Genomic DNA, 56,248 nt, shown 5'->3' with positions numbered 1-56,248 from the left:
ACAGCGCAGACTGGCCAGGCTCACCCAGCGTCAGTTGGCCAAGTTGCTGCCGTACTCCTACAGCTTGCTCAATCGGGTGGAGTGCGGGGCCCGCCCGGCGACGGCCGACTTCGTGGCCGCTTGCGCCAAGGCTCTCAATGTCGACGTGACGGTCCTGACCGGGCAGCCGTACGTGACCGAATTGCAGCGGGACCGGCTCGCTGAACTGGTGCGGCCGATCCGCGAAGCCCTCGACCTGTACGACCTCGGACCGAACCCCGACCTCACCGCACGACCGGCAGACCAGCTCACCACCGGAGCGGACCAGCTGTGCGAGGAAGTACGGGCGACGCACCTGCGCAACGCCGCCCGGAAGCTGCCGGACCTCATCGCCGAACTGACGCACGCCGCCTGGTCGGCACCAACGACCGAGCTGTGGCAGGCGCTCGCGTCGGCGTACCGCACCGCGCACGACATCAGCATCAAGCTCGGCTACTACGACCTCAGCTCGGTCGCCCTGGACCGCATGGCGTGGGCCGCCGAGCGTGCCTCGGACCCGTGCCTGGCTGCCGTGCGCCAGTACATGCGTGCGCTGGTGTACTTCCGGGAGGGCGAGTACCGGATCGGTCAGCGGCTCGTCGCCTCCGGTCACAGCGTGGTCGGGCAGGCCGACGAGACGCGCGAGGCCCTGGCCGTCGCCGGGCAGTTGCACCTGGGGGCCTCGGTCATCTCCGCGCGGGCCAAGGACAAGGAGGCCGTGAAGCTGCACATCGGTGAGGCAGGCCGGATCGCGAAGCGCATCGGTGACGCCTCCAACGTGCACTGGCTGTCCTTCGGGCCGACCAACGTCGCCCTGCACGAAATGTCCGCGGCCGTCGAGATGCGCCAGTACGACGATGCGCTGAAGAAGGCGCGCAAGATGAAGCTTCCACCGAAGCTGGCGACATCGCGCCGAGCGCACTTCCTGATTGACCGGGCCCGCGCCGAGATGGAGACGGGGTACACCGAGAAGGCGCTGGAGCATCTGGTCGACGCACGCAAGATGGCGCCGGAGCAGACCCGATATCACCCCGGAGCCCGCGACACGATCACTGGTCTCGTGCACCTGTCTCGGCGTACCCCGGACACGCTGGGCCACATGGCCGCGTGGATCGGCCTGTAAGTCACGCTCACAACGCTCACAAAACCGTGAGCATTCCTGTCCTCTCGTAGCGTCACGCTGGTTTCACACCTGGTCAACGACGACGCGGGGATGCGATGAGCGTGCAGGAACGACGTGTCCAGTACTGCCCTCCTGAGCGCAGGCCCGCAGCCAGAAGGCAGCCGTCGTGACCGGCGACAGCGAACGCCCCGGCGACCGCGCTAACGGCGGGGTACGGCCGACGCTTCGAGGGAGCGACGACATGATGAACGCTACAGCCGACCCGCCCACGATCGAAGAGAGGAACCGGGAGCGGGTCGGTATCGAGACGGAGGCGGTGTACGAGCCGCACCTCGCTGACACCGTCGAGGACACCCAGCGGCAGAGGATCGGCAAGGTGATGGGCTTCGTCGGCCCGTACGTGCAGCTGCGCCCCGTCGGCGGAGGCCGCGAGTGGGACACCCGCCCGGAGCACCTCCGCCCGGTCACGCCCGCCGAGGCGCTGAGTGCGGGCGTTGCCACGGCCAATGCCCGGTCGCGAGGTGAGTACCGATGACCGGACTCACCCCGGAGGCCGGGATCGAGGCCCTGCCCATCGACGTCGCGACGATGCGCGCGGCAGTGGACCGGGTGCTCGCCAGGGGAGCCGAACCGCTGTCCGACGAGGACCTGGAGACGCTGCGCCGCCAGCTGCGGGGGCACATCCAGCTGCTCATCCCTGCGGTCGAGCGGGCCGCTGTCCGCCTCCCCAGGGGGCACAGGGCACGCGATCGTGCTCTGTGCTGCGTGGGGGAGGCTCGTGTGCGGCTGCGTCTGGGGCGTGGGGACACGCTGTTCGTGCGGGTGTCGGTGGTGCACCGGCTGGCCCGCTCGGTGCGCACGCTGTGCGGCCACCTGGAGCACCTGGGTGGTGAGCGGCTGTGACGGCGACCCCCTCCGGCGCCATGGACGCGGCGTCCCTGTCCGTCGAGTGCACGGTCACGCAGGAGCCCGGCTACGAGTATCTGCACCGTGAGTGCCGTCAGACCGAGGATGTCCCGCTGCCGCACTCCATGGGGCTGCTGCTGGCGCGCCGCTGCGGCTGTGCCTGCCACGCCCAGGTGGTGAGGAAGTCATGACCGCGTCCCTGCACTACTGCCGCTACTGCGACGGGCTGATCACCGACCGGGCGCCGGGCCGGGCGATCGCGTACGTGCACGGTGCCTCGGGGCCGGGCTGGGAGGTGTGGGCGCACAACGAGCACGCGCACCTCGTGCAGCCCGATCCGCAGCCGCTCGCGCTCCTGGCCCGCATCCGCGCCCTGAAGGCCAGGCGACCGTGATCCGGGCGCTCGCCGTGGTCGCGTACGTGGCGGCCGTGTCGGCTGGGGTGCCAGCGACGCCGACGTCCTGACGCTCCCCATGGCGACCGCAGGGGCAGGGTCGCATGCTCGCGCATATGCCGCGCGCACGGTGCTGAGATACTCGTTCCGCCAACAGGCTCGTGCACGTACGACAGGCCCCGCCGCGCTTGGAGGTCCGGAAGCCTCCGCGCGGCGGGGCTCTACTGCGTCCGGATTTGGTTGGAGACGGCGGTATCTCCGGAAGAGCCCACCGGGCGGGTAAACCTCCGACGTGGACGGCCCCTGCCGCCGAAGGGCTCGATACCTTCAGCGGCAGGGGCCTCGCTGTGCCCGCCACGCGGTCCGCGAGGGCGCCCGATGTCTCACACCCACCTCACACGCTGAGCGTGAGACGGCGGCGTATACGGCCCTGAACTGGGGTTTCCCGCTGAGGGCGTTACTCGCGACGCTGCACGTGCGCCAGATAAGGTGGCAGTCGTGTCGTACGTAGGCCCGGACTTCGATCCGCCCCAGCCCCGCCGTTCTCCGTTGCGCAGGCCCCTGACCGTGGCGGTCGCCGCGCTCGTGGTGGGGGGACTGACCGGGTGGGGGGTGTGGCAGGCGGTGGGTGACTCGGGGGGAGCGGCGGCATCGCAGGCTCCGTCCTCGAATCCGGCCCCGGCCTCGCCTCCTGCCTCCTCCCCCAGTCCCTCCGACGAGCAACCAGCCCCCTCCCCCACCGACGACAGCCAACCCGCCCCCGCCGCCCCCCTCAAGGGCAAGGTCGTCGTCATCGACCCGGGCCACAACCCCGGCAACTTCCAGCACACCACCGAGATCAACCGCAAGGTGAACATCGGGACGGGCTGGAAGGAGTGCGACACGACGGGGACGGCGAGCAACGACGGGTACGCGGAGGCCACGTTCACGTTGGATCTCTCACGCCGGCTGCGGACGATCCTCGAACGGCAGGGCGCGACTGTGGAGTTCACCCAGGACGGGGACCGGGACTGGGGGCCGTGCATCGACGAGCGGGCGCGGATCGGGAACGAGGCGGAGGCGGATGCCGTCGTGTCGGTCCACGCGGATGGGTCGGGGGCCGGGAACAGGGGGTTCCATGTGATCCTGCCGGGTGCGGTGAACGAGGGCTCCGCGGACACGCGGTCGATCGTCGGCCCCTCCCGGGATCTCGGTGAGCGCATCGCGGGAGGCTTTGTACGCCGCACGGGCAGCGTGCCCTCCAACTACGTCGGCGACGGCACCGGGCTGGTCACGCGGACGGATCTGGGCGGTCTCAATCTGTCAACGGTTCCCAAGGTGTTCATCGAGTGCGGCAACATGCGCGACAGCGAGGACGTGGCGCTGCTGACCAGCGGTGCCTGGCGGCAGAAGGCGGCACAGGGGATCTCTGAGGGAATCGTGGGTTTTCTGCGCGCGTAGCGGGTGGGAAGTGGTGGGAAGTGACGGCGCACTTATCCCGGCGGACACCCACGTCGGACGGACGATAGGGTCTCTTTACGATGTGGGGCCACCCCCGCGCTTCACACCACGGCCGAACGGCGACATGGTGACAGCGACGCCTCCACCGATGACGAGACGACTGAGCCGAAGGACTGCTTGAAGTGAATATCCGCTCCCTCACTAGAGGCGACGGCGTGGTGATCGGAGCAGCGGTATTGCTGTTCATCGCGTCGTTCCTCGACCTCTACTCGTTCGACGGGGCTCCCGACAGCATCGCCCTCCCGAATCTCTGGGAGAGCGGGCCGGTCCTGCTCGGTGTCGTCCTGGCGGGGCTCATCGGCGCCGCGCTCGTCGTCGTTTCGCGGGGTCTGCCGCAGGTGCCCAAGGTCGCCGGTCTGGACCTCGGCCAGTTCGGCATCGCCTTCACGGTCTTCGCCGCGTGGAGCGCGCTGGGCAACATCTTCGACCCGGCCGGCGGCGCGGACAACATCGGCACCGGTGCGAGCAACGGCCCCAGCTCCGGTACGGGTCTGATCCTGGCGCTCGTCGCCACGCTGCTCATGGCCGCCGCGGCCGTGGCCACCCCGCTCGTCCCGCCCCTCAAGGCCGCCCTGCTCAGCGCGCCGCGCCCGAAGGCCCCGCAGCCGTACGGCGCCCAGCCGCCCGGCGGTTACGGCTACCCGGGCGCCCAGCAGCCCGGTCAGCCGGGGCAGCCCGGCCAGCCTGGTCAGCCCTACGGCGGTCAGCCGCAGCCGGGGCAGCCGTACGGCGCCCAGCCGCAGCAGCCGCAGCAGGCGCAGGCCCCGCAGTCCCCGCAGGCTCCGCAGCCCCCGGCGAGCGACTTCTCGCCGTTCTGGTTCGCCGTGCCGGTGCCGCGGCCGCTGTTCGCGGAGGACGGCTCCCAGGCGACGATCGCCGAACTGGCGCCGGGCACCTGGTACCTGGCCGTCGAGCAGCGCGGCCCGAACCTGGTCGCCCAGACTCAGGACGGCCGCCGGGGTGTGCTGCAGGACACGTCGGGCATCCAGCGAGGCTGAGCACCCGCCTCCCCACCGCGCCCCAGAAGCACCAGCAACACCAGCAACATCCTTACGGCTCCCTGCCCTTCCGGGTGGGGAGCCGTTGCCGTACAGTCGCTCCTCCCCACCGGCAAGCTGACAGAGCGTCAGGAGGAGCAGCCATGCGGCTCGGTCTCGCACTCGGCTACTGGGGGCGCGGCCCCTCGGCGGATCACCTCCCCCTCGCCCAGGAGGCCGAGCGGCTCGGCTACGACTCCGTGTGGACCGCCGAGTCCTGGGGGTCGGACGCCTTCACCCCGCTCACCTGGATCGCGTCCCGCACCTCAAGGATCAAGCTGGGCACGGCGGTTGCCCAGATGGCCGCCCGCTCCCCCACCACCACCGCCATGCACGCCCTCACCCTCGACCACCTCTCCGGCGGGCGCGTCCTGCTCGGCCTCGGGCTGTCGGGTCCGCAGGTCGTCGAGGGCTGGTACGGGCGCCCGTTCCCGTCGTCGCCGCTGACCGCGGCCCGGGAGTACGTCGATGTCGTACGCCAAGTCCTCAGGCGCGAGGCCCCGGTCGAGCTGGACGGGCGGTTCCACTCCCACCCGTACCGCGGCCCGGACGCCTCCGGCATCGGCAAGGCGCTCAAGCCCATCACGCACCCCCTCCGCGCCGGCCTGCCCGTCCTGCTGGGCGCGGAAGGGCCCAAGAACATCGCGCAGACCACCCGGATCGCCGACGGGTGGCTGCCGTTGTACTGGTCGCCGACCCGGACCGACGTGTACGAGGCCTCGCTGACCGAGCTGCCGGAGAACTTCCTGATCGCCCCCATGGCCCAGGCGCGGGTCTGTGACGACGTCACCGAGGGGCTGCTGCCGGTGAAGGCGATGCTCGGCTTCTACATCGGCGGGATGGGGCACGCGAAGCGCAACTTCCACGCCGATCTGATGGGACGGATGGGGTACGAGGAGGAGGCCCGGCGCATACAGGAACTGTTCCTCGCCGGGCGCCGCGAGGAAGCCGTGCTCGCCGTGCCGGATGCCTTCGCCGATGAGATCTCGCTGATCGGACCGCGTGAACGGATCGCGGAGCGGCTGGAGTTGTGGCGGAAGGGGCCGGTGACGGATCTGCTGGTGCTGGCCCCCGATCCGCACACGCTGCGCGTGCTCGCCGAGCTCAACTCATAAAGGCTGGTGCCCCTTCGGGTTTCACCCGGGATTCGAGGGCAACTCGGAGGGCATGTCCCCTAATTCTCGAACCGGTGCCAACCAGGCCGGCAGGATCATCGCGATCGTGGCCGACATCATGGCCGTCATCCTCGGCCTGTGGATCCTGATGTACCTGTTGGACGCCAACCAGGCCAACGACTTCGTGCAGTTCATCCACGACGCGGCCCGCTGGCTCGCCGGCTGGTCGCACGACCTGTTCACGTTCGACGAGGAGTGGGCGCGGGTCGTCGCGGGTTACGGGCTCGCCGCGGTCGTGTACCTGTTCGTGGGCCACGCGATCGCCAACAGGACGCACCGCCGCTGAGCGCCTGGCGGCGGCTCAGACGCAGCAGTCGGGGTCCAGGCCCGTCGGGAGGCGCTCCCCGCCGAAGACCGCGCAGGTGGGTTCGTCGCCTCCGAGGGCGGCCACGGCCAGGAGCAGGGAACCGGCCGTCCAGGTGGTGAGTTCCTCGGGCCAGACGGCCCGGTCCTCGAAGACGTACCCCGTCCAGTACAGGCCCGTCCGCGGATCGCGCAGGTGCTGGATCGACTGGAGGATCTCCAGCGCGCGGTCCGACTCGCCCATCGCCCAGAGGGCCAGGGCCAGTTCGGCGGACTCGCCGCCCGTCACCCACGGGTTTGGGAGCACGCAGCGGACACCGAGTCCCGGGACGACGAACCTGTCCCAGCCCTCCTCGATACGGGACTTGGCCTCGGCGCCGGTCAACGCGCCGCCGAGCACCGGGTAGTACCAGTCCATCGAGTAGCGGCCCTTGTCGAGGAACCGCTCCGGGTGCCGCCGTATCGCGTGCCGCAGCGCGCCGACCGCCAGCTCCCAGTCCGGCTGCGGCTCTTCGCGCTGCTCGGCGATGGCGAGGGCGCAGCGCAGGGCGTGGTGGACGGAGGAGCTGCCGGTGAGCAGCGCCTCGGTGGTGCCCGTGCCGTCGTCCTCGCGCCGCCAGCCGATCTCCCCGCCGGGCTGCTGGAGCCGCAGCACGAACTCCACTGCCGCGTACACGCACGGCCACATGCCGTCCAGGAACGTGTCGTCGCCGGTCGAAAGGTAGTGGTGCCAGGCGCCGACGGCGACATACGCGACGAAGTTCGTCTCGCGGCCGCGGTCGGTGACGTCGTGCGGGTCGCCGTCGGCGTACGCCGCGTACCAGGAGCCGTCCTCGTTCTGGTGGAGCCGCAGCCACTCGTACGCCCGCGCCGCCGCCTCGTGCTCCCCGGCCGCGTCCAGCGCCATCGCGGCCTCGACGTGGTCCCACGGGTCGAGGTGGTGTCCGCGGAACCACGGTATGGCGCCGTCCTCGCGCTGTACGGAGAGAATCCCGCGTACGGTCTCCGCGGCCTCCTCGGCGGTGAACACCCTGGGCAGGACGAGGTGTTCCGTCTGGGGTGTGGTCACCGGGCGGCCACCGGGGAGTCACCGGCGGCTGCCTCGGTGGGCAGGTGCGGCTTGGTCGCATACGCCACGAAGCTCTTGCCGATCAGCGGGTTCAGCGCCTCCTCGGCGACCCGTGTGGCCAGCGGTTTCTTCATGATGTCCCAGACCAGGAGCTTGTGGTACGCCCGTACCGGCAGCGCCTTGTCGTTGTCGACGCCGAACGCGCACTTCAGCCACCAGTACGGGGAGTGCAGCGCGTGGGCGTGGTGGGTGCCGTACGGCTTGAGTCCGGCTTCCCTGATCCTCGTGAGGAGTTCGTCCGCCTTGTAGATGCGGATGTGGCCGCCCTCGACCTCGTGGTAGGCGTCGCTGAGTGCCCAGCAGAGCTTCTCGGGGCCGTAGCGCGGGACGGTGATCGCGATACGGCCGCCGGGCTTGAGTACGCGGACCATCTCCGCGAGGACGCCCTTGTCGTCGGGGATGTGCTCCATGACCTCGGAGATGATCACGATGTCGAAGGAGGCGTCGGGAAAGGGCAGCGCGAGGGCGTCGCCCTCCATCGCGGTCGCGGTGGCGCCGGCCGGGGCCTCCCCCGCCTCCTTCATCGCCGCGAACCACTTGGCGACCTCGCGGATCTCCTCGCCGTTCTGGTCCAGCGCCACGACCTGCGCGCCGCGCCGGTAGCACTCGAACGCGTGCCGGCCCGCTCCACAGCCCAGGTCCAGGACTCGGTCTCCCGGGGCGAGCGGAAACCGGGAGAAGTCGACGGTCAGCACGTGGCCCTGCTTTCACGGTCGGGGGCTTCGGCGGGGGGTGTGGTGGAAGTCTTCTGTGAGGCCGGGCCGGGCCCCGGGGCCGCGATGGGGGTTCCCCCGCGCGAGCGAAGCCGAGCGTGGGGGAGGGCGATGGCCCGGCGGTACTGGGCCACCGTGCCCTCCGCCGCCTTGGCCCAGGTGAAGCGGGCGAGCACCCGCTCACGCCCGGCCGCGCCGAGCCGTATTCGTAGCCCGGGGTCGCCCAGCAACCTGCTCAGCCCGGCGGCCAGCGCGCCCGCGTCGCCGGGGGGCACCGCGAGGCAGGTCTCCCCGTCGGGTCCGGCGACCTCCGGGATGGCCCCGCCGGTGGTGGCCAGCAGCGGCGTACCCGTGGCCATGGCCTCCGCCGCCGGGAGGGAGAACCCCTCGTACAGCGAGGGCACGCAGGCGACCTCGGCCGAGCGCACCAGGTCGACGAGTTCGGGGTCGGAGATGCCTTTGACGAACTCGACGGCGCCTTCGAGGCCGTACCGCTCGATGGCCTGGTCGACCGGCCCGTCCTCGGCGCGCTTGCCGACGACTGTCAGGTGGGCGCCGGGGTGTTCGGTGCGGACCTTGGCGAGGGCCTCGATGAGGAAGACGAGGCCCTTGAGCGGCACGTCCGCGCTCGACGTGGTGACGATCCGGCCGGGCACCTGCGGGACGGACGGATCGGGCGAGAAAAGGTCGGTGTCGGCGCCGATGTGGACGACGTGGATGCGGTCGTCGCGTACGCCGAGGTGGTCGACGATCTCCTGACGGGACGTACCGGAGACGGTGAGCACCGACGGCAGGCGGCGCGCGACCCGCTTCTGCATGCGCGTGAAGGCGTACCAGCGCCGTACGGACATCCGTCGCCGCCATCCCTCGGCGGCGTCGAGTTCCAGCTGCCGGTCCACGGTGATGGGGTGGTGGATGGTGGTGACGAGCGGTGCGCCGATGTCGCCCAACAGGCCGTATCCGAGCGTCTGGTTGTCGTGTACGACGTCGAACTCGCCGCGTCTGGCGCGCAGTCGGCGGCGGGCGCGCAGTGAGAAGGTCAGCGGCTCGGGGAAGCCGCCGGTCCACATCGTGGCGACTTCGAGGGCGTCGATCCAGTCGCGGTACTCGTCCCGCTTGGGGGTGCGAAAGGGGTCGGGCTGGCGGTACAGGTCGAGGCTGGGCAGTTCGGTGAGGGAGAGCCGTCCGGGGTCTGCGTCCTCGTTCCCGCTCCCGCTCCGGTTCGCTCCCCCGCCCTCGATCTCGATCTCGTCGAGTACGGGGTACGGCTGGGCTCCGATGACCTCGACCCGGTGGCCGAGGCGGGCGAGTTCGCGGGAGAGGTGGCGTACGTACACACCCTGGCCGCCGCAGAACGGGTTTCCCTTGTACGTGAGGAGCGCGATGCGGAGCGGTCGCTCGCCGTCGGCGGCACGGTCCCCGGGGGACCCCGCCTGACTGGCCTCAGCGGTCACTCTGGGCCCCCTTCTCCCTGCACTTTCCCGCGACATTACGCCGGGACGCTAATCTAGAACAAGTTTCAGACTTGATCGTTCAAGAGGCTCTGAATCTACCGGCAGGTAGGGCCGCTGTGAGCGATGAATCAGGTGATTCACGCCACGACGGGCGCGACCCCGCCGGGCCTGCCATGCTGTCTGATCGCACGCCCTCACCGACCGTCACGGAACAGGACCCATGCCTGCGGAAGCCAAGGTGGAAGCCAGTAGCGCGCGAGCCGGGGCGCAGCCCGTCTCCCCGCCCCTCACCGAGCGGCAGGAGGCACGCCGGCGCCGGATACTGCACGCGAGCGCGCAGTTGGCGAGCCGGGGCGGTTTCGACGCGGTGCAGATGCGGGAGGTCGCGGAGTCCTCCCAGGTCGCGCTGGGCACCCTCTACCGCTACTTCCCCTCCAAGGTCCACCTCCTGGTCGCCACCATGCAGGACCAGCTGGAGCACATGCACGGCACGCTCCGCAAGAAGCCGCCGACGGGCGACACGGCCGCCGAGCGCGTCGCGGAGACCCTGATGCGCGCCTTCCGCGCCCTCCAGCGCGAGCCGCACCTCGCCGACGCCATGGTGCGCGCCCTCACCTTCGCCGACCGCAGCGTCAGCCCGGAGGTCGACCAGGTCTCCCGCCAGACGACGGTGATCATCCTGGACGCGATGGGCCTGGAGAATCCGACGCCGGAGCAGTTGTCGGCGGTTCGCGTCATCGAGCACACCTGGCACTCGGCGCTGATCACCTGGCTGTCGGGCCGCGCCTCGATCGCCCAGGTGAAGATCGACATCGAGACGGTGTGCCGTCTGATCGATCTGACGAGCCCCACGGAATCGGCCTGACAAGCCCCGCGGACACGCAAAACCCCCCACGGCCACACAGTGGGGGCCCAGGCACGCAATGGACCCCGGACACGCAATGGACCTACGAGACGGGTTCCCTTCGCCGGTATTAACCGGATCAGGTGGCTAGGGGTCGCCTTCCAGTCTTTGGACCTCTCGGCCCTCCGACCTTCCGGCCTCTCAGCCCGACCGTCGACGTCGGCACCGGCGGAGGCCGTCACCTCTCGCCAGAGTCGGCTACTCCGGTCGAACTCCCTCACTCGTCCCGTAGGCCTATATCTAGGATAGGACTTTTGTCCGGATATGTAACCCCTCGGGCGATGATTTTCCGAGCTCTCTACTCCTCCTCGGGCGGAAACACCGGCTCCCCGCTCCCCAGCAGTGTGATCACGATCGCCTCCACCGGACACCCTTCCGCCGCCCCCAGGATCTTCTCGTTGGCGTCGGTCTCGGGATCGACGGGATGGGACTGCATGGCGGAGTCGAGGCGGAAGGCGTCCGGGACGTGGTGGACGCACTGGGCGGAGCCGATGCAGATGGAGCGGTCGACCTCCACGTGCCAGCGGTCGCCCATCAGCCCTCCCAGCCGGCCGGCAGATGGATCATCTTGTGCTCCAGGTACTCGCCGTACCCCTCGGGCCCGAACTCCCGCCCCAGCCCGGAGTTCTTGTAGCCGCCGAAGGGGCCGAACATGTCGAGGCTGAAGGTGTTGACGGAGTAGGTGCCGGTACGGACCTGCCGTGCGACCTCGATCCCGCGCTCGACATCCGCCGTCCACACGCTGCCGCTCAGACCGTAGTCGGAGTCGTTCGCGATCCTGACCGCCTCCGGCTCGTCGCCGTACGGGAGCAGGCAGATCACCGGGCCGAAGATCTCTTCGCGGGCGATGCGCATGGAGTTGTCGACGTCGCCGAAGAGGGTCGGTTCGACGTACCAGCCGCGGTCCATGCCCGGCGGGCGTCCGCCGCCGGTGAGGATTTTGGCGCCCTCCTCCTGTCCGATGCGGATGTAGTCGAGGCTGCGCTGCCGCTGGCGCCGGGCCACCAGCGGGCCGAGCTGGGTCGCCGGGTCGAGCGGGTCGCCGACGACGAGCGCGTTCGCGGCGGCGGCGAAGGCCTCGGCGAACTCGTCGTAGCGGGTGCGCGGCACGAGGATGCGGGTCTGGGCCACGCAGGCCTGGCCGTTGATCATCCAGGCGAAGGGCGCGATCCCGTTGACCGCGGTCTCCGCGTCCGCGTCCGGCAGGATCACCGCGGCCGACTTGCCGCCCAGTTCGAGGGTGACCCGGGTGAGGTTGCGCGAACAGACCTCCATGACCCGCTTGCCCGCGGCGACCGAGCCGGTGAAGGAGACCTTGTCGACGCCCGGGTGGGCCACCAGGTACTCGCTGACCTCACGGTCCGCGGGCAGGATCGACAGGACGCCCTCGGGCAGGCCGGCCTCGGCTGCGATCTCCGCCAGCAGGTAGGCGTCCAGCGGGGTCTCGGGCGACACCTTCAGGATCGCCGGGCACCCCGCGAGCAGCGCCGGGGCCAGCTTGGCGGCGGCGGTGAACTGCGGCACGTTCCAGGGGACGACGGCCGCGACCACCCCGACGGGCTCGCGGCGCACGAGGATCGGGCCGAGCACTCCGGCGCGCCGCTCCTCGTACGTGAAGGCCTTCGCCGTGGTGATCGCCGCGTCCCACACCATCATCGCGGCGAGGGCCTGCACCATGACGCCGGAGGTGTACGGGGTGCCGTTCTCGCAGCTGATGACGCGGGCGATCTCCTCGTGGCGCACGGCGAAGGCGTCCTTGATGCGGGTGACCACCTCGACGCGCTCATCGAGCGACATCCTCGGCCAGGGCCCCTCGTCGAACGCCTTCCGCGCGGCGGCGACGGCCCGGTCCACATCCGCCGTCGAGGCGTGCGGCACACGCCCGATGACCTCTTCCGTGTGCGGCGAGATCACCTCGATGACGTCCGTTCCGAGGGGGTCGGTCAACTCCCCGCCGATGAACAACTGTCCGTGTTCCACGAGCTCGGTCATGGCCGACTGCCTCCCCGGAGCCTGTCTCTGACGATCCATCAGACATCGAAACTGATACCAGTTCTACTCAGAGGAGTCCACGGAACGCACACCACTCTCTCGGAGCCGGGACAGGTGACTCGGGCTCCCATCGAAACTCGTTCTAGTTATAGTGACCGGAACGCGGCGATTGGGGAGTCCATGACGCAGGTGTACGACCACGGCGGCGGCGTACGGTCCATCGAGGTCCCCATCCCGGACAACCCTCTCGGCCACACCCTCGTGTACGTCGTGGACACCGACCGCGGCCCGGTCCTGGTCGACACCGGCTGGGACGACCCGGACTCCTGGGACACCCTCGCCGCGGGACTGACGGCGTGTGGCGCCTCGGCCGCCGAGGTGCACGGAGTCGTGATCACCCATCACCACCCCGACCACCACGGCCTGTCGGGACGCGTCCGCGAGGCGTCCGGGGCATGGGTCGCGATGCACGCGGCGGACACCGCGATCGTCCGGCGCACCCGCCGGACCCGCCCGGGGCGCTGGTTCGCGTACATGGCGGACAAGCTCACCGCCGCCGGCGCCCCCGAGGAGCACGTGGCGCCCCTGCGCTCCGCCCACCGCCCCGCCTTGCCCGGCCTCTCCCCCGCCCTGCCCGACCGCGAGATCGTCCCCGGCGAACTCCTCGACATCCCGGGCCGCCGCCTCCGCGCGATCTGGACCCCGGGCCACACCCCCGGCCACGTCTGCCTCCACCTGGAGGAGGACCACCCCTCCCGACTCCCCGGCCACGGACGCCTGTTCTCCGGCGACCACCTGCTCCCCGAGATCACCCCGCACATCGGCCTGTACGAAGACCCGGACGACGCGACCGTCACCGACCCCCTCGGCGACTATCTCGACTCACTGGAGCGCATCGGCCGACTCGGCCCCGCCGAGGTACTCCCCGCCCACCAGCACGCGTTCACCGACGCGACCGCCCGCGTAGGGGAGCTGCTCACCCACCACGAGGACCGCCTCACCGGCCTGCTGACACTCCTCGCCGAGCCCCTCACCCCCTGGCAGCTCGCCGTACGCATGCAGTGGAACCGCCCCTGGGACCAGATCCCCTACGGATCGAGGAACATCGCCGTCTCGGAGGCCGAGGCCCATCTCCGGCGACTGGTGAAGCTGGGGCGGGCGGAGGCGGTGACGGGGAGCGAGCCGGTGGCGTACGTGGCGGTGTAAGCGGCTTGGACGGTGGTGTAAGCGACTCAGGTGGTGCGGCGGTGGCGTGATCCCCGTCAGGCATGATCCCCGTCATCGGCGCGATCCCCATCATCGGCGCGATCCCCGTCATCGGCGTGAGCCGGAACCCGCCGCCACCCACAGGTGGCCCTCAGCCGTTTCCGTTTCCCTACGGGCCGGTACAGTGGCCAGGTCGTCATCACCCGTACGGGGGGAAGCCGGTGCAAATCCGGCGCTGACCCGCAACCGTGAGCCGTCCGCCAGGCCGGCGAGCCGGACTGCCCCGTACGGATCGTGACCGGCTCGCGTCACCGGCTGCCCGTCGGGGACGGGCACCGTCGAGGCATACGGAGCCGAGCCGCCCGGCTGTGCCGTGCTGCCCGGTTCCGCGCAGGGAACCGGACAACAGGGGAAAGGCAGCCGCCGATCATGAATGTTCGCCGCAGCACCGCGGTACCGGCCGGAATGGCCGCACTCGCCGCGGTGGCCGTCATCACCGCGATCGGCGCGATCGGCGTCGGTTCCGCACCGGCCGCCCGGGCCGCCACGTCCGCCGGAGCCGACACGTCGGCCGCCACGTCCGCCTGGGCCGAGGATGCCTCGCCCTCCCCCTCCCAGGCGATCCCCACGGGGCTGTACGGCTCCACCGACCCGACGTACGACGGGGTGTGGCGGCAGTCGCTCACCCTGCTCGCGCTGGACACCGCGGGTGTGAAGCCCGCCGCCGAGGCGGTGGACTGGCTGGTCGGGCAGCAGTGCGCGAGCGGGGCGTTCGCGGCCTACCGGGCCGACGCCACTGCCAAGTGCGACGCCAAGACGCCGGTCGACACCAACAGCACCGCTGCCGCCGTCCAGGCCCTCGCCGCGCTCGGCGGGCACGACGGCGAGGTCGGCCAGGCAGCGCGCTGGCTGAAGGACGTACAGAACAAGAACGGCGGCTGGGGTTACACACCGGGTGACCCGAGCGACGCGAACTCCACATCCGTCGTGATCGGCGCCTTCGTGGCCTCCGGCGACGAGCCCGAGGAGCAGAGGAAGGGCGACTACTCCCCGTACGAGACACTGCGCGCCTTCTCCGTCCCCTGCGGCGACGACGGCGGCGGTGCCTTCGCCTACCAGCCCGACAAGAACGGCACGTTGACCGCGAACGCCGATGCCACGGCGGCCGCGGTGCTCGGCAGCCTCGGCAAGGGTTTCGTGGCGGAGGCCGGTGAGGCCCGTACGGCAGCCGAGTGCGTCGGCGGCGACGCCTTCTCCTCCGAGGACGCGGCCCACAACGGCGCCGTGTATCTGGCCAAGGCCCTCGCCGAGGACGGCCACCTCAAGGACCCCGGCGACAAGGAGCAGCCCGACTACGGCAACACCGTCGACGCGGTCGTCGCCCTCGCCGCCGCCGGCCAGGAGGGCAGCACCGACAAGCCCCTCGCCTGGCTGGAGAAGAACGCGGGCCCCTGGGCAGCGCAGTCCGGCCCCGCCGCGTACGCCCAGCTCATCCTCGCCGCCCACGCCACCGGCACCGACCCGCGCGACTTCGGCGGTGCCGACCTCGTGGAGCAGCTCGACGCCACCGGCCCGGCGTCCGACGTGTCCGACCACTCCGCCGTACCCACTGAGCCGCAGGCCGGGGAGGACGAGGACTCCGGCGTCAGCGTGTGGTGGGTCATCGGCGTCGGTCTGGTCGGCGGCATCGGTGTCGGTTTCCTGATCAGCGGCCGCAACAAGAAGCGGCAGCCGTGAACCGGCGGCGTACGTCCATCCTGGTCCTGTCGTCCGTTTCGTCCGTTCTCCTGGCCGTCCTCGGGAGCTCGGGCCAGGCCCAGGCCGCCGGCTACCGCTACTGGTCCTTCTGGGAGCGCGACGGCTCGGCATGGACGTACGCCACCCAGGGCCCGTCGACGACCCGCCCCGCCGACGGCGACGTCCAGGGCTTCCGCTTCGCCGTCAGCGAGGACTCCGCCGACGCGGCCCGGCCGCGCGGTACGGCCGACTTCGACACCGTCTGCGCGACGACGCCCGCGCGGGCGGACACCAAGCGGGTGGCCCTGGTCATCGACTTCGGTACGGCCGCCGACGCCCCGTCCGGCGAGACGCCCCCGTCCCCGCGCACGGCCTGCGCCCGCGTACCCGAGGACGCGACCACCGCCGACGCCCTCGCCGCCGTCGCGGGGCCCCTGCGCTACGACGCCAACGCCCTGCTCTGCGCCATCGCGGGCTACCCGGAGAAGGGGTGCGGCGAGCAGATCTCGGAGAGCGACAGCAACAGCAGCGGCGACGGTGGCAGAGACGGCGACTCCGGCTCCGGCTCCGGCTCCGGCTCCGGCGAACAGGGGCCGTCCGTCGGCCTGTTCGTGGGCGCGGGTGCCGTGGCCCTGCTGGGTGCGGCGGCCGTATGGCAGGCGCGGCGCCGCGCGAGGTGAGAGCCTGTGTCCTATCCCCGGTCGGATCAGCGCACGTCGTCATGGGGTTTCCCGCGCGAGCGCAGCCGAGAGTGGGGGAGCGTGCGATCGCAAGGCGCCGGAAGGTCCTCGATGGGGGTGCCCCCGCGCGAGCCGAGCGAAGCCGGTTCGAGCGTGAGGGAGGAGCCACGTGGGCGTTTCGGCAACGCGGCTGGGGGTCCCCCCCCCACGCCCTTAAGGCAGTGGGGGAGTGCGTGCCAGGCGGCGGGCGCCCGGCCGGGGATATGACACAGGCTCTGAGTATGAGGAGCGGCGCGAAAGGCCGGCATCCAGCCACGGTGCGCGTGGCGCCGGTGGCCGAAGCAGCCGAGGTCCAGCGGCAGCAGAGCCTCCACCCCGGTGCCTGGTGGCTCTGGGCCCTCGGCCTCGCCACCGCCGCCTCCCGCACCACCAACCCCCTCCTGCTCGCCCTCCTCATAGGCGTGGCGGGTTACGTCGTGGCCACCCACCGCACGGACGCCCCCTGGTCCCGCTCCTACACCGCCTTCGTCAAACTCGCCCTCGCCGTCCTCCTCATCCGCCTCGCCTTCGCCACGGTCCTCGGCTCCCCCATCCCGGGCACCCACGTCGTCGTCACCCTCCCCGAACTCCCCCTCCCCCACTGGGCCCAGGGCATCCGCGTCGGCGGCCGCGTCACGGCGGAGGGACTGGCCTTCGCCCTGTACGACGGCCTGAAACTCGCCACCCTCCTCATCTGCGTGGGCGCCGCGAACGCCCTCGCGAACCCGGCCCGGCTCCTCAAGTCGCTGCCGGGCGCCCTGTACGAGGCGGGCGTAGCCGTCGTGGTCGCCATGACGTTCGCCCCGAACCTCATCGCGGACGTACAGCGCCTGCGAGCGGCACGACGACTCCGCGGCCGTCCGGACTCCGGTCTGCGCGGCCTGGCGCAGATCGGACTCCCGGTCCTGGAAGGGGCGTTGGAGCGTTCGGTGGCCCTCGCGGCGGCGATGGACGCGCGCGGGTACGGCCGTACCGCCGAGGTCCCGCCCGCCGTCCGCCGTACGACCACCGCGCTCACCCTCGGCGGCCTGCTCGGCGTCTGCGCGGGAACGTACGGCGTCCTGACCGCCGAGGGCGGCACCTACGGCCTGCCCGTCCTCCTCACCGGCCTCGCCGCCGCCCTCGCGGGTCTCCGGCTGGGCGGCCGCCGGTCACCGCGCACCCGGTACCGGCCGGACGTGTGGGGCCTACGGGCATGGCTGGTGTCGGCGTCCGGTGCGTCGGCCGGGGCGTCGCTCATCGTCTACGGCGCCTACGCCCCCTCGGCGCTGCACCCCGGAGTCGTACCCCTCGTTCCTCCAGCCCTCCCCCTGTGGCCCGCGGCGGCGATCCTGCTCGGCCTGCTGCCGGCATTCGTCGTCCCCACTCCCCCGAAACAGACCAAGGAATCCGCGTGATCCGCTTCGAGGATGTCTCCGTGACGTACGACGGAGCGGCTCAACCCACCGTCCAGGGCCTGGACTTCGAGGTCCCGGAGGGTGAACTCGTGCTGCTGGTCGGCCCGTCGGGGGCCGGGAAGTCGACGGTGCTGAGCGCGGTGAGCGGTCTGGTGCCGCACTTCACGGGCGGCACCCTGCGCGGCCGGGTGACGGTGGCGGGCCGGGACACGCGCACGCACAAGCCGCGCGAACTCGCCGACGTGGTGGGCACGGTGGGCCAGGACCCGCTCTCCCACTTCGTGACGGACACGGTCGAGGACGAACTCGCGTACGGCATGGAGTCGTTGGGCACAGCCCCCGACGTCATGCGCCGCCGCGTCGAGGAGACCCTCGACCTGCTGGGCCTGACCGACCTCCGCGACCGCCCGATCGCCACCCTCTCCGGCGGCCAGCAACAGCGCGTCGCCATCGGCTCCGTCCTCACCCCGCACCCCGGGGTCCTGGTCCTCGACGAGCCCACCTCCGCCCTGGACCCGGCGGCCGCCGAGGAGGTCCTCGCCGTACTGCAACGCCTCGTCCACGACCTCGGTACGACGGTCCTGATGGCCGAACACCGCCTGGAACGCGTCATCCAGTACGCCGACCAGGTCGCCCTTCTCCCCTCCCCCGGCGCCCCTCTGGTCCTGGGCACACCGTCGGAGGTGATGGCCGTGTCCCCGGTGTACCCGCCGGTGGTCGACCTGGGCCGGCTGGCGGGCTGGTCACCGCTGCCGCTGACGGTGCGGGACGCGCGCCGCAGGGCGGGGGATCTGAGGGAGCGGCTGAGGACGACCCCGCCGAACCCGCCGAACACACCGAACCCGCCGAGCACACCGAGCACACCGAGCACACCGAACGAGCCGTCCGCACCCACCACACCACCTACCGCCCCCATCCCTCCCCGGCGCTCGGGCTTCCTCCGCAAGCGACGCACCCCCGAGCCCCCAACACCCCTCCCCACAGCGCTGGTCGAATCCCTCACCGTCCGCCGAGGCCGGACCCGAGCCCTCCACGACATCACCCTCACCACCGCCCCCGGCGAGACCATCGCCCTCATGGGCCGCAACGGCGCCGGAAAGTCCACCCTGCTCAGCGCCCTGGTCGGCCTGGTAGAACCGACGTCCGGCAAGGTCCGCGTAGGCGGCTCGGTCCCCCACCGCACGGCGCCCCGGGACCTGGTCCGCCGCGTGGGCCTCGTACCGCAGGAACCCCGTGACCTCCTGTACGCCGACACAGTGGCCGCCGAGTGCGCGGCGGCCGACGGCGACGCCGGCGCCGCACCCGGCACTTGCCGGACCCTGGTGTCGGACCTGCTCCCCGGTATCGCGGACGACACACACCCGAGGGACCTCTCGGAAGGCCAGCGCCTGGCCCTCGCCCTCGCGGTCGTCCTGACGGCCCGCCCGCCGCTGCTCCTCCTCGACGAACCGACCCGAGGGCTCGACTACGCGGCCAAGTCCCGCCTGGTCACGGTCCTGCGGGCACTCGCCGCCGAGGGCCACTCCATCCTGCTGGCCACCCATGACGTCGAGCTCGCCGCCGAACTGGCCGACCGGGTCGTCATCCTCGCGGACGGCGAGGTCGTGGCCGACGGCCCGACGGCCGACGTGGTCGTCGCGTCCCCGTCCTTCGCGCCCCAGGTCACCAAGATCCTGGCCCCGCAGGAGTGGCTGACGGTCACCCAGGTACGTGACGCACTCCCGGACGCGCCCTCGGGGGAGCGGCCGTGAACACGCCCCAGGCCCGCGCCATCCGCCTGGGCCCACGCTCGGTCGCCGCCCTCGCCCTGGTCAGCGCCATAGGCATCGCCGCCTTCGCCTGGCCCCTCTTCGCCGCCCCGTCCGCACAGATAACCGCCCACGCCCAGGACGCCCCCTGGCTCTTCGCGGGCCTGCTCGTGCTCCTGGTCGGCGTGGTGGCGGCGACGATCTCCGAGTCCGGTCTCGGCCCGAAGGCGGTCGCCATGCTCGGGGTGCTGGCCGCGACGGGGGCGGCGCTGCGCCCGATCGGGGCGGGGACGGCCGGAATCGAGCCGATGTTCTTCCTGATGGTGCTGAGCGGACGGGTCCTCGGCCCCGGCTTCGGCTTCGTTCTCGGCGCGGTCACGATGTTCGCGTCCGCGCTGCTGACGGGCGGGGTCGGCCCCTGGATGCCGTTCCAGATGCTGGCGATGGGCTGGTTCGCGCTGGGCGCGGGCCTGCTGCCGGGCCCGGACCGCCTGCGGGGCCGCGCGGAACTGCTCCTGCTCTCGGCGTACGGCTTCCTCGCGGCCTTCGCGTACGGCACCGTCATGAACCTCGCGGGCTGGCCCTTCCTCCCCGAGCCGGCGTCGAGTGTCGCGTACGACCCGGACGGCGCCCTCGGCACCAACCTGGCCCGCTTCCTCGCGTACTGCCTGGCCACCTCCCTCGGCTGGGACCTGGGCCGGGCCGCCGTCACCGTCGCCCTGACGCTCGCTCTCGGCCCGGCCGTCCTCAAGGCCCTGCGCCGGGCCACGCGCCGGGCGGCTTTCGAGACGCCGGTCACGTTCGACGCGCCCGCCGGGTGAGACGTCGTACGCCGACCGTCACGAAAGCCGTGGTGCACTCGTGAACCACCCCACAGGACGTACGTCACTTACGAAGCAGGGCAGTAGCCCAATCGGCTGACATGCACGCGCCGCAATAGCCCGCTGACCTGCACTTTGAGAGCCACGTCACACGGGCGGCCGATCACCCACATGCGACCACAACTAGTAAAAGGGGCGATTGCGGACAGATCCCCGAGCTGTTCCTCTGGAGCAGTCGCACGGCGCCGACGTGCCCACCCGGGCCTCGGCGCCGACGCATGTCCGCCGCACACACGCGGCTCCGGCATACGGCGACCATCCCGCCCCCGACGAAAGGCTCCCCCTTGTCCGCCTTCACCCTCCTCCGCCGCATCGCCTCCCCGAAGAAGGCCGCCGCCGTGGCCGTCGCGACCGTCGGCACGCTGCTCGCTGCCGCGCCCGCGCAGGCCGCGTCCGAGGCCGCCGAGGCCCAGGCGATCGCGAAGAAGATGATCGCGGGCTCGGCCCAGTACAAGTGCTTCGCCAACATCGTCGCCCACGAGAGCGGCTGGGACGTCAACGCGACCAACGCCTCCAGCGGCGCCTACGGCCTCGTCCAGGCCCTCCCCGGCTCCAAGATGGCCTCCGCCGGCTCCGACTGGAAGACCAACCCCGCCACCCAGATCAAGTGGGGCCTGGACTACATGAACGACCGCTACGGCAGCCCGTGCGGCGCGTGGAACTTCTGGCAGGCCAACAACTGGTACTGACCGGCCCACACACATGATGGCGGCGGCCCCGACTTCCGGGGCCGCCGCCATGGCTCCACAGCCGTATCAGGACTTCTTGAGCTTGTACGCCTTCTTCACGGTCACCTCGAAGGTGGATGCCGCGTCGGAGCCCTTGGCCCGCAGGCTGACATGGCCGTGGCCGTTGCGGTCGATGTGGTCGGCGGGCAGCGTGGCGAGATCCGGGTGTGTGATCAGCGCACGGTTCTTCAGGACCGGCACCTTCTTCCAGGTCGTACCGCCGTCGAAGGATGCCTCGACGGTCAGCGTGCGCAGCCTGCCGCGCGGCTGGTCGCCGGTGCGCTGGAGCTCGAAGGGCACGGCGACGACCCGGTTGTGCCCGGCGCGCGACCACTGGTCGACCCGGGGCTTGAAGCGGACCGTGGTCAGGGGCAGTGCGGCCGTCTCCGTCTCGGCGACCGTGCCGGAGCGGAAGGTCCAGACGCCCTCGACCTCGGTGGACACGCCGTACCACGGGGTGCGGTCGGCGTGGGCGCGCAGCGTGTACGTGCCGGTTCCGGCCGGGACCTGCCAGGCGGCGAGCGCCATGTTGCGCGGGAACTCCGCGGCGCCGTCCCGGCTCTTGGCGAGCTGTTCGCCGTCCCGTGTGAGGGTGTAGGTGTGGTCGGCGTAGACGTCGTCGCTCGCGAACAGGTGCCGCCGGTCGGAGTCGCCGCCCATCGGCAGGTCGACGGTGACGGTGTCGCCGCTGCGGGTCAGCTGACGGCCGTCGGCGGCGAGGGCGGGGGCGCCCACCGGGTGGTTCCAGTACTCGGTGCGGCGTCCGGGGCGGAACACCTCGGGCTCGGTGTACAGGGCGCCGGCCCGCAACGCGTCGACGGAGTCGGCGTTCTGCCAGGACCGGCGCAGCTCCTGGGACCAGGTGATGTCCTTGGAGGCGGTGTAGTACTCCGTGCGCGTGCCCGGCGAGGGCACGTTGACGCGCCGGCCGAAGGCCGCGATGCCCTTCAGGGTCGCGACGGCCAGCTTGGACTTCAGCGGGAAGGGCCGGTCGTACTGCCCGGTCTGCTCGGAGGCGCCGTAGTGGGCCTTGGTCCGGGCGAGCTGGAAGTCCCTGACGCGGCCGGTGAGGTCGGCCGGGATGCCGCCCTCGCGGACGGCGCCGAGGTAGTAGACCGGGCCGGTGGCGGTGGGGTATGTGTACCCGGGGTCGCTGGGGGCTCCGTCGGGGGCCGTGCCGAACTCGTAGCCCTCGGCGAGATCCTCGCGGTAGTACGTCGTGTAGGTGGAGCCGTTGGGGCGGGTCTTGGAGGGCACCGCCCAGTAGTCCGGCGGAAGGTGGTCGTACGCCACGGAGATCGAGGTGCTCGTCGGCTGGGACTGTCCTTCCGGAACCGTGGTCTGCCGCTGGAGAATGCCGGCGTCCTGGAAGATCCGCTCGACGTTCTGGTTGTCGACCGTGTGGCCGAGTCTGCGGGCCGCCGTGCCGCCCAGGGTGAGTTCGGTCGCCTCCGTCACCCGGACGAAGGGTTCACCGGCGAAGACGTGGTCGCTGGGGAACCAGTAACTGTCCTGCCCGTAGCGGCTGATGATGGCGGAGACGCCGTACGACCCGGCCGGCACCCTCAGCTGCACGGCGGAGTCGGCGGTCGCCACGATCGGCCGCTCGAACGGCATCACGGCGCGGTCCAGCGGCATGAGGCTGACCATCGAGATGTCGCTCGCCGGGTCGCCGAGGTGGTCACGGAGCCGGACCGTCACCTCGTAGCTCTCGGGTTCCAGGGTGAGCCCGACCGGGACCTGGACCTCCATGTCCCCGGCGGTGGCGGTGAGGAGGGCGGAGAGGGCTCCTCCGGTACGGATGTCGTTGTCCCGGAACTCGACGATCGCGGTGGCCGTGCCATGGGCGGGCACGGTCAGCCGGTCCTCGGCCAGGGCGAGCAGGTCGGTGGGCAGGTCCCCCTGGGTGGACATGACGTCGAGGGCGAGGTCCAGGGTGACGGGGGCGTCGGAGGAGTTGGTGAAGGACACCTTGCGGGTGGTGTCGTCGGTACGGGGCCAGGTGACGTGACCGAAGTTGACCGTGGTTGAGGTGGCCGTCACGGGCTGGTCGAGGGCACGCTCCACGTCGATCATGCCGGAGCCCTGGTCGTACACCGACTCGCCGGTGCTCGGGCGGGCGCTGGAGACGAGGGCCCGGGCCACCTGCCGCGGCGTCCAGTCGGGGTGGGCCTGCATGACGAGGGCCGCCGCGCCGGCGACCGCGGGCGCCGCCATCGACGTACCCGAGAGGCGGGTGTAGTTGTCGTCGACCGGCCCCTCGGGTCCCTCACGGTCGAAGTCGCCGATGGACGTGCCGATGGCGCGCGCCGCCGTCACGGCGACGCCGGGGGCCTTGACGTTGGGCTTGACCGCGTAGTTGCCGAACAGCGGACCGCGGCTGGAGAAGCTCGCGATCGTGCCGTCTCCTCCGGCCGCGCCCGCGGCCAGCGCTCCCTCGGCGGCGGCCGGCGCGGAGACGGTGAAGGAGCCCGAGCCGCTGTTGCCGGCCGAGACGACCGGGAGCACGCCCTGCTCCAGCAGCGCGTCGGTGGCCAGCGACCAGGGGTCGGTGCCGTCGCTCAACGCGGTCGAGCCGAGGGACATGTTGACGATGTCGACGCCCTGGTCGGCCGCCCACTCCATGCCGTCGATGATGTGCGAGAGGGAGCCGAGAGGGCCGGACAGCACGCGCCCGCTGAGGATCTCGGCGCCGGGCGCGACGCCCGCGTACTTCCCCTCGGAGGCGGCGCCCGTACCGGCGATGATTCCGGCGACGTGCGTGCCGTGACCGTCGACGTCGCCGGTCTCGTCGTCCCAGGTGATGAAGTTCTCGGACGCCGAGACCCGGTCCTCCAGGTCGGGGTGGGTGGCCCGTACGCCGGTGTCGAGGACGGCGATGCGGATGCCCTTGCCGTCCAGGCCGCGGGCCCCGGCGCCGTCCGCGTTGATCTGCCCGACCAGGTCGCTGACGGCGACGTCCCCTTCCGGGGTGGTCTCCGGCTCGTCGCCCGCCGCGCTCCGTGCGTCGGTGAGTTCGACCGGGGTGTCCAGCCAGACGTTCTCGACGACGGAACGGAGTCCGCCCGCCCCGCTCCTCGCGGGGGCGGCGAGGGTCCGCCACAGCTCGCCCCGGTCGTCCTTCGGACGGGTCACGGCGGTGGCGTCGATCGACTCCAGGGCGACGGTTTCCCGCGCGACGGCCTCGGAGCGCGTGGCCGCGGGCAGCCGCTCACCGCTGTGCCGGATGATCAGCGGCAGGCCGCCGTGGCGCCGGGTGCCGTCGCCCCTGTCATCGGCCGCGTCGTCGGCCGCCTCGTCGAAGCCGAAACGTTCCAGCGCGCTGAGGTTGAAGAGCTGTTCGTCGACCTGGCCGGAGGCGACCAACGGGGCCACGTCGGTCGGTATGACGCTGAAGTCGTCCTCGCCCGTCGTCGTACGCAGGAAGCCGACGCGCTCGCGGCCCGGGGCCGGCTCGACATCGACGCGGGCCCCGTCACCGGACGCCTCCACGGTGACGACGTCTCCGGTGACGAGGGTGAACCGCTTGCCCTCCAACTCCGCCGGAGCGGTGGGAGTGGCGGAGGAGGCGGGGGTTGGGGATGGGGCTGGGCCGGGGACGGGGGCGGAGGTGGACGCGGTGGATATACCGCTTTGGGAGGTGAGAAGCAGGACCGTCGCGAGGACACTGCCCGTGCAAGCCGTGGCAAGACGTCTCGGCACGCGAACTCCGTTCAAAGTGGGGGGTGTTGGGGGATGCCGAACGAAGGAGCGCGAGCCAAGATAGCGAAGAGTTCAGCTTTGTTGAAGTCTCACCAGTCGTTCTCGGCCTCAGACGCATCAGGGAGGGCCGAGGACATTACCCCGCGAAGTCCAGCACTCGAACCACACCACCTTGCCGCTTCCACCCCTCGGTTCCACCCCCCACTTGCCTGCCACCGCGTCCAGCAGCACAAGTCCTCGGCCTCCCTCCCCCTCCAGCGACAAGTCGTCTGGAGTGACGGGAAGTCGAGCGGACCCGTCCGCCACCTCCACCCGGACTCCCGCCTCCTGCCGCAGCATCAGCAGCGCGCAGCGCCGGTCCGGGACATGGCGTACGACGTTGGCGACGAGCTCGGTCACGCCGAGTTCAACGGCGTCGGTCAGCTCCGCCATGTCCCACTCGTCCAGCAAGGAGCGGGCGATACGGCGGATATGGCGTGCGGAGTGCTCGCCGACGGTGAGGCGCATGGAGTACTGGACGGGGCGAATGCCCAGCAGGATGGGGGGAAGTATCCGTTCACACCACAAGACTGACCACGCGCAACTACCCTCGGCTACAGAACGGATACAACCGGTTCCGCAGTGGACCGAGTTGAGCGAGAGGGGACCGCGCGTGACCCATATCAACGTCCTCGACCCGGGCGCTTCGCCGCTCGACTTCTACGGCTACGAGCTACGGCGACATCGTGAGGCCGCCGGGCTGACACTGCGGCAGCTCGGGGACATCCTCAACTACACGGGCTCGCTGATCGGGCAGATCGAGACGGCGAGGAAGGTTCCGACACCGGAGTTCAGCGAGCGGGTGGACGCGGCGCTGGGGACGGGCGGCTCGTTCTCCCGGCTCGTCGAGCTGGTGCTGCGCAGTCAACTTCCGGCCTGGTTCCAACAGGTGGCGGAGTTGGAGACGCGGGCGGTCGAGGTCTGCACCTTCCAGACGCACATGATCCACGGTCTCCTCCAGACCAAGGGGTACGTGCGTGCCGTGCTCGGCGCGCTGGACCAGACCGACCTCGACGACCGCACCGCCGTACGGCTCGCCCGTCAGCGCATCTTCGAGAAGAAGGAGCCGCCGATCCTGTGGGCGATCATCAGTGAAGCCGCGCTGTACCAGGAGATCGGCGGCCCGGAGACCATGCGGGAGCAACTGGCCCACCTGTTGTCGTTCGAGGACACCCCCCGGATCAACATCCAGGTGCTGCCGTTCTCGGTCGGAGCGCACGCGGGACTGACAGGCTCGTTCACCCTCTTCCGCTTCGCGAGCGATCCGACCATCGTCTACACCGAGGGCTACGGCAGCGGGCATCCGACCGCCAATCCGGACACCGTCAAGGACTGCTCGCTCCGTTACGATCATCTCCGAGCCGCCGCGCTCTCCCTCAGGGACTCGGCGGAGCTGATCCGGCGCGTGATGGAGGAACGGTATGGCGAGCAACTCGATCCCGACCGGGGCCCGGTGGCGTAAGTCCAGCTACAGCAGTGACCAGGGCGGCGACTGCGTCGAGTGCGCACCCCTCGGCCCCCTGGCCTGGCGCAAGTCGACGTACAGCAGCGACCAGGGCGGCGAATGCGTCGAGATCGCCGAACCCCCCTGCGCCACCACCATCGCCATACGCGACTCCAAGATGCCCACGGGCCCGGCGCTCACCGTCACCCCCGCCGCCTTCACGGCGTTCGTCGACTGGTCCGCGGCCTCCGCTGTGTAGGCAGCAATTGGCAGCTTTGGCTCAACAGCCGACCCCCGCCACCAGGCCCGCAGGCAACTCGGCATGAGCCAAAGCTGCCAATTACCCACTCCCCGGCTGCCCGCTACAGCCGCTGAATGATCGTCCCGGTGGCCAGCCCACCCCCGGCGCACATCGTGATCAGCGCGAACTCCTTGTCACGGCGCTCCAGTTCATGGAGCGCGGTGGTGATCAGCCGAGCCCCGGTGGCCCCCACCGGATGCCCGAGCGCGATCCCGCCCCCGTTGACGTTGACCTTCTCAAGGTCCTGCTCGAAGACCTGGGCCCAGCTCAACACCACTGAAGCGAAGGCCTCGTTGATCTCCACGAGGTCGATGTCCTTCAGCGACATGCCGGCCTTGCCCAGTACGGCCTTGGTTGCGTCGATCGGGCCGTCCAGGTGGAAGTGCGGGTCGGCCCCGACCAGCGCCTGCGCCGCGATCCGCGCCCGGGGCTTCAGCTTCAGCGCCCGCGCCATCCGCTTGGACGCCCACATGATGGCGGCGGAACCGTCACTGATCTGCGACGAGTTGCCCGCCGTGTGCACGGCCGTAGGCATGATCGGCTTCAGGCCCGCCAGCGCCTCCATCGACGTATCGCGCAGCCCCTCGTCCCGGTCGACCAGCCGCCACATGCCCTGCCCGGCCCGCTGTTCCTCCTCCGTCGTCGGGACCTGCACCGCGAACGTCTCGCGCTTGAACCGTTCCTCGGCCCAGGCCGCGGCGGCCCGTTCCTGCGAGATGAGGCCCAGGGAGTCCACGTCCTGGCGGGTCAGCCCCCGGCGGCGGGCGATCCGTTCCGCCGCCTCGAACTGGTTGGGCAGGTCGACGTTCCACTCGTCCGGGAACGGCTTCCCCGGCCCGTGCTTGGACCCGGACCCGAGCGGGACGCGGGACATCGCCTCGACGCCACAGCTGATCCCGATGTCGATGACGCCCGCCGCGACCATGTTGGCCACCATGTGCGACGCCTGCTGCGAGGAGCCGCACTGGCAGTCGACGGTCGTGGCGGCCGTCTCGTAGGGCAGGCCCATGGTCAGCCAGGCCGTGCGGGCGGGGTTCATGGACTGTTCGCCGGCGTGGGTCACCGTGCCGCCGACGATCTGCTCGACGCAGTCGGCGTGGATGCCGGTGCGGCCGAGGAGTTCGCGGTAGGTCTCGCCCAGGAGGTAGGCGGGGTGGAGGTTGGCGAGCGCGCCGCCGCGCTTGCCGATGGGGGTGCGTACGGCTTCGACGATCACGGGTTCCGCGGCCATGGGGAGTTCCTCTCCTCGGGTCACCCGCGCGGCGCGGGCGTCCCGGCCACCCGCCACGCAGAACTAGTACGCGTTCTAGTTCTGACAAACAGTCTGCTGACACTCCGTCCACCGCCGCAAGGGTCGTGCAGCCTCCGAAGTCGTGATCTGCACGAATCCCGCACGCAATTCGGGCTGCCGCACCCCTTGCCACTTGTAGAACCCGTTATTACCTTCACGGCGATTCACTATTTCTGATGGACCGTCAGATGGCTGGAGCTGCCCATGCCCTGTCCAGCGCTGCCCGACGGGTTCGACTTCACCGATCCCGATCTGCTGCAAGACCACATCCCCTTCCCGGAGTTCGCCGAGCTGCGCCGCGTCGAACCGGTCCACTGGGTCCCGCAGCGGCCGGGCCTCGCGGGCTTCCAGGACGACGGGTACTGGGCCGTCACCCGGCACGCGGACGTCAAGTACGTCTCCACGCACCCGGAGTTGTTCTCCTCGACCCTCAACACGGCGATCATCCGGTTCAACGAGCACATCGAGCGCGACGCGATCGACGCCCAGCGGCTGATCCTGCTCAACATGGACCCGCCGGAGCACACCCGGGTCCGGGGGATCATCCAGCGCGGTTTCACTCCGCGCTCCATCCGCGCGCTGGAGGACCGGCTGCGCAACCGCGCCCACTCCATCATGCAGGGCGCCCTCGCGCACTCCGGGCCCTTCGACTTCGTCACCCAGGTCGCCTGCGAGCTGCCCCTCCAGGCGATCGCCGAGCTGATCGGGGTCCCGCAGGACGACCGGACCAAGATCTTCGACTGGTCCAACAAGATGATCGCGTACGACGACCCCGAGTACGCCATCACGGAGGAGGTCGGCCAGGAGGCCGCCACCGAGATCCTCGCGTACGCCATGAACATGGCCGCCGACCGCAAGCAGTGCCCCGCCAAGGACATCGTCACCACGCTGGTCGCGGCCGAGGACGAGGGCAACCTCACCTCCGACGAGTTCGGCTTCTTCGTGCTGATGCTGGCCGTGGCGGGCAATGAGACCACCCGTAACGCCATCACCCACGGCATGCACGCCTTCCTCACCCACCCCGAGCAGTGGGACCTCTACAAGAGGGAGCGCCCCGCCACCGCCGCCGAGGAGATCGTCCGCTGGGCCACCCCGGTCATCTCCTTCCAGCGCACCGCCACCCAGGACACGGAGTTGGGCGGCCGGCAGATCAAGAAGGGCGACCGCGTCGGCCTCTTCTACTCCTCCGCCAACCACGACCCCGAGGTCTTCGACGACCCCGACGCCTTCGACATCACCCGCGACCCCAACCCCCACCTCGGCTTCGGTGGCGGAGGCCCGCACTACTGCCTCGGCAAGTCCCTGGCCGTCCTGGAGATCGACCTCATCTTCAACGCCATCGCCGACGCCATGCCGAACCTCCGCCTGGTGGGCGACCCACGACGGCTCCGCTCCGCCTGGATCAACGGCGTCAAGGAACTCCAGGTCACCGCAGGCTGAGCCCCCTCCCACTCGGGCCGACGGCTTTCCCGGAGCCGCCGGCCCGTCCCGCGGGAGGCAGGGGCATCCCCCCTACGCCCCGCCCCTGCCTCCCCCGGGGCTCGCAGCCGAAACCGACCACAGCCTGACCTCGCCGCGGCCGCGAGCAGCGGGCCGCTGCCCAACCCGCGACGGTGACCGTGCCGGGCGTCCGCCGGATCAGCTCGGGGTGCGGTCCTTCACCAGGTCCGCCGGGCCGCTGCTGACCTCCGCCGCCTTCACGGCCGTACGGGCGCGCGGGCCCTGCAGGACGTACGTGAGCCCGAAGCCGGCGGCGACGACGACCGCTCCGCCCACCGCGTCGAGGATCCAGTGGTTGCCGGTCGCCACGATCGCCGAGAACGTGAACAACGGATGCAGCAGGCCGAGCGCCTTCATCCACATCCTGGGCGCCAGGATCACGATCACCAGGCCGCACCACAACGACCAGCCGAAGTGCAGCGAGGGCATCGCCGCGTACTGGTTGGTGACCGCGGTCAGCGTGCCGTAGTCCGGCTTGGAGAAGTCCTGTACGCCGTGGACGGTGTCGATGATCCCGAGGCCCGGCATCAGGCGGGGCGGCGCCAGCGGGTAGAGCCAGAAGCCGACGAGGGCGAGCACGGTGGCGAAGCCGAGGGACGAGCGGGCCCAGCGGTAGTCGGCGGGGCGGCGCACGTAGAGGACGCCGAGGACCGACAGCGGGACGACGAAGTGGAACGACGTGTAGTAGAAGTCGAAGAAGTCCCGCAGCCAGTCGACCTTCACCACCGCGTGGTTGACCCAGTGCTCCACGTCCAGGAACAGGGCCTTCTCGATGGAGAGGATCTGCTCCGCGTGCTCCTCGGCGGTGGCCCGGCCACCCGTCACCGCGATCCGGACCTGCTGGTAGGCGGCGTACGTGACGCGGACCAGGAGCAGTTCGAGGAGCAGGTTCGGGCGGGTGAGGACGCGGCGCAGGAACGGCAGGAGGGGGATGCGGATGGGGGTGGAGATGGGGATCTTGCGGGTCCTGGGGGTGCCTTCCGGGGCGTCGAGGCCCGGCGAGCGGGCGGGGACCGGGTCGGCGTACCGCGTCGGGACCGGGGACCGGTAGTGCGGTGAGGTGCGGGACAGGAACGGGACGACCAGGGCGGCGGCCAGCGCGGCGAGGAGGACGACGTTGTCGCGCAGGGGGAACAGGGCCGCCATGTTCGGCAGCATCATCTTCGCGGGCAGCGTCATCACGAGGATGACGGCGACCGGCCACACATACCGGTCGGAGGCCTTCTTGCCGACCCGGCCGGCCACCGCGAGCAGCACCCACAGCAGCTGGTGCTTCCAGGAGGTCGGCGAGACGGCGACCACGACACAGCCGGTGAGCGCGACGGCGAGCAGCAGCTGTCCGTCGCGGGCGTAGCGCACGGCCCGCCGCAGGCCGAGTACGCCGACGGTGGCGCCCAGCGCCAGGAACAGGGTGATCTCCAGCGGCCCGGACAGGCCCAGCCGCAGCAGCGCGCCGTGCAGCGACTGGTTGGCGAGGTCGTCCGCCCGCCCGCCGAGGCCGACGCCCGCGAGGTGGTGGACCCAGTAGGTGTACGAGTCGTGCGGCAGCGCGGCCCAGGCCAGCACGGTGCACGCGGCGAACGCGGCCCCGGCGGTGACGGCGGCCCGGCGGCGCCCGGTGAACCACAGGAGCGGTGCGAAGAGCAGCACGGTCGGCTGGAAGGCGGCGGCCACGCCGATGAACACCCCGCTGGTGCGCTCACCCCGGACCGCGAAGCATCCGGCGACGACGAGCAGGACGGGGATGATGCTGGTCTGGCCGAGGTGGAGCGTGTTGCGCACGGGCAGCGACAGCATCAGCAGGCTGATCGCGACGGGCGCGGCGAGCAGGGCCGTACGGCGGCTCACCGGCTTCGGCAGGGCGCGCGCGACGATCAGACCCAGGGCGACGACCAGCAGGAGGGTGCCGAAGGTCCAGCCCCAGCCGAGGGCCTGTTCCGCCGAACGGGTCAGCGGCTTGAGAACGAGCCCCCCGAACGGCGTACCCGTGAACTGCGTCGAGTCGTACAGCGAGCCCTTCACATGCAGGACCCCGTTCGGGCCGACCCAGGTCTCCAGGGCCGTCAGCCGCTCCCCCTTCGGCGTACTCAGGACGACGGCGACCTGGCGGACCGCCAGCACCCCGGCGACCAGCCACAGCACGGCCCGGACGGCCTCCAGCCGCACCCGCACCGTGTCTGCCGTGCCCGCCCCCAAGGCATTACCCGGTCTCTGCTCCGCGTTCGCCACGCCCCGTCGGCCCTCCGCCCCGTTCAGTCCTGTGTGCCGCCCCTGTGAGCACCCTAAAGAGCCACTTCAAGGAACACAGCCCCCTGAGTGTGGGACGCAGGCAATCCGTGCTTCACCTGACGTCCGCCCTGCTTTTGTCCGGATGACGATAGTGCGCCAAGGGTTGCGTCCGATCCGCAGGGGCGACACAGATCACAGATCACCGATCACAGATCACATGAGCCGCGACACAGCGGGCACAGCGACACAGCGACACAGATCGCAGAGGGGACGGATCACGGAGGGTCCGGTTACGATCCCTGTGCGACACTAGTTAGCGAATCTAACTAGGTATACGAAAGGCATGGTGCATGAGCAGCGAGTCGCAACCCTGGAACGATGTCGACGCCTACCTCTCCGCCCTCCTCGCCCCGCACGACGAGGCCCTGACCGCCGCCCTGCGCGACAGCGACGCGGCCGGGCTGCCGCAGATCAACGTCGCGCCCACCGCGGGCAAACTGCTCCAGCTCCTCGCCGAGATCCAGGGCGCCCGACGCATCCTGGAGATCGGCACGCTCGGCGGCTACAGCACGATCTGGCTGGGCCGCGCGCTCCCGGAGGACGGGCAGCTGATCACCTTCGAGTACGACCCCAAGCACGCCGACATCGCCCGCCGCAACCTCGCCCGCGCGGGCCTCGACAAGATCGTCGAGGTGCGGGTCGGCCCCGCCCTCGAATCCCTGCCGAAGCTCGCCGACGAGAACTGCGAGCCGTTCGACTTCGTCTTCATCGACGCGGACAAGGTCAACAACCCGCACTACGTCGAGTGGGCCCTGAAGCTCACCCGCCCCGGCGCGGTCATCGTGGTCGACAACGTCGTACGCGGCGGCCTCGTCACCGACGCCGAGAGCACCGACCCGAGCGTGCGCGGCACCCGGGCCGCCCTCCAGCTCATCGCCGAGCACCCGAGGCTGAGCGGCACGGCGGTGCAGACGGTGGGCAGCAAGGGGTACGACGGGTTCGCGCTGGCGCGGGTGCTGGGGTGACCCCGGTGCCACACGCCTCGCGGCCTCACGCCTCCTGGTAGAAGCCCACGTTGACGCTGCGCGGGGCGGTGCGGTCCTGGACGACGAGTTCACCGGCACCGCCGTACGGGAGCCTGGCCGTCCCGCCGTAGGGCAGGGGCTGGGGCTGCTGGCCGTTCAGGATCAGGCGCACCTCCGAGGAGGGGTCCGCGTGCGAACCGCGCAGCCAGGTGACCTGCCAGGTGCCGTCGGGGCCGCACAGGAACTCCAGGTGGACCCGCGAGACGAACAGCCAGTCGTCGGGGGTCGACAGACGGCACACGGCCTTGTCCCGGCCCACGCGCAGCACGGTGCCCGGCTCGCTGGGCGCGTCGGCCATCTGCATGCCGGCCGTCGCCGCGGCGTCCGCCCCTGAGACCGTGGCCATGGTGAGTTCGAGCACGTGCGCTCCTTACAGAGTTGCTGTCCTGACAAGTTGCCGTCCTGCGGCCGCCGACCGCTCGCCGTGTCCAATTGTTGCTGCACAGGGCGCGGTTGGCGTGCCGCCGCCGCATGATAATTCTCCTGATCGTCCGGCTGTGCGAGGTCCGGCAGAATGGACTCATGACCGAACGCAAGCCACCTGGTGTCAGCTTCGAGTCCTTCGTCGACAAACAGATCCGCGACGCCGAGTCCCGCGGGGAGTTCGCGGCCCTGCCCGGCGCGGGCAGACCACTGAGCGATACGGGCGTGCCGTACGACGAACTGTGGTGGATCAAGCAGAAGATGGCCCGCGAGGGCATGTCCGTCCTGCCGCCCACGCTCGCCCTCCGCAAGGAGGCCGAGGACGCCCTGACCGCGGCCCACGCGGCCCCCTCCGAACGGGTCGTCCGCAAGATCATCACCGAGATCAACGCCAAGATCCGCGACATGATGCTCAAGCCGCCGCCCGGCCCGCCGCTGGGGATGAAGCCGTACGAGGTGGAAGAGGTCGTACGGGAGTGGCGGGAGCGCCGGGAGGCGTGAACGTACCGGCCGAGGCCGCGCTCCAGGTCACTTGGGGGTTCCAGGTCACTTGGGGCGCGGCCTCGCAGTCTGCTCTCTCCGCTCTTCTCTCCGCTCTGGATTCCTCTGGATCCCTCTAGATCCGCAGCAGCCGCTCGGTGAGTTCGCGGTAGTCCCGCAGGGCCAGGCGGAGCTGTTCGGTGTCGGTGGAGGTGGGCTTGTCCTCGCCGGTGGACTGCCAGGAGGCGCGCAGTGTGCGGCGCCGTTGGGTCATGGCGTCCGTGAAGCGCGTGGCGGCCTCCTCCAGGACGTGGTCGGCCTCCTCCACGGAGTCCTTGGGCCCGTCGACGAACCCGCTGACCGCGTGCTGCAGCCGCAGGGTGAGCTTGTCGCACTCGTCGTGGGCCAGGAGGCGGGCACCGTGGCCGGTGTGGGCGGGGTCCTTGCGGGGCACGGGGCCGGGCCCTTCGCGGGCGACGGTCTCCTCGGTGTCGATGTCGGTATCGGTATCGGTGTCGATGTCGGTGGCCTCGCCGGGCCTCACGTCATCTGCCATCCCCCTCAGCTCCCCTTCGCATGGCGCCTGGTGAACGCCGACGGCAGGTGGACGCGGCCGCCGGACCGACGGCCGCGGGAGCGGGCGTGGGCGGCCCGCTCGGTGTCCGCCTTCTCACCGCCGTCCGCCTTCGCGGTGCGGCCGGTGTCCTGACGGCTCGGGGCCACCAGGTCGTCGAACAGGGCGCGGGCCTCGATCATGGCCTCGCGCATCTCCTCCGTTCCCGCACGGTTCTCGGCCTCGCCGCTCGCACCGGCGTGCGCGGCGCGGTGCACCCGGCGGTAGCCGTGGACGTGGTGCGCGTGGTGCACCGAGAGGGCGTCGAGCTGCTCGTCGTAGCGGTCGCCGTCCGGGAAGCCGCGCCGGCTCGCCAGCTCGCCGAGCAGCCGGTCCGCCTCGGCGACCGCCTCCCGTGGCGAGTCGACGAAGTGCTCCTGGGCGGCCGTCCAGCGGGCCGCGTACTCCTCGCCCTCCTCGGGCTCCAGCGGCCGTGTCTCCAGCCGGCCGTGCTTCTCCACCCGCTCCGCGAGCTCGTGCTCGGCGGCCTTCTCGTCGCCGTCGTGGCGAGCGACGGCCCGGTCGTACTCGGACCCGAAGCGCCGCCGCAGCCCACGGCTGCCGCCCCGCTCTCCTCGGGTACGCAGGATCAGGACGGCCGCAACAACGACGACAGCCGCCGCGATCACAATCAGAGTGATGATCACGCCTGTGGACATGGATACCTTCCGGGCTTCTCGGCCCAGTGGGCCGGTTCCCCGACCGGGTTGCCAACAGGACCCCCCTCAAACGCCCCCCGTCCCGGGCGGCGCCCACCAGCCCCTCCGACCCCACCGGAGCTACGCCCCAGGTCCCACTGGTCCCACTGGTCCCACTGGGGGTGCTTCGGGTTGTCGGGAAGCTGCGGGTGGTCTGTGGCTGGTCGCGCAGTTCCCCGCGCCCCTGACGGGGCGCGGCTCCAGTCCATGCCAGCACCCATCAGCCACACCAAACTTCACCAGCCCCGCGCCAGCCCTCTCCACCGCCCCGCCAGCCTCTCCGGCCCCACGCCAGCCCTCTCCACCACCGCACCAGCCTCCCCGGCCCCGCACCAGCCTCCCCGGCCCCGGGCCTCGCGCCAGCCCTCCGACCCCACGCCAGCCTTTTCAGCCCAGGCCAGCGCCCTCCAGCCCGTCCGGCGCTTGAGGACGAGGCCATTCAGGCCGACCCACCACCCACCCGCCCCCACCCCCCCCCCCCCCCCCCCCCCCCCCCCCCCCCCCCCCCCCCCCCCCCCCCCCCGGGGGCCCCCCCGGCCCCCCCCCCCCCCCCCCCCACCCACCCGAACTGTCCCCACCCCCCAGGCGGGGTCGAAGGGGCGGCAGCCCCTGGAGGATGGGACGGGTAGGGGCGGCGGGGGCGAAAACACACCCGGGCCCCCGCCGACGGCATCGGCTCAGGCCGCCCCGCCGACCCCACGGCCCGCCCCACCATCACGCGGCCGCTCCGCGTCCGACCCGCACATCTCGGCGTTCAGCTCAGCCACCAGCTCCACCAGATCGGTGGGCCGGTCCGGCCCCCACCAGTCGCCGAGGAGTTCGGCGAGAGACTCCTCTCGGGCCTTGGCAAGCCCGTCGGCGGCCTCCCTCCCGCTATCGGTCAGGACCAGGTCCAGACCCTCCCGCCGAGCCAGCCGCCGCTCCTCGACCTGCCGCGCCGCGGCGATGATCACGTTCAGCGGTACGGCACTGTGCTCGGCCAGCACCCCGGGCTCGGCCCACCCGTATCTCCTGATCCGCAGCAACAGCCAGCTCGCCGCCGGCAACAGGTCGTACCCCGCCCGCGCGGTGATCGTCTCGTAGATCTCCCGCCGCCCCTCCCTCGACCCCAGCACCGACAGCGCCCGGCACACCTCGTCGTACGACGACCGCTCGACCGGGTTGCTCGCCAGCGTCTGCGTGGCGTCCGGCGCCGTCACCGATGCCCGCAGCGGGTCCTCGCGCAGGAACCAGGCCAGTACGAAGCCGAGGAGCGCGACGGGAGCCGCGTAGACGAAGACGTCCGTGATGGAGGTGGCGTACGCATCCAGAGCGGGCGGGCGCAGCGCGGCCGGCAGTTCGTCGATACCGCGCGGGTCCGCCGCCAGCGTGTCGGGGGTGACCCCGGCCGGGAGCCGGACACCGCTGAGCGCGCCCGTCAGCTTGTCCCCGAGGCGGCCCGCGAAGACCGTGCCGAAGATCGCCACCCCGAACGAGGCCCCGATGGACCGGAAGAAGGTCGCCCCCGAGGTGGCGACGCCCAGGTCCTCGTACGACACAGCGTTCTGCACGATGAGCACCAGGACCTGCATGACCAGCCCGAGCCCGAGCCCGAAGACGAAGAAGTACGCGCTCATCTCACCCGTGGCGCTGCCCGTGTCCAGCTGGTGGAGCAGGAGCAGCCCGAGCGTCGTGACGGCCGTACCCGCGACGGGGAACACCTTCCAGCGCCCGGTCCGGCTGACGATCTGCCCCGACACCGTGGACGACAGCAGCATGCCGACGACCATCGGCAGCATGTGCACCCCGGACATCGTCGGCGACACGCCCTGCACGACCTGCAGGAACGTCGGCAGATACGTCATCGCCCCGAACATCGCGAAGCCGACGACGAAGCTGATGACGGCGGCGAGCGTAAAGGTGCGGATGCGGAAGAGCTTGAGGGGGAGGACGGGTTCGGCGGCCCGCCGCTCGGCCCTGACGAACACCACGGCCAGGACGGCCCCCAGCACCGCCAGTCCGATGATCTGCGGCGAGCCCCAGCCCCAGGTCGTACCGCCGAGGGAGGCGACCAGGACGAGACAGGTGGCGGCGGAGGCGATGAGGAAGGTCCCGAGGTAGTCGATGACGTGCCGCTCCGAACGCCTCGGAACGCGCAGCACGGTGGCGATCACGGCGAGCGCCACGACACCGACGGGCAGGTTGATGTAGAAGACCCACCGCCAGCTCAGATGCTCGGTGAACAGCCCCCCGAGCAACGGCCCGAGCACACTGCTGGCCCCGAAGACGGCCCCGAACAGCCCCTGGTACTTGCCTCGTTCACGCGGCGAGACGATGTCCCCCACGATCGCCATCGACAGCACCATCAACCCGCCGCCCCCGAGCCCCTGAACGGCCCGGAACGCGATCAACTCGGCCATGCTCTGCGCCATTCCGCACAGCGCCGAGCCGACGAGGAAGATGACGATCGCCGTCTGGAACAGCCTCTTGCGCCCGTACTGGTCACCGAGCTTGCCCCACAGCGGAGTTGCCGCGGTCGAGGCCAGTATGTACGCGGTGACCACCCACGACAGGTGCTCCATGCCGCCGAGTTCGCTCACGATGGTCGGCAGCGCCGTCGACACGATCGTCTGGTCGAGCGCGGCGAGCAGCATGCCCAGCAGCAGGGCCCCGATGGAGACGAGGACACCGCCGTTCACATGGTCGGCGGTCGCGCTGCCGCGGCGCGCGGCACCGGTCGTGTGTCCGGTGGTGCCGTCCGTCATGCGGACCTCCCGAGGGCCGAGGGGCTCGGTCTCGTGCGGCTCGTACTGTTCGTACGGCCTGTTCGTACGGCCTTTCCAGTGTGCGCTTCCATCCTGGCCGTTGTGACCGGGTATGGCCTGTTGAGTCCTTTCGGAATCCGGGGTTCCTGGGGGCGCCCGGGAGATTGTGTGCGCAAGATCTGCATAATCTCTGAAGTTCACACGGGGAAGGACCAACGCGCGTGAATGAATCGAACGGCCACCTCTGCCCGGAGTGCGGCACCCCCCGGGCCTCCGACGGAAGCCCGGCCTGCGACTGCGCCCGCCGCGCGTCCGACGCCCACCTCGACACCCGTACGGCGGAGGCCGCGGCCGCGGAGGACTTCGATCCGCTACGAATACGGCCCTATGTGGAGTTAGAGGGGGAAGGGGCCGCGGGGAGCAAGGCCAGGGGGAGCGAGGGGTCCGGGGCCGACGGGCGCGGCGAGACCAGCGGGGGCGGCGGGGCTTCGGGGAAGGACGCCGACGGTGTCCCCACGGTCGCCCTGCCCACGGTGGGCGCCGTGGCGGGGGAGCCGAGCGCCGCGGATGTACAGCTCTTCGGGGAGCCGACAGGCGGGGAGGCACTCCTACCCCCCGAGCCCGGTGTCCCACCACCCCCCTCCGGCTCCGACTCCGTATCCGGGTCCGTATCCAACTCCGGGGAACCCTCCCGGCGTCCCTGGCGACGGCGCCGTAACGTGCTCCTGGCCGGCGCGGGGGCCGTCGTAGGAGTGGTGGCCGTCGCGGGATTCGCCGGCGGTCTGTTCTCGTACGACGGACCCGAGCGGAACGGCGCGGGGCCGGAGGACGTGCGGGGTAGCGTGCCGGACACGGCGTCCGGGCAAGGCGCGGCGTCGGTGGAGCCGCCCGGGACGACGTCGCCGGCCACGCCGTCACCGTCGGCGCCGGAGAGGAGTCCCACGGCGTCGCCCAGCGCGAGCCCGACACGCCAGGCCGCCCCGAGCGCCTCGTCGGCCCCGTCACGCTCGGCCGACCCGACCTCGGCGCCGTCCACTCCGGAGGCCACCGGCACCACGTCCCCCGGCCCCAGCGAGTCGGCCGTCGACCTGGCCCTCCGCTTCGGCGACGAGGGCCCCGAGGTCACCGAACTCCAGCTCCGTCTGGGCCAGTTGGGCCTCTACAGCGACGAGGCCGACGGGAACTTCACCCGCGAGGTCGAGGACGCCGTGCGCAGCTACCAGGTCAGCCGCGCCATCCTCGACGACGAGTCCGGCGTCTACGGGGAGCCGACGAGGGAGCAACTGGAGGCGGAGACGGCGGACCCGCGACAGCAGGCCGCCGGCAGTGCTTCGGAGTCCCCGGCGGAACAGCTGCAGCAGGCCGCGGGGAGCTCTTCGGAGCCCGTCGTGCAGGATTAGCTCATGAGCATCGTCAAGGTCAACGTCCTCACCGTTCCCGCCGAACAGCGTGAGGTTCTCGAAAAGCGGTTCGCCTCCCGCGCCGGGGTGGTCGAGAGTTCCGACGGGTTCGAATGGTTCGAGCTGCTCCGTCCGGTGGACGGCACGGACAACTACCTCGTCTACACGCGCTGGCGCGACGAGGAGTCGTTCCAGGCGTGGATGGCGGGCCCGATGAAGGAGGCCCACCAGGGCGGCGGCGACCGCCCGAAGCCGGCCGCCAGCGGCGCGACGGTATGGACCTTCGAGGTGATCGAGCAGACAGGGCCGAAGGCCGGCGCCTGAGCCGCCTCACGCGCTCGCGCGGGACGGTGGGGACCGCTCCCGGGACCGGCCCCCACCGTCCCCGTTCCCCGGACGGCGGCAGCGGCACGGGAGGCGGGCCGCCTCGCCCCCTAGTGCCCCGGCAGGCGACGTTCGCCCCGTCGCGACGCCCGGCACGCTCCCCCACTGCCTTAAGGGCGTGGGAGGTGCCCCCACTCGCCGCACCGGCCGAAAGCCCAAGTACGTCCAGTACGAGGACTTCCGGCCGGCACGCCGAGAGCACGCACCGGACGCCGCTCCTTGACGGGCAAACGTCGCCTGCCGGGGCACTAGCCGATACACACCCGTATCAAGCCGCCCCCAACAGCCTCGACCCGCACCTCCGTAAGGTCCGGCACAAGCACATCCGGCCCGTGGAGCCCGGCCCGAGGCCCGACCCCCACCACACGCATCCCCGCGGAGCGCCCCGCCGAGATGCCTGCCGCGGAGTCCTCGAAGACGACACAGTCCTCAGGAGCGACACCCAGCTCGGCGGCGCCCTTCAGGAACCCCTCGGGGTCCGGCTTGCTCGCCCCCACGGACTCCGCGGTGATCCGCACCTCGGGGAACGCCAGCCCGGCGGCGGCCATGCGCGCGGTGGAGAGAGCCACGTCCGCGGAGGTCACCAGGGCGTGCGGCAGCCCCGCGAGAGAGGCCAGGAAGGCCGTGGCGCCGGGAATCTCCACCACCCCGTCCACATCCGCGGTCTCCTCGGCGAGCATCCGCTCGTTGTCCGCGAGGTTGTGCTCCATGGGCCGGTCCGGCAGCAGCTCCGCCATCGACGCGTATCCCTGCCGCCCGTGCACCACCTTCATGACCTCGTCGCCGTCCAGCCCGTGCAGGTCGGCCCAGCGTCGCCAGATGCGTTCGACGGCGGCGTCGGAGTTGACGAGGGTGCCGTCCATGTCCAGCAGAAGGGCTCGGGCGGTGAGAACGGTGGTGGCCGTCATCGGCAGGCTCCAGTGCGCGGGAACGCGGGAAACGGGAACGCGGGAAAGGGGCCGCTTCCGGCCCCTCGGGGGACAAGGTGGTCCCGCCCGCCGGTCAGGGAGTGCGGGCGGGAGCCACTTTGTTCCTCCACGATACAAAACAGCCCGCGTAAAAGCCACCACTTTCGACCTACCCCTTCAGCGCCTTCACCGGACCAGCACGCCCCACCCACACGGACGCGGCCCCTCAGCCCCCATCCACACGGACGCGACCCCTCAGCCCCCCACCGCCTCGTACAGGCTCCACCCCCCGAGCCCCAGCATCACCACGGCCGCGATCCGCGTGATGAGCCGCAGCGGCACCCTCTTCATCAGCGCCCTGCCGCCCACGATCCCGAGCCCGGCCACGGCCCACAGCGCGAGCACCGCGCCCAGCCCCACGGACAGCGGATCGTCGTAGCGGGCGGCCAGGTTCGCCGTCATGATCTGGGTGAGGTCTCCGAACTCGGCGACCAGGATGAGCATGAAACCGGCCCCCGAGACCTTCCAGAAGCTCTGGTTCCCGGGCTCGCGGATCTCCTCCTCGTCCTCGTCCTTCTTCATCAGCAGCATCGCCGCGCCACCGAGGAAGAGCACCCCCGTGAGCGCCTGGACGATCTGCTGCGGCAGCAGGGTCAGCACACTGCCCGCCGCCACGGCCAGCGCAACATGAACCGCGAAGGCGGCGGCGACGCCCGCGAAGACGTACGAGGCTCGGTACCGGGTGCCGAGGACGAGCCCGGCGAGGGCGGTCTTGTCGGGGAGTTCGGCGAGGAAGACGACGCCGAAGACGAGCGCCGTGACGCTGAAGCTGATCAAGGGTTCCTCAATCGGTCGGGCTGCCCCACCGAGAGAACCGTCCGCCGGTCCGTCGACCGATCGCTGACACGACACTTCGGCACGGCAGCGCAAACGGTCACCCGAACCGAAGGGCTCAGGCGGTGCACTGCTTGCCGAAGGTCTCGCTGGCCGGCCACCGGTCTTCCGACCGAGGCCTGCCTCCGGGCGCCGGCCCAGCTGAGCTGAGCAGTATGTCGACGATCCCGGCGAAGAGCTACTCCCCTTCTGCGCCGACCATCGTACGGGACGCCCGCACGGACGCCGCAGGGGCACCGGAGAGAGCTTCGCTCCCGCCCGGGCGACTCTCACCGAACGGTCACGTCAGCCCCGTACGCCGAAAAGCATGCCGAAAGGCATGAAGAACCTGTGCGCCCCGACACCTTGTTCTGTCATGCGCACGCCATTAACTTCTCACCCGACGCTCATCTGCCGGAAACAGGTCGCCGCGAGAGTTCGGTTGCTCGCAGCTCGCACCCCCGAGAGCCCTGCACCCCGAAGGAGTTCGCATGCGCAAGGTCTACGCGCGTCGACGGCTCAGTGTACTCGCCGCCGTCACCGGTTTGATAGCCATGGCCGGACTTTTCAACAGCCCGAGCGCCTCCGCCGCGCTGCCGACCCCGGTCAGCGCCTCCACCGCCCGCTCCTACCTCGCCTCGCTGACCGTGGCGACCGAGAACCGCACCGGCTACAGCCGCAGCCTCTTCCCACACTGGATCACCATCAGCGGCACCTGCAACACCCGCGAGACGGTCCTCATGCGCGACGGCACGAACGTCGTCACCAGCTCCACCTGCGCCGCCACCAGCGGCAGTTGGTACTCCCCGTTCGACGGCGCCACCTGGTACGCCGCCTCCGACGTGGACATCGACCACCTCGTCCCGCTGGCCGAGGCCTGGGACTCCGGCGCCAGCGGCTGGACGACCTCCCGCCGCCAGTCCTTCGCCAACGACCTGACCCGCCCGCAACTCCTCGCCGTCACCGACAACGTGAACCAGTCGAAGGGTGACAAGGACCCGGCGGAGTGGATGCCCTCGCGCACCGCGTACCGCTGCACGTACGTCCGCGCCTGGGTCCATGTGAAGTACTACTACGACCTCTCGGTCGACTCCGCCGAGAAGAGCGCGCTCACCAGCTACCTCAACAACTGCTGAATCGTTTCCCCACCTTCGGCGGGGCCCAGGTCTTCCCCCCACCCCCGCCCGACGCGATCATCCGGATAGCCGGAACCTCCCCGCCCACCCCCGTCGTTCCGTACCGTACGGGGCGACCAGAGAAAGGGGGGTGATCGCCGATGGCGGGGCTGCGCCTGGGGCCACTGCTGAGGTACACGGACGGCTCGTCCGCGACCGTATGGGTCGAGACGAGCCGTCCGTGTACGGCCGAGGTGCGGTGCGCCGGTGGAGCGCGCGGCGAGGCCCGTACGTTCCAAGTCGCCGGGCACCACTACGCGTTGATCCCGGTGACCGGTCTGGAGGCGGGTACGGCATCGGCGTACGAAGTCCTCCTGGACGGCACCCCCGTCTGGCCGCCGCCCGACTCCCCCTTCCCACCCTCCGAGATCCACACCCCCGCCGACGGGGACCCGGTCCGGGTCACCTTCGGCTCCTGTCGCTGGGCGGCCCCTCCGTCCGACGAGGACGACCCCGTCGGGCCGGACGCCCTGGACACCCTGGCGGCCCGCCTCGCCGCCGACCCGAGCGCCGACCGCCCCGACGTGCTCCTGCTGCTGGGCGACCAGGTCTACGCGGACGAGACCTCCAAGGCCACCCGACGCTGGCTCGCCGCCCGCCGCGACCTCTCCGATCCGCCCGGCGACCAGGTCGCGGACTACGAGGAGTACACCCGCCTCTACTACGAATCCTGGCTCGACCCCGAAGTCCGCTGGCTGCTCTCCACCGTCCCCAGCTGCATGATCTTCGACGACCACGACGTCATCGACGACTGGAACACCAGCGCCTCCTGGCTCGCCGACATACGGACCACGCCCTGGTGGCGCGAGCGGCTGCTGAGCGGGCTGATGTCGTACTGGGTCCACCAGCACCTGGGCAATCTGCCGCCGTCCGAACTGGCCGCCGACCCGCTGTACGCCGCCGTCCGCGCCACCCCCGACGGCACGGACGCCCTGCGCGCGTACGCCGCCCGGGCCGACCAGGACCCGCCCACCCGTCACCCGACCACCGCCCCTCAACGACGGCGCTGCGCGCCGGCCCCTGCTGGATTCCGCTGGAGCTACCGCCGCGACTTCGGGCGCGTACGCGTGCTGATGGTGGACACCCGGGCCGCGCGGGTGCTGGACGAGGAGCGCCGGTCGATGCTGGACCCCGAGGAGGCGGCCTGGGTGCGGCAGCAGGCGCTGGACACCCCGGGCTCGTACGACCACCTCCTCATCGGCACCTCCCTGCCCTGGCTGCTCCCCCACCTCGTCCACGACGCCGAGGCGTGGAACGCCGCCCTGTGCCGGGGTGAACGCGGGGCGCGCTGGGCGCGGTTCGGCGAAGACCTGCGCAGACGGGCCGACCTGGAGCACTGGGCGGCCTTCCCGGCGTCCTTCGAGGCGCTGGCGCGGCTGATCGCCGAGGCCGGCTCGGGGCCCGAGGCACCGGCGACCGTGCTCGTGCTCTCCGGCGACGTCCACCACGCCTACCTGGCCGAACCCTCCTGGCCCGCGGACGCCCCGGCCCCGACCGCCCGTGTGCTCCAGCTGACCTGCTCCCCCGTGCACAACTCCATCCCGCTCTCGATCCGCCTCGGCTTCCGCTTCGGCTGGAGCAACCTCGGGCGGGTCCTCGGCCGCTGGTTCGAGCGGCACGGGCGCGGCGCCCGCCCCTCCCTCGACTGGCGCCGCACGGGCGGCCCCTGGTTCGGCAACCAGCTCATGACCCTGACCCTGCACGGCCGTTCGGCACGGCTGCGACTCGAACAGGCGCGGGTGAGGCGGGGCGGAGGCAAGGCGGGCAAGGCCGGGAGGGCGGGGAGGGCCCGGCTGGAGACGAAGGCGGAGTCCGTCCTCACACCCCCACAACCCCAGGCCGCCGACTCCCCATAACCCCGCACTCGTCCCCCAATGGCCGTATTGCATACGTTGCCCGTGATGCTCGTGAGGCATCCCACACCCGGCGCTCCTAATCCGCTCCAGGGCTCGGCTCCCACCGTGCGCGACGGCATGATGAGGCGGACCGTCCGCTTCCACCGGCGGTCCACCCCCACGCCCCACGCAACGGGAGACACCCGCTTTGTCCCTGTCCGCAGCTCCCACCCCCGTTTCCGTCGCCCTGGTCGGCGCGGGACCACGCGGTACGAGCGTCCTGGAACGCCTCTGCGCCTCCGCGCCCGAGTTGCTCCGCCCCGGGACGCGTCTGACGGTCCACATCGTCGATCCCGCGCCGCCGGGCCCCGGCCGGGTCTGGCGCACCGCGCAGTCGCCGCATCTGCTGATGAACACCGTGGCCTCGCAGGTGACCCTCTTCACCGACGAGAGCGTGGACTGCTCGGGGCCGATACGTCCGGGGCCGAGCCTCCACGAGTGGGCGGACGGCGAGGTGGGCCCCGACGAGTACCCGACCCGCGCCCACTACGGCCGCTACCTGGAGTGGTTTTTCGCCCAGGTGATGCGCGGGGCCCCGCCCGAGGTCCGGGTCGAGGTGCACCCGACGCGCGCGGTACGGCTGGACGACGGCCCCGATGGCCCCGACGGCCGCCAGACCCTCACCCTCGCCACGGGCCGCACCCTGACGGACCTCGCCGCCGTGGTCCTCGCCCAGGGCCACCTGCCGACGGTCCCGGACCGGACGGAGCACCGCCTGGCCGAGTACGCCGCCCGGCACGGCCTGTGCCACATCCCGCCCGCCAATCCGGCCGACGTCGACCTCTCCCCCGTCGCCCCCGGCGAACCGGTCCTCCTGCGCGGCCTCGGCCTCAACTTCTTCGACCACATGGCCCTGCTGACGACCGGACGGGGCGGCCGCTTCGTATCCCATGCATCCGGTCCGCAGGGGCTGCGATACGTCCCCTCCGGCCGCGAGCCACGCCTGTACGCGGGCTCCCGGCGCGGCGTCCCGTACCAGGCGCGCGGCGACAACGCCAAGGGCCCGTTCGGCCGTCACACGCCGCTCGTCCTCACGCCCGAGGTGGTCGCGGGCTTCCGCAAGCGCGCGGACTCCGGGGAGGCGCCCGAATTCCTGCCGGAGATATGGCCGTTGGTGGCGAAGGAGGTGGAAACGGTCTATTACGAGCGCCTGTTGGAGACTTCCGCCTCCCGCCCTCCCTTCCGGCCCTCCTCCCGCTCGTCCTCCCGGCCCTCCTTCCGGGAGCGTTTTCTCGCCACCTCCCACCGCAGTCCCCAAGAGGCCGCCGTACTCGACGAGTTCGGGATCGCGCAAGCCGACCGCTGGTCCTGGGAGCGGGTGTCGCGGCCGTACGCCGGACGGACGTTCGACGGCCCCGAAGGGTGGCGGAGCTGGCTGCTGGCGTATCTGCGTGAGGACGCGGCCCAAGCGGCGCTGGGCAATGTGGAGGGGCCCGTCAAGGCGGCCCTCGACGTGCTGCGGGACCTGCGCAACGAGCTCCGCCAGATCGTCGACCACAGAGGGCTGACCGGAACCTCGCGCCGCGATCACCTGGACTGCTGGTACACCCCGCTCAACGCGTTCCTGTCGATCGGCCCGCCCCGTCGCCGTATCGAGGAGATGGCGGCGCTGATCGAGGCGGGCGTGCTGGAGGTGCTCGGCCCCCGGCTGGAAGTGCGGCCGGAGGGCGGGGCATGGCTGGCGTGCTCGCCGGAGGTGCCGGGCTCGGCCGTGCGCGTGACGGCCCTGGTGGAGGCGCGGCTACCGGAACCGGATCTGCGGCGCACCGCGGACAAGCTCCTGGCCGGGCTGCTGAGGGCCGGGCAGTGCCGTCCGCACACGGTGGACGGTTACACAACCGGAGGGGTCGACGTAACACCGCGGCCGTACCGTCTGATCGACCGCCAAGGGGCCGCGCATCCACGCCGGTTCGCCTTCGGGGTGCCCACGGAGGGGGTGCACTGGGTGACGGCGGCCGGGGCCAGGCCGGGGGTGGATTCGGTCACCTTGTCGGACGCGGACGCGGTGGCGCGGGCGGTCCTGCGTGCCGCGTACGCCGAAACGGAACCGCGAACGGAAGCCGAACCATGGCCGAATGTTGAACTTGCAACAATAGATTAGGACTGTCTAGCGTGGGGTTACCAGTCGGTATCCGTCCCCACCGGTCCTCATGAGGGACCGGGAAACCAGACCCAAGGAGTCCCCCATATGACCGGTCGCCTCAACAGCGCCCAGCCTTATGCCATCGGCTTATTCCGCATCGTCATCGGCCTGCTCTTCGTCTGCCACGGCGCCGCCAAGTTCTTCGGTGTCCTCGGCGGCGCGGACGGTCAGGGCGGCACCCTCTCCGCGGGCACCTGGCCCGGCTGGTACGCCGCCGTCATCGAACTCGTCGGCGGCGGCCTGGTCCTGCTGGGCCTCGGCACCCGCATCGCGGCGTTCATCGCCTCCGGCGCCATGGCGTACGCGTACTTCAAGGTCCACCAGCCGAACGCCCTGTGGCCGATGGAGAACAGCGGCGAGGCCGCGGCGCTCTTCTGCTGGGCCATGTTCTTGCTGATCTTCACCGGTTCCGGTGCGCTCGGCCTGGACAAGCTTCTCGCCAGGCGCTCGTCCGCGTCCGAGGGCGAGCGCGCCTCGAACCGGGCGCCGGTCGCGGCCTGATCCGGGGCGTGATTCCGGGGCGGCGCCCGTTTCTCCGTACTTCGTCGTACGGGGAAACGGGCGCCGTCGTCGTACGAAGGCCGCAGGAGGTCGTACGAGGCCGCAGGAGGTCGTACGAGGTCGCTGCGAAGCCGTCCGAGGGAGGGGCGCGGCGCAGTGTTCACACGCGGACGAGATGAACTGCGTGTGACGGACACAAGAGCCCCGTCGAGCCGTCTGTCACACCCTGGGCGTACGCTGTCTGGCTGTCACAGGCCACCCTTTCGCTCCCCGGCGACAGCGGCGGGCCAACGGGGGTTCACGGGGGAGTCAGGGGAGTTGTTTCTCGGTGGTGGAGAGTATGGGGGCGCTGACGGACAGCCCATGGGTCTACGCGGTCGTGGCCGCGTCGATCCTCCTGGACGTCTTCGTCCCGGTTCTGCCGAGCGGTGTGCTGGTCATCGCGGCGGCGACGGCCGCGGCGGCGGGCACGACGACGGGGGCGGTGGCGGATGACGTACCCGACATCCTGGTGCTGGTCCTCTCCGCCGCCACGGCCTCGGTTCTGGGTGACCTCGTGGCGTACCGCCTGGCCTGGCGCGGCGGCGAACGCCTCGACCGGGCCATCGCCCGCTCGCGTCGGCTGACTGCCGCGCAGGAACGTCTCGGCACGGCCCTTGCGCGTGGTGGCGGTGCCCTTGTCGTCCTCGCCCGCTTCGCGCCGGCCGGCCGGTCCGTCGTCTCCCTCGGCGCGGGTGCCGCCCATCGCCGTGTCCGCGAGTTCCTCCCCTGGTCCGTTCTCGCGGGCGTCGCCTGGGCCACGTACAGCGTTGCCCTCGGCTACTTCGGCGCCCACTGGCTCGGCGCGAACTGGCTCGCCACGGCGGTGTCCGTTCTCGCGTTGTTCGGAGCGGGGGCGGGGGCGGCGTATCTGGTACGGCGACCTCTTGCGACTTCGGCGACGGGTGAGTGAGGGGAGGTTCCTCCCCCGCCTAATCGCCCCGCCGAGCAGCCACTCCCCGCACCTCCAACCCCGCCAGCAACTCGGCCGTAGCCTCCGCGATCGCGTCCACCGCGTGATCGAACACCTCACGGTTGTGCGCGGCCGGAGCGCGGAAGCCGGAGACCTTGCGGACGTACTGAAGCGCGGCGGCCCGGATCTCCTCCTCGGTGGCCTCTTCGGGGAGGACGGGCGGACGAAGCGTCTTGATGCTGCGGCACATGCCCCCAGTCTCCCGCTACCGCGCAGACTCCCGCACGGCAGCCCCCCGTCCCAGCATTCCCTTGGGTTTCGGCAAGCTCCCCCTAGGATTGACTGAATCCCCCAGCCCCGTGATGATCAACGATCATCACGGAAACAACCGAGGGGGACCCTTGCCGAACGACAGCCTCACCGTGGCGGTACTCGGCCCAGGCGGCGTAGGCGGCCTGCTCGCCGCTCTGCTCTCCCGCGCCGGCCACCGCGTGATCTGCCTGGCCGGACCCGACACGGCACGCACCCTCGCCACCGACGGAATCCACGTCCGCAGCCCCCGCTTCGGCGAGTTCACCACCCGCGTGGAGACGGACACGGAACTCCGCGAACCGGTCGACGCCTGCCTGATCACGGTGAAGCACACAACCCTCGCCCCGGCCCTGAACCGCGTCCCCCCGAAAACCCTGGGCGACGCCCTGGTCGTACCGTTCCTGAACGGCGTAGAACACCCGACCCACCTGCGCGAACGCTACGGCGCCCCACACGTCGCCCCGGCAGTCATCCGCGTCGAGTCGACCCGCCTGACCCCCGGAGCCATCGAGCACACCAGCCCCTTCGCGGAGGTCGACCTCGCGGGCGACCAGGTCCCGCGCGGACGCCTCAACGCACTCGCCGGCACCCTGGAATGGTCCGGCCTGGCCACTCGCGTCCTGGACGACGAGGTGTCGGCACTGTGGGCCAAGATGTCGTTCCTCGCCCCGTTCGCGCTCCTCACCACCCTCCACGGCCTGCCCCTCGGCGACGTACGCACGTACCACCGCGAGGAGTTGGCGTCCCTCGTCGAGGAGACGGCGACGGTAAGCCGCGCGAGCGGCGGCCCCGCGGACCCGGCGGAGGCCCTGCGCCGCTACGACGCCTTCCCGCCCGCCACCAAGTCCTCCATGCAACGCGACGCGGAGGCGGGCCGCCCCCTCGAACTCGACGCGATCGGCGGCGCGTTGCTGCGCGCGGCGGAACGGTACGGGGTACCGGTGCCCGTAACCGCCAGGGTGGTACGGGAGTTGCGCGAGGCAGGCCATTAGGGCCTGTCCGGCGGATCAGCCCATTAACCGCCGGGAGCCGCAGGGGAGTTACGACCACCCTCGACGCCCTCCTCCGTTCCCGCCGTGAACCGGATCACCGTATCCGCGAACACCCGCGCCAACGGCGACAACGCCTCCCACCTCCGCACCGCCCACCCCACCACCAACGGCGGCAGATCCGGCACCGGCACGAACCGCACCCCGGAACGACCGACCCCGACCCCGGACCCGGACCCGACCCCGGACCCGGACCCCGGACCAGAAGACCCGGCCCCGGCTTCGGCCCCGGTCCACCCCCGCAGCGCGGGCACCACCGCGTGCCCGACACCCAGCTCGGCGAGCAGGATCGCGGACGGCGACGAAGACACGCAGATCATCAAGAGTCACAGCGCCCGAGGTTCTCCGGACCGGTCCGGCGTTCGAAGTGTTCGAGGCGTTCGATCCCATCACCCCTACAGCTCCATCACCCCTTCGACTCCATCACCCCTACGAAACGACAGAAGGAACTCGCATCTCAAAATCGAACAGGCGTAGCATTGCCGCGTGGCTGAGACCTATGACTTTCCGAGTGACCTCCTGGCCGGTCAGGAGGAGCTGCATCAGGTCCGGGCCGAGCTCCAGGCCATGCTGAAGAGACTGCCCTGGTCGGTCGAGCCCCTGGACGGCTTCAGTGACGACAACGGCTGGCGCAAGGTGGAGCGCCCCGCCTCCCCCGGCTGGACCCCCGACGAGCAGGCGGAGGTCGAGAAGCTGCGCGAGCGGGAGCGGGAACTCGCGGTCTTCGTGAGCTGCCACCGCTTCTGGGACGAGATCTCCACACCGGACAAGGTCGAAGCCCGGACCCGCCTCAAGCGCGCCCACAAGGCCACTGAGGGAATTGAGGGAACTGAGGGAGAGGGCTGATACAGCCGGTACGCCGAAGACCCCGGCCGCGATCGGCCGGGGTCTTCGCCTGGGGTGGGCGCGGACGGTTTCGAACCGCCGACATCCGCCTTGTAAGGGCGGCGCTCTACCACTGAGCTACGCGCCCAGGACGAGTCGACAGCCTACATTGCCTGGGGGCATGCCCGGCAAACCCGTACCCGGAGATCGGGGCGACGGGATCAGGGCGGGGCGGGGGTTACCCCCACCTCGACTCCGGGTGTGCCCCGGATCCCCCTGGGCACCGCCGCTCCGTACGGTCGAAGGACAGCGCAGGACCACGCAGGACAGCGAGGGACCGCGAAGGACGGCGAAGGACCGCACAGGACCTCGCACACCGGCTTCAGGGGGAGATCTGCATGGCTCGTACAGCGACGCGTGTCCGGGCGGTGGCCGTCAGCGGGCTCGCCGTGGCTCTGATGGCGACCGCCGCCGCGTGCGGCGCGAGCGCCGGGGACGACAAGGAGCCGGAGCACCGGTCGTTCGCCCTGGAGGGCCGTACGCTGACCGTCGACTCCGACGACTCCACCCTGGAGATCGTCTCGGCGGATGTGGACGAGGTCGAGGTGACCCGGTGGTTCGAGGGGCGGGTCGTGGTCGGCGGGGACCCCAGGGTGACCTGGGAGATGGAGGACGGGAACCGGCTGGTGCTGCGGGAGAAGTGCTCGGGCATGATCGCCCAGTGCTCCAGCAAGCACCGGATCGAGGTGCCGCGCGGGGTCGCCGTCACCGTGAAGGACGATGACGGGAGCGTGAGCGCGCAGGGGTTCGAGGAGGCGCTGAACATTCACACGCAGGACGGGGCCGTCCGCGTCAGCGACTCCTCCGGGCCGCTGGAACTGCGCACCGACGACGGTTCCGTGCGCGCGGTCGGAATCGAGTCACGGAGCGTCAAGGCCAGCACGGGCGACGGTTCGGTCAAGCTCGAACTCGGGGTCGTACCGGACCTGGTGGAGGCCCGCAGCGACGACGGCTCGATCAACATCGCGCTGCCCCGGGACACGTACCGCGTGACGACCGGCAGTGACGACGGCTCCGTGAAGGTGTCCGTGCCCCGCGACGAGGCCAGCGCCCATGTGGTGACCGCCCACACGAACGACGGTTCGGTCACCGTACGAACGGCGAACTGACCGGCCCGTGTGTTCGTCCTTGTCCGGTGGGAGAATGAACTCCGGGCAAGGCGGACCACAGCACGGGAGAGGGATGTGACGGCGACACCTTCAGAGCCGTACACGCCGTTTGCGCCATGCGCGCACCATGTACGCCGTCGCACGCGAGAACGGTCCGCCGGCGCCCGTGACGTCGTCACTCTCATGACGCTCCCCGTGCTCGTCGCGACGCTCGCGCTGCCCGCCGCGTTCGCCGGGGGCGGGACCCGGCGGTGGTTCGGAGGGCGGGCGGAGGGCCAGCGGGCCGAGGCGCAGGCGGCGAAGGACGCGGCGGCGGCCGCGTTCTACGAACTCGACACCGCCCAGCGGGATCTGCGGATCTCGATCGAGACCATCACGGCCGTCGACGACTCCCCCGCCGCGCGCCGCGCGGTGCACGACTTCGACGCGCTGGGGCGGCGGATCGACGAGGCCAGCCACCAGTACATCAGCGCCGTCGACGCCCACGACCTGGACCGCGACGACCTGGAGGCCTCCGTCGCGGCCCGCGCCCGGGCCGAGCTGACCGCCGCGAAGGACGAGTTGGGGCGGGTCAAGCAGGAGCTGGACCGGTTCGCCGAGGGGCTCGGGCCGCTGCTCGGCAAGGCCGAGACCCAGCTCGCCCGGCTCGCCCCGGCCGTCGAGCGCGCCCGCCAGGCCCTGCTCGCCGCCTCGAACGCCCTTGATTCGGTACGGAGTTCAGAGCTCAAGGCCGACGACCTCGCCGCCCGCCTGGCGGCCCTCGGCCCCGAACTGACCAGGCTCAACCAGGGCGCCGGACAGCACGGCGTGCCGGGGACCATCGAGCGCGCCAACCGGGTCGTACGCGACGCCGAGGCGGTGCGGGCGGAGGCGGAGCGGCTGCCGGAGCGGGCCGCCGAGATCGACCGGCGGCTGGTGTCGCTGCGGACCCGGGCGCAGGCGCTGACCACCCGGTCCACGCAGGTCGAGCCGGTGCTGAGCGAGCTGCGGCGGCGGTTCGCGGCCGCCTGCTGGCAGGACCTGCAGCAGGTGCCGGAGCAGGCCGCGGAGAACGTACGGCAGGCCGAGTCGAAGCTGCGGGAGGCGCAGGCCGCGCGCGACGAGCAGCGCTGGCCGGACGTGACCGCGCTGCTGTCGACGGTACGGGCGCTGCTGAACAACACCGACGAGGCCGTCTCGGCGGCGGGCGACCGGCTGCGGCAGCTCAACGCCGTCCAGAAGGACCCGCAGCAGGAGATCGACCGCACCCGCTTCGCCATCCGCGACGCCCAGCGCCTCGCCATGGCGGGCCGCTCCACCCCCGACCCGCGGCACGCCCGCCCCCTCGACGACTCCGTCACCCGCCTGGACCGCGCGATCGGCACGCTGGAGGGGCGGCATCCGGACTACTGGCACTTCCTGACGGAGACGGAGGCGGTACGGCGGACCGTGGCGCGGGTGGTGGCGCAGATCCGGGAGGAGCGGGGGTCGGGGACCTCCTGAGCCACAGGTCCCGCCGCTGATGTTGCCGTCGGGGACGTGGCAGGCGGATGCTGAAGGTGCACGTAGCGTACGGCCTCCGCTTCCAGCACCACCCGCACCTGCAACCGAGGAAAGCGGCCATGGTCGCGCACATACCGCGCCCGGGGGCAAGGCGGCGGGCTGAACACCAACGGCGCGCTCGGCGTCCTGTCGGTCTGCGTCGGCCTGCTGCTGCTCGCCACCTGGCCCTGCTGGAGACGGACTTCGACTTCCTCGCGTTCCGCATCCAGAACGTCCTGTTCGGCTTTGTGGTGGGCGTGCTGCTGATGTGGTTCGGCATGCACGGGCGGGTCGGCTCGGCCCTGCCGCACGACAACCCGTACTGGCGGGCCCGCCACCCGGACCGGGCCGAACGCGAGCGCCGCCGGTCGGTACGGCCCCGGTCCCTGCCGCGCTAACCTGTGGGCATGCCTCGCTACGAGTACCGCTGCCGGACCTGCGGCGACACCTTCGAACTGAGCCGTCCCATGGCCGAGTCCAGCACCCCCGCGGACTGCCCCGCCGGCCACCCCGACACGGTGAAGCTCCTGTCGACGGTGGCCGTCGGGGGTGCGGCGTCCGCCCCGGCGCCGACGGCCGCGCCCCGGGCCGGGGGTGGCGGTGGCGGGTGCTGTGGTGGGGGTTGCTGCGGCTGACGTCAGGCCGGCCCTCGCCGCGCCCCCCGCAGGAACTCCCGCAGAATCCGCTCCCCCGCCAGCACTCCTCGCTCCGGCAGAGCGTTGATCGCGGGCCCGGTCCACTCCGCGTCCGCCAGCTCCCCGTGCCCCGGGCGCCAGCCTCGGTCCGCCGCGAGCAGCAGGTCCGCGTCGAGCAGGGAGTCACCCGCGGCCAGGGTGAGGTCGGCGCCGGTGCGGCGGGCGACCTCGTGCATGGCCGCGCTCTTCGTCAGCGGCTTCGGTACGGCGTAGATCTTGCGGCCCTGGAGCGACACCGTCCAGCCGCGGTTCTCCGCCCAGACCGCCAGTTCCTTCACCCACTCCTCGGGCAGCAGCTCGCGCTCGACGACCAGGTAGGCGAAGAACTCCTCGGCCACCCGGTGCTTGCGCACCCACGCCGGGTCGGCCGAGGCCAGCAGATGCTCCCGGATCTCTTCGAGCGGGGCGCACTCGTCGGCCAGCCGTGCCGTCACACGCCCGTGCCAGTCGGGATCGGAGACGCCGTCGACGAGCAGGTGCCCGCCGTTCGCGCAGATCGCGTACTTCGGGGCGGGACCGGGCAGGTTGATGCGCTGGTACTGCTTGCGCGTACGGGTCGTCGTCGGCACGAAGACCGCCGTGTCGCCGAGGTCGGCGAGCAGTTGGGCCGCCGTCTCGGTCATGTACGACAGCGGCTTGCTCTCGTGCACCTCGACGCAGAGCAGCCGGGGCGCCCGCGCGTCCGGCATGGTCAGCGCGAGGGCGGCGGCGGAGTAGATGAGCGTACGGTCGAGATCGCTCGCGACAAGAACCGGCATCAGACCGCCACCGCCTTGCCGTCGGCGCCGGTGGCGCCCCGCGTGTACTGGGGGTGGATCAACCCCACGCAGGTGTACGGGAGTTCGGCGACCTCCTCCACGGGCACGCCGCGCTGCTCGGCGAGCAGGCGTACGTGGTCGAGGTCGGCGCCCGCCCCGGCCCGCGCGAGGATCTTCCAGGGCACCCGGCGCAGCAGAACCCGGGTGGTCTCGCCGACGCCCGGCTTGACGAGGTTCACGTCGTGGATGCCGTACTCCTCGCTGATCCGCTCAACCGCCGCCCAGCCCTCCCAGGTCGGCGTGCGGTCGCCCGAGAGCAGCTCCTTGGTCCGGGCGTCCACCGCGTCCGTCACCTCGGCGAAACGGGCCGACACCGCGTCCAGGAAGTCCACGGACACATCGGCTCCGGCGAGTTCGCGGTAGAACTTCGCGCCGTGGTAGTCGTGCGGGCCAACCAGGTCGGCGCGCAGCACCGTACGCGAAATCAGGCCGGACACGGTCGAGTTGAGGCATGCGGAGGGGATGAGGAAGTCCTCGCGGGTGCCGTACGTCCGCACGCACGAGCCCGGGTCGGCGAGGACGGCGATCTCCGGGTCGAAGCCGGTGATGCCGTCGGACTCCTCGAACTCCTTTATCGCGGCGGCCAGTTCACGGCTGATCGCGCCCTTGCCGGTCCAGCCGTCGACGAACACCACGTCGGCCGGGTCGTGGTGGGCGGCCAGCCGGCGCAGCGCGTTGGCGTCGATGCCCCGGCCGCGCACGATCGACACCGCGTAGTGCGGCAGGTCGAGCCCGTGCCGGTGCTTCGCCCAGCGGCGCATCAGCACACCCACGGGCGTGCCCGCGCGGGCCAGCGACACGAGGACGGGCCGCGGTGACCGCTCGGCGAGGACGGACTCCGTCACCACGCCCACGGCCTGCGCGATCCGCTCCGCGGAGGCCTCCAGGGCGCTGTGGAACAGCTCCTGGTACTGCTCGCTCGGCTGGTACTCCACCGGCAGCGACTCCGCGTAGTGCGCGCCGCCGCTCTGGATGGCCTCCTCGCGCTCCTCGGTCGGCGCCTCCAGCGTCACGTCCGAGAGGTCCTGGAGCAGCCAGCCGACCTCGTCGGGCGCGTACGAGGAGAAGGCGGGGCCGCGGAGGGGCTCGGGCAGCATGGAGGACCTTTCGGTGGCGTACGCGGTCGAGGACGGGGTCGAGGTCGAGGTCGAGGTCGAGGACACGGTCGCGTACGGCGGTACGTACGAGGGGACGACGGCGAGCAGCACGTGCGGCGTGTGTGCGGCGAGGCGGGCCAGCAGGCCGTCGGGGGCGTGCAGTTCGGGGGTGTCGGCGGTGGAGTCGACGACGGCGACGACGGCGTCGAAGCCGGCGCCCGCGACGTTGTACGCGTAGCGCTCGCCGGGGCCGTCGGCGGGGTCGTCATGGGCGGGGAAAACGATTCGGCTGCGTATCGCGTAGCCGGGGTCGTCGACGGCGAGGACGGGTGAGCGGGTGGTCGTCGAGTACCGCACCTCGGCACCCACCACCTGCTCCAGCTCCCGGGCCAGCCTGAGAGGCCCGTACATCAGCTCCTCGAAGCCGAGCACGAGCACGCGCCGGGCGCTCAGAGGCAGAGCGCCCGCGACCCGCGCGGCCATGGCGGGCAGCGCGGCCTCCAGGCGTATGCGGTGCCGGGGCGTGAAGCCGTGCCGGCCGCCGTCGGGGATCCCGCGGGGCCAGCCGAGCTCGACACGGCTGATCCCGGACGCGGACCCCAGCCCGACGGGCACCCCGGGCGCCCCGACCGAGCTTGCGGACACCCTGGGCTCGCCGACCGAACCCCCAGGCATCACGGACTCACCGGACGAGCTCGCGGGTATCCCGGACTCGTCTGCCGAGGCCCCGGACACTCCGGACCCGTCTGCCGAGACCCCGAACGCCGCAACCACACCAGCCGCGCCACCCGCTCCCCCAGCCGAGTCCCCGGGCACCCTGGACTCGCCGACCGAACCCCCAGGCATCACGGACTCACCGGACGAGCTCGCGGGTATCCCGGACTCGTCTGCCGAGGCCCCGGACACTCCGGACCCGTC

The 56,248-nt window shown here is 71.4% G+C and carries 52 protein-coding genes, 1 tRNA gene, 2 pseudogenes and 1 riboswitch (1 of these 56 cut by a window edge); of the genes and pseudogenes, 35 read left to right on the top strand and 20 right to left on the bottom strand.

Going from position 1 to position 56,248, the window contains the following annotated elements; translation table 11 throughout:
• The 9 genes from ACWD3C_RS20530 to ACWD3C_RS20490 all read left to right on the top strand — a co-directional run.
• Positions 1 to 1,141: the 3' portion of a helix-turn-helix domain-containing protein gene (locus ACWD3C_RS20530; protein ID WP_451145815.1), read on the top strand. 44 nt of this gene lie to the left of the window's left edge; only the last 1,141 of its 1,185 coding nucleotides appear in the window; its start codon lies beyond the left edge, outside the window; it ends in the stop codon at positions 1,139 to 1,141.
• Positions 1,142 to 1,382: 241 nt separating this feature from the next.
• The gene (locus ACWD3C_RS20525) at positions 1,383 to 1,676 is read left to right on the top strand and encodes a hypothetical protein (protein ID WP_451145895.1); all 294 of its coding nucleotides are present in this window, start codon (positions 1,383 to 1,385) and stop codon (positions 1,674 to 1,676) included.
• Positions 1,673 to 2,044 (top strand): DUF6415 family natural product biosynthesis protein, encoded by a 372-nt coding sequence (locus tag ACWD3C_RS20520; RefSeq protein ID WP_451145813.1) that lies wholly within the window; start codon positions 1,673 to 1,675, stop codon positions 2,042 to 2,044. The genes ACWD3C_RS20525 and ACWD3C_RS20520 overlap by 4 nt, the downstream gene beginning before the upstream one ends.
• Positions 2,041 to 2,238: a hypothetical protein gene (locus tag ACWD3C_RS20515; protein ID WP_451145811.1), complete on the top strand. Its 198-nt coding sequence runs from the start codon at positions 2,041 to 2,043 to the stop codon at positions 2,236 to 2,238. The genes ACWD3C_RS20520 and ACWD3C_RS20515 overlap by 4 nt, the downstream gene beginning before the upstream one ends.
• On the top strand, positions 2,235 to 2,441 hold the full coding sequence (locus ACWD3C_RS20510; RefSeq protein WP_451145809.1) for a hypothetical protein: 207 nt from the start codon (positions 2,235 to 2,237) through the stop codon (positions 2,439 to 2,441). The genes ACWD3C_RS20515 and ACWD3C_RS20510 overlap by 4 nt, the downstream gene beginning before the upstream one ends.
• Positions 2,442 to 2,939: 498 nt before the next feature.
• On the top strand, positions 2,940 to 3,881 hold the full coding sequence (locus ACWD3C_RS20505; protein WP_451145807.1) for an N-acetylmuramoyl-L-alanine amidase: 942 nt from the start codon (positions 2,940 to 2,942) through the stop codon (positions 3,879 to 3,881).
• Between the two features lie 182 nt (positions 3,882 to 4,063).
• A complete protein-coding gene (locus ACWD3C_RS20500; protein ID WP_451145805.1) occupies positions 4,064 to 4,939 on the top strand; it encodes a hypothetical protein in 876 nt (291 codons plus the stop codon).
• A gap of 143 nt (positions 4,940 to 5,082) precedes the next feature.
• Positions 5,083 to 6,093 carry an LLM class F420-dependent oxidoreductase gene (locus tag ACWD3C_RS20495; protein WP_451145803.1) on the top strand — a complete coding sequence of 337 codons (1,011 nt, stop codon included), beginning with the start codon at positions 5,083 to 5,085 and terminating at the stop codon, positions 6,091 to 6,093.
• Between the two features lie 52 nt (positions 6,094 to 6,145).
• Positions 6,146 to 6,439, top strand: a complete 294-nt coding sequence (locus ACWD3C_RS20490) for a hypothetical protein (RefSeq protein ID WP_451145801.1) — start codon at positions 6,146 to 6,148, stop codon at positions 6,437 to 6,439.
• A 15-nt stretch (positions 6,440 to 6,454) separates the two neighbouring features.
• Here the strand turns inward: ACWD3C_RS20490 and ACWD3C_RS20485 are convergent, their stop codons facing one another.
• From ACWD3C_RS20485 to ACWD3C_RS20475, 3 genes are read right to left on the bottom strand one after another with little or no spacing between them, the layout of a single operon-like run.
• A complete protein-coding gene (locus ACWD3C_RS20485) occupies positions 6,455 to 7,525 on the bottom strand; it encodes a prenyltransferase/squalene oxidase repeat-containing protein (RefSeq protein ID WP_451145799.1) in 1,071 nt (356 codons plus the stop codon).
• Positions 7,522 to 8,280: a class I SAM-dependent methyltransferase gene (locus ACWD3C_RS20480; RefSeq protein WP_451145797.1), complete on the bottom strand. Its 759-nt coding sequence runs from the start codon at positions 8,278 to 8,280 to the stop codon at positions 7,522 to 7,524. The genes ACWD3C_RS20485 and ACWD3C_RS20480 overlap by 4 nt, the downstream gene beginning before the upstream one ends.
• On the bottom strand, positions 8,274 to 9,752 hold the full coding sequence (locus ACWD3C_RS20475; RefSeq protein WP_451145795.1) for a glycosyltransferase family 4 protein: 1,479 nt from the start codon (positions 9,750 to 9,752) through the stop codon (positions 8,274 to 8,276). Before ACWD3C_RS20475 ends, ACWD3C_RS20480 begins: the two co-directional genes overlap by 7 nt.
• Before the next feature lie 220 nt (positions 9,753 to 9,972).
• On the opposite strand from ACWD3C_RS20475, the gene ACWD3C_RS20470 reads away from it, so the two are divergent.
• Positions 9,973 to 10,617, top strand: a complete 645-nt coding sequence (locus tag ACWD3C_RS20470; protein ID WP_451145793.1) for a TetR family transcriptional regulator — start codon at positions 9,973 to 9,975, stop codon at positions 10,615 to 10,617.
• Positions 10,618 to 10,954: 337 nt separating this feature from the next.
• Here the strand turns inward: ACWD3C_RS20470 and ACWD3C_RS20465 are convergent, their stop codons facing one another.
• Positions 10,955 to 11,191: a ferredoxin gene (locus ACWD3C_RS20465; protein WP_451145791.1), complete on the bottom strand. Its 237-nt coding sequence runs from the start codon at positions 11,189 to 11,191 to the stop codon at positions 10,955 to 10,957.
• Complete coding sequence (locus ACWD3C_RS20460) at positions 11,191 to 12,648, bottom strand: aldehyde dehydrogenase (RefSeq protein ID WP_451145789.1); 1,458 nt, start codon at positions 12,646 to 12,648, stop codon at positions 11,191 to 11,193. Before ACWD3C_RS20460 ends, ACWD3C_RS20465 begins: the two co-directional genes overlap by 1 nt.
• A gap of 180 nt (positions 12,649 to 12,828) precedes the next feature.
• Here ACWD3C_RS20460 and ACWD3C_RS20455 point away from each other — a divergent pair, with 180 nt between their 5' ends.
• From ACWD3C_RS20455 to ACWD3C_RS20425, 7 genes are all read left to right on the top strand, one after another.
• The gene (locus tag ACWD3C_RS20455) at positions 12,829 to 13,854 is read left to right on the top strand and encodes an MBL fold metallo-hydrolase (RefSeq protein ID WP_451145787.1); all 1,026 of its coding nucleotides are present in this window, start codon (positions 12,829 to 12,831) and stop codon (positions 13,852 to 13,854) included.
• A gap of 157 nt (positions 13,855 to 14,011) precedes the next feature.
• A riboswitch (cobalamin riboswitch) is annotated at positions 14,012 to 14,154 on the top strand.
• A gap of 129 nt (positions 14,155 to 14,283) precedes the next feature.
• A complete protein-coding gene (locus ACWD3C_RS20450) occupies positions 14,284 to 15,591 on the top strand; it encodes a prenyltransferase/squalene oxidase repeat-containing protein (RefSeq protein ID WP_451145785.1) in 1,308 nt (435 codons plus the stop codon).
• A complete protein-coding gene (locus tag ACWD3C_RS20445) occupies positions 15,588 to 16,271 on the top strand; it encodes an SCO2322 family protein (protein ID WP_451145783.1) in 684 nt (227 codons plus the stop codon). The genes ACWD3C_RS20450 and ACWD3C_RS20445 overlap by 4 nt, the downstream gene beginning before the upstream one ends.
• 281 nt (positions 16,272 to 16,552) lie before the next feature.
• Complete coding sequence (locus tag ACWD3C_RS20440) at positions 16,553 to 17,707, top strand: energy-coupling factor transporter transmembrane component T (protein ID WP_451145781.1); 1,155 nt, start codon at positions 16,553 to 16,555, stop codon at positions 17,705 to 17,707.
• A complete protein-coding gene (locus tag ACWD3C_RS20435) occupies positions 17,704 to 19,458 on the top strand; it encodes an ABC transporter ATP-binding protein (RefSeq protein WP_451145779.1) in 1,755 nt (584 codons plus the stop codon). The genes ACWD3C_RS20440 and ACWD3C_RS20435 overlap by 4 nt, the downstream gene beginning before the upstream one ends.
• Complete coding sequence (locus ACWD3C_RS20430) at positions 19,455 to 20,276, top strand: ECF transporter S component (RefSeq protein ID WP_451145777.1); 822 nt, start codon at positions 19,455 to 19,457, stop codon at positions 20,274 to 20,276. The genes ACWD3C_RS20435 and ACWD3C_RS20430 overlap by 4 nt, the downstream gene beginning before the upstream one ends.
• A gap of 344 nt (positions 20,277 to 20,620) precedes the next feature.
• A complete protein-coding gene (locus ACWD3C_RS20425) occupies positions 20,621 to 21,025 on the top strand; it encodes an aggregation-promoting factor C-terminal-like domain-containing protein (protein ID WP_451145775.1) in 405 nt (134 codons plus the stop codon).
• A 66-nt stretch (positions 21,026 to 21,091) separates the two neighbouring features.
• Here ACWD3C_RS20425 and ACWD3C_RS20420 read toward each other — a convergent pair whose 3' ends face one another.
• Both ACWD3C_RS20420 and ACWD3C_RS20415 read right to left on the bottom strand, forming a co-directional pair.
• Positions 21,092 to 24,766, bottom strand: coding sequence for a S8 family peptidase (locus ACWD3C_RS20420; protein WP_451145773.1), 3,675 nt, complete (start codon positions 24,764 to 24,766; stop codon positions 21,092 to 21,094).
• 117 nt (positions 24,767 to 24,883) lie between these two features.
• Positions 24,884 to 25,273: an ATP-binding protein gene (locus ACWD3C_RS20415; RefSeq protein WP_451145771.1), complete on the bottom strand. Its 390-nt coding sequence runs from the start codon at positions 25,271 to 25,273 to the stop codon at positions 24,884 to 24,886.
• Between the two features lie 145 nt (positions 25,274 to 25,418).
• On the opposite strand from ACWD3C_RS20415, the gene ACWD3C_RS20410 reads away from it, so the two are divergent.
• Together ACWD3C_RS20410 and ACWD3C_RS20405 are read left to right on the top strand one after the other, a co-directional pair.
• Positions 25,419 to 26,267, top strand: a complete 849-nt coding sequence (locus ACWD3C_RS20410; protein WP_451145769.1) for a helix-turn-helix domain-containing protein — start codon at positions 25,419 to 25,421, stop codon at positions 26,265 to 26,267.
• Entirely contained in the window at positions 26,227 to 26,508 is a 282-nt protein-coding gene (locus tag ACWD3C_RS20405) for a DUF397 domain-containing protein (protein ID WP_451145767.1), read from the top strand. Before ACWD3C_RS20410 ends, ACWD3C_RS20405 begins: the two co-directional genes overlap by 41 nt.
• A gap of 103 nt (positions 26,509 to 26,611) precedes the next feature.
• On the opposite strand, the gene ACWD3C_RS20400 is transcribed toward ACWD3C_RS20405, so the two are convergent.
• The gene (locus tag ACWD3C_RS20400) at positions 26,612 to 27,781 is read right to left on the bottom strand and encodes a steroid 3-ketoacyl-CoA thiolase (RefSeq protein ID WP_451145765.1); all 1,170 of its coding nucleotides are present in this window, start codon (positions 27,779 to 27,781) and stop codon (positions 26,612 to 26,614) included.
• A 264-nt stretch (positions 27,782 to 28,045) separates the two neighbouring features.
• Here ACWD3C_RS20400 and ACWD3C_RS20395 point away from each other — a divergent pair, with 264 nt between their 5' ends.
• A complete protein-coding gene (locus tag ACWD3C_RS20395) occupies positions 28,046 to 29,281 on the top strand; it encodes a cytochrome P450 (protein WP_451145763.1) in 1,236 nt (411 codons plus the stop codon).
• Between the two features lie 198 nt (positions 29,282 to 29,479).
• Here ACWD3C_RS20395 and ACWD3C_RS20390 read toward each other — a convergent pair whose 3' ends face one another.
• Complete coding sequence (locus tag ACWD3C_RS20390) at positions 29,480 to 31,570, bottom strand: bifunctional glycosyltransferase 87/phosphatase PAP2 family protein (protein WP_451145761.1); 2,091 nt, start codon at positions 31,568 to 31,570, stop codon at positions 29,480 to 29,482.
• Positions 31,571 to 31,920: 350 nt separating this feature from the next.
• On the opposite strand from ACWD3C_RS20390, the gene ACWD3C_RS20385 reads away from it, so the two are divergent.
• On the top strand, positions 31,921 to 32,595 hold the full coding sequence (locus ACWD3C_RS20385; protein WP_451145759.1) for an O-methyltransferase: 675 nt from the start codon (positions 31,921 to 31,923) through the stop codon (positions 32,593 to 32,595).
• Between the two features lie 25 nt (positions 32,596 to 32,620).
• Here the strand turns inward: ACWD3C_RS20385 and ACWD3C_RS20380 are convergent, their stop codons facing one another.
• Entirely contained in the window at positions 32,621 to 33,016 is a 396-nt protein-coding gene (locus ACWD3C_RS20380) for a hypothetical protein (protein ID WP_451145757.1), read from the bottom strand.
• Positions 33,017 to 33,177: 161 nt separating this feature from the next.
• On the opposite strand from ACWD3C_RS20380, the gene ACWD3C_RS20375 reads away from it, so the two are divergent.
• Entirely contained in the window at positions 33,178 to 33,579 is a 402-nt protein-coding gene (locus ACWD3C_RS20375) for a DnaJ family domain-containing protein (RefSeq protein ID WP_451145755.1), read from the top strand.
• A 115-nt stretch (positions 33,580 to 33,694) separates the two neighbouring features.
• On the opposite strand, the gene ACWD3C_RS20370 is transcribed toward ACWD3C_RS20375, so the two are convergent.
• The 3 genes from ACWD3C_RS20370 to ACWD3C_RS20360 all read right to left on the bottom strand — a co-directional run bounded on the left by ACWD3C_RS20370 (position 33,695) and on the right by ACWD3C_RS20360 (position 37,613).
• The gene (locus ACWD3C_RS20370) at positions 33,695 to 34,114 is read right to left on the bottom strand and encodes a hypothetical protein (protein WP_451145753.1); all 420 of its coding nucleotides are present in this window, start codon (positions 34,112 to 34,114) and stop codon (positions 33,695 to 33,697) included.
• 5 nt (positions 34,115 to 34,119) lie between these two features.
• Positions 34,120 to 34,830 carry a hypothetical protein gene (locus ACWD3C_RS20365; RefSeq protein WP_451145751.1) on the bottom strand — a complete coding sequence of 237 codons (711 nt, stop codon included), beginning with the start codon at positions 34,828 to 34,830 and terminating at the stop codon, positions 34,120 to 34,122.
• 716 nt (positions 34,831 to 35,546) lie between these two features.
• Positions 35,547 to 37,613: a DHA2 family efflux MFS transporter permease subunit gene (locus tag ACWD3C_RS20360; protein WP_451145749.1), complete on the bottom strand. Its 2,067-nt coding sequence runs from the start codon at positions 37,611 to 37,613 to the stop codon at positions 35,547 to 35,549.
• Positions 37,614 to 37,834: 221 nt separating this feature from the next.
• Here ACWD3C_RS20360 and ACWD3C_RS20355 point away from each other — a divergent pair, with 221 nt between their 5' ends.
• Positions 37,835 to 39,013 carry a peptidoglycan-binding protein gene (locus ACWD3C_RS20355; protein WP_451145747.1) on the top strand — a complete coding sequence of 393 codons (1,179 nt, stop codon included), beginning with the start codon at positions 37,835 to 37,837 and terminating at the stop codon, positions 39,011 to 39,013.
• A 3-nt stretch (positions 39,014 to 39,016) separates the two neighbouring features.
• Positions 39,017 to 39,337 carry an antibiotic biosynthesis monooxygenase family protein gene (locus ACWD3C_RS20350; RefSeq protein ID WP_451145745.1) on the top strand — a complete coding sequence of 107 codons (321 nt, stop codon included), beginning with the start codon at positions 39,017 to 39,019 and terminating at the stop codon, positions 39,335 to 39,337.
• 308 nt (positions 39,338 to 39,645) lie between these two features.
• Here the strand turns inward: ACWD3C_RS20350 and ACWD3C_RS20345 are convergent, their stop codons facing one another.
• Both ACWD3C_RS20345 and ACWD3C_RS20340 read right to left on the bottom strand, forming a co-directional pair.
• Positions 39,646 to 40,305, bottom strand: coding sequence for an HAD family hydrolase (locus ACWD3C_RS20345; RefSeq protein WP_451145743.1), 660 nt, complete (start codon positions 40,303 to 40,305; stop codon positions 39,646 to 39,648).
• Positions 40,306 to 40,560: 255 nt separating this feature from the next.
• Positions 40,561 to 41,142, bottom strand: coding sequence for a TMEM165/GDT1 family protein (locus tag ACWD3C_RS20340; protein ID WP_451145741.1), 582 nt, complete (start codon positions 41,140 to 41,142; stop codon positions 40,561 to 40,563).
• A 527-nt stretch (positions 41,143 to 41,669) separates the two neighbouring features.
• On the opposite strand from ACWD3C_RS20340, the gene ACWD3C_RS20335 reads away from it, so the two are divergent.
• The 5 genes from ACWD3C_RS20335 (at position 41,670) to ACWD3C_RS20315 (ending at position 47,844) form a co-directional block, all read left to right on the top strand.
• Positions 41,670 to 42,314, top strand: coding sequence for an HNH endonuclease family protein (locus tag ACWD3C_RS20335; RefSeq protein ID WP_451145739.1), 645 nt, complete (start codon positions 41,670 to 41,672; stop codon positions 42,312 to 42,314).
• Positions 42,315 to 42,454: 140 nt separating this feature from the next.
• Entirely contained in the window at positions 42,455 to 44,209 is a 1,755-nt protein-coding gene (locus ACWD3C_RS20330; RefSeq protein ID WP_451145737.1) for an alkaline phosphatase D family protein, read from the top strand.
• A 187-nt stretch (positions 44,210 to 44,396) separates the two neighbouring features.
• Positions 44,397 to 46,349 (top strand): FAD/NAD(P)-binding protein, encoded by a 1,953-nt coding sequence (locus tag ACWD3C_RS20325; protein ID WP_451145736.1) that lies wholly within the window; start codon positions 44,397 to 44,399, stop codon positions 46,347 to 46,349.
• Between the two features lie 87 nt (positions 46,350 to 46,436).
• Positions 46,437 to 46,892 carry a DoxX family protein gene (locus ACWD3C_RS20320; protein WP_451145734.1) on the top strand — a complete coding sequence of 152 codons (456 nt, stop codon included), beginning with the start codon at positions 46,437 to 46,439 and terminating at the stop codon, positions 46,890 to 46,892.
• A gap of 328 nt (positions 46,893 to 47,220) precedes the next feature.
• Positions 47,221 to 47,844 carry a DedA family protein gene (locus ACWD3C_RS20315; protein WP_451145732.1) on the top strand — a complete coding sequence of 208 codons (624 nt, stop codon included), beginning with the start codon at positions 47,221 to 47,223 and terminating at the stop codon, positions 47,842 to 47,844.
• 19 nt (positions 47,845 to 47,863) lie between these two features.
• On the opposite strand, the gene ACWD3C_RS20310 is transcribed toward ACWD3C_RS20315, so the two are convergent.
• Positions 47,864 to 48,094, bottom strand: coding sequence for a DUF2277 domain-containing protein (locus ACWD3C_RS20310; RefSeq protein ID WP_451145730.1), 231 nt, complete (start codon positions 48,092 to 48,094; stop codon positions 47,864 to 47,866).
• A 112-nt stretch (positions 48,095 to 48,206) separates the two neighbouring features.
• On the opposite strand from ACWD3C_RS20310, the gene ACWD3C_RS20305 reads away from it, so the two are divergent.
• Positions 48,207 to 49,148 carry a ketopantoate reductase family protein gene (locus ACWD3C_RS20305; protein WP_451145889.1) on the top strand — a complete coding sequence of 314 codons (942 nt, stop codon included), beginning with the start codon at positions 48,207 to 48,209 and terminating at the stop codon, positions 49,146 to 49,148.
• 23 nt (positions 49,149 to 49,171) lie between these two features.
• On the opposite strand, the pseudogene ACWD3C_RS20300 reads toward ACWD3C_RS20305, so the two are convergent.
• Positions 49,172 to 49,516: pseudogene (locus ACWD3C_RS20300) on the bottom strand (hypothetical protein); the annotation flags it as partial.
• A 175-nt stretch (positions 49,517 to 49,691) separates the two neighbouring features.
• On the opposite strand from ACWD3C_RS20300, the gene ACWD3C_RS20295 reads away from it, so the two are divergent.
• Positions 49,692 to 50,051 (top strand): hypothetical protein, encoded by a 360-nt coding sequence (locus ACWD3C_RS20295; protein WP_451145728.1) that lies wholly within the window; start codon positions 49,692 to 49,694, stop codon positions 50,049 to 50,051.
• Between the two features lie 55 nt (positions 50,052 to 50,106).
• Here the strand turns inward: ACWD3C_RS20295 and ACWD3C_RS20290 are convergent.
• Positions 50,107 to 50,178 (bottom strand) — tRNA-Val (locus ACWD3C_RS20290).
• A gap of 250 nt (positions 50,179 to 50,428) precedes the next feature.
• Here ACWD3C_RS20290 and ACWD3C_RS20285 point away from each other — a divergent pair.
• The 4 genes and pseudogenes from ACWD3C_RS20285 (at position 50,429) to ACWD3C_RS20270 (ending at position 53,355) form a co-directional block, all read left to right on the top strand.
• On the top strand, positions 50,429 to 51,199 hold the full coding sequence (locus ACWD3C_RS20285) for a DUF4097 family beta strand repeat-containing protein (RefSeq protein WP_451145726.1): 771 nt from the start codon (positions 50,429 to 50,431) through the stop codon (positions 51,197 to 51,199).
• Between the two features lie 75 nt (positions 51,200 to 51,274).
• Entirely contained in the window at positions 51,275 to 52,681 is a 1,407-nt protein-coding gene (locus ACWD3C_RS20280; protein ID WP_451145724.1) for a hypothetical protein, read from the top strand.
• A gap of 156 nt (positions 52,682 to 52,837) precedes the next feature.
• Positions 52,838 to 53,118 (top strand): annotated as a pseudogene (locus tag ACWD3C_RS20275) (DUF4383 domain-containing protein); the annotation flags it as partial.
• Between the two features lie 9 nt (positions 53,119 to 53,127).
• Positions 53,128 to 53,355, top strand: coding sequence for an FmdB family zinc ribbon protein (locus ACWD3C_RS20270; protein WP_451145722.1), 228 nt, complete (start codon positions 53,128 to 53,130; stop codon positions 53,353 to 53,355).
• 2 nt (positions 53,356 to 53,357) lie between these two features.
• Here the strand turns inward: ACWD3C_RS20270 and ACWD3C_RS20265 are convergent, their stop codons facing one another.
• Together ACWD3C_RS20265 and ACWD3C_RS20260 are read right to left on the bottom strand one after the other, a co-directional pair.
• A complete protein-coding gene (locus tag ACWD3C_RS20265; protein ID WP_451145720.1) occupies positions 53,358 to 54,173 on the bottom strand; it encodes an HAD family hydrolase in 816 nt (271 codons plus the stop codon).
• Positions 54,173 to 56,248, bottom strand: a 2,076-nt coding sequence (locus ACWD3C_RS20260; protein WP_451145718.1) for a cysteine protease StiP domain-containing protein, incomplete at its 5' end; no start/stop codon positions are given. The genes ACWD3C_RS20260 and ACWD3C_RS20265, both read right to left, overlap by 1 nt.

The organism is Streptomyces sp. NPDC002845, assembly GCF_053591955.1.
The sequence above is the reverse complement of the archived record's forward strand: the minus strand, read 5'-3'. Positions and strand labels throughout refer to the sequence as shown.

Bases quoted from the DNA above. Each gene is read 5' to 3' on its own strand.
- ACWD3C_RS20320 (WP_451145734.1), top strand. From the start codon at position 46,437: ATGACCGGTCGCCTCAACAGCGCCCAGCCTTATGCCATCGGCTTATTC.
- ACWD3C_RS20375 (WP_451145755.1), top strand. From the start codon at position 33,178: ATGACCGAACGCAAGCCACCTGGTGTCAGCTTCGAGTCCTTCGTCGAC.
- ACWD3C_RS20385 (WP_451145759.1), top strand. From the start codon at position 31,921: ATGAGCAGCGAGTCGCAACCCTGGAACGATGTCGACGCCTACCTCTCC.
- ACWD3C_RS20525 (WP_451145895.1), top strand. From the start codon at position 1,383: ATGATGAACGCTACAGCCGACCCGCCCACGATCGAAGAGAGGAACCGG.
- ACWD3C_RS20510 (WP_451145809.1), top strand. From the start codon at position 2,235: ATGACCGCGTCCCTGCACTACTGCCGCTACTGCGACGGGCTGATCACC.
- ACWD3C_RS20365 (WP_451145751.1), bottom strand. From the start codon at position 34,830: ATGTCCACAGGCGTGATCATCACTCTGATTGTGATCGCGGCGGCTGTC.
- ACWD3C_RS20370 (WP_451145753.1), bottom strand. From the start codon at position 34,114: ATGGCAGATGACGTGAGGCCCGGCGAGGCCACCGACATCGACACCGAT.
- ACWD3C_RS20305 (WP_451145889.1), top strand. From the start codon at position 48,207: ATGATCAACGATCATCACGGAAACAACCGAGGGGGACCCTTGCCGAAC.
- ACWD3C_RS20490 (WP_451145801.1), top strand. From the start codon at position 6,146: ATGTCCCCTAATTCTCGAACCGGTGCCAACCAGGCCGGCAGGATCATC.
- ACWD3C_RS20415 (WP_451145771.1), bottom strand. From the start codon at position 25,273: ATGCGCCTCACCGTCGGCGAGCACTCCGCACGCCATATCCGCCGTATC.
- ACWD3C_RS20400 (WP_451145765.1), bottom strand. From the start codon at position 27,781: ATGGCCGCGGAACCCGTGATCGTCGAAGCCGTACGCACCCCCATCGGC.
- ACWD3C_RS20285 (WP_451145726.1), top strand. From the start codon at position 50,429: ATGGCTCGTACAGCGACGCGTGTCCGGGCGGTGGCCGTCAGCGGGCTC.
- ACWD3C_RS20440 (WP_451145781.1), top strand. From the start codon at position 16,553: ATGAGGAGCGGCGCGAAAGGCCGGCATCCAGCCACGGTGCGCGTGGCG.
- ACWD3C_RS20395 (WP_451145763.1), top strand. From the start codon at position 28,046: ATGCCCTGTCCAGCGCTGCCCGACGGGTTCGACTTCACCGATCCCGAT.
- ACWD3C_RS20470 (WP_451145793.1), top strand. From the start codon at position 9,973: ATGCCTGCGGAAGCCAAGGTGGAAGCCAGTAGCGCGCGAGCCGGGGCG.
- ACWD3C_RS20465 (WP_451145791.1), bottom strand. From the start codon at position 11,191: ATGGGCGACCGCTGGCACGTGGAGGTCGACCGCTCCATCTGCATCGGC.
- ACWD3C_RS20450 (WP_451145785.1), top strand. From the start codon at position 14,284: ATGAATGTTCGCCGCAGCACCGCGGTACCGGCCGGAATGGCCGCACTC.
- ACWD3C_RS20460 (WP_451145789.1), bottom strand. From the start codon at position 12,648: ATGACCGAGCTCGTGGAACACGGACAGTTGTTCATCGGCGGGGAGTTG.
- ACWD3C_RS20360 (WP_451145749.1), bottom strand. From the start codon at position 37,613: ATGACGGACGGCACCACCGGACACACGACCGGTGCCGCGCGCCGCGGC.
- ACWD3C_RS20405 (WP_451145767.1), top strand. From the start codon at position 26,227: ATGGCGAGCAACTCGATCCCGACCGGGGCCCGGTGGCGTAAGTCCAGC.
- ACWD3C_RS20350 (WP_451145745.1), top strand. From the start codon at position 39,017: ATGAGCATCGTCAAGGTCAACGTCCTCACCGTTCCCGCCGAACAGCGT.
- ACWD3C_RS20520 (WP_451145813.1), top strand. From the start codon at position 1,673: ATGACCGGACTCACCCCGGAGGCCGGGATCGAGGCCCTGCCCATCGAC.
- ACWD3C_RS20335 (WP_451145739.1), top strand. From the start codon at position 41,670: ATGCGCAAGGTCTACGCGCGTCGACGGCTCAGTGTACTCGCCGCCGTC.
- ACWD3C_RS20345 (WP_451145743.1), bottom strand. From the start codon at position 40,305: ATGACGGCCACCACCGTTCTCACCGCCCGAGCCCTTCTGCTGGACATG.
- ACWD3C_RS20330 (WP_451145737.1), top strand. From the start codon at position 42,455: ATGGCGGGGCTGCGCCTGGGGCCACTGCTGAGGTACACGGACGGCTCG.
- ACWD3C_RS20270 (WP_451145722.1), top strand. From the start codon at position 53,128: ATGCCTCGCTACGAGTACCGCTGCCGGACCTGCGGCGACACCTTCGAA.
- ACWD3C_RS20495 (WP_451145803.1), top strand. From the start codon at position 5,083: ATGCGGCTCGGTCTCGCACTCGGCTACTGGGGGCGCGGCCCCTCGGCG.
- ACWD3C_RS20455 (WP_451145787.1), top strand. From the start codon at position 12,829: ATGACGCAGGTGTACGACCACGGCGGCGGCGTACGGTCCATCGAGGTC.
- ACWD3C_RS20310 (WP_451145730.1), bottom strand. From the start codon at position 48,094: ATGTGCCGCAGCATCAAGACGCTTCGTCCGCCCGTCCTCCCCGAAGAG.
- ACWD3C_RS20265 (WP_451145720.1), bottom strand. From the start codon at position 54,173: ATGCCGGTTCTTGTCGCGAGCGATCTCGACCGTACGCTCATCTACTCC.